This is a genomic window from Actinocatenispora sera, from assembly GCF_018324685.1.
GTDB classification, from domain to species: Bacteria; Actinomycetota; Actinomycetes; order Mycobacteriales; family Micromonosporaceae; genus Actinocatenispora; species Actinocatenispora sera.
Genome location: NZ_AP023354.1, coordinates 4,139,170 through 4,196,261 on the forward strand (window position 1 = coordinate 4,139,170; position 57,092 = coordinate 4,196,261).

The following is a 57,092-nucleotide window of genomic DNA, read 5'->3' on the forward strand; positions in this document are numbered from 1 at the left end:
GCTGACCGGATCCCGGTCGTACGACGCGAGCTCCAGCACCTGGAACGGGGTGATGTCGAGCTCGGCGGCGATCTCGTCGTGACTGGGCTCGCGGCCGAGCGAGGCGGTCAGCTCGCGGCGGGCCCGGACCATCCGGTTGACCTGCTCGACCATGTGCACCGGGATGCGGATGGTGCGGGCCTGGTCGGCCATCGAGCGGGTGATCGCCTGCCGGATCCACCAGGTCGCGTAGGTGGAGAACTTGAAGCCCTTGGTGTAGTCGAACTTCTCCGCGGCCCGGATCAGCCCGAGGTTGCCCTCCTGGATCAGGTCGAGGAACGGCATGCCGCGGCCGGTGTAGCGCTTGGCGATCGAGACGACCAGCCGCAGGTTGGCCGACAGCAGCCGCTTCTTCGCGGCACGCCCCTCGTCGACGAGCGTGGCCAGGTCGGCGCGCAGGTCGGCGTCGTCGAGCGGGCCGTTGGTGAGCTTCTCTTCGGCGAACAGTCCGGCCTCGATCTGTTTGGCCAGCTCGACCTCCTCGGCTGCGGTGAGCAGCCGGGTGCGGCCGATGCCGTTCAGGTAGGCCCGGACCAGATCGCCGGTCGTGCCGCGGTCCGCCGAGCGGTCCGGTGTGCTGTTGTTCCAGATGGTCGCGGACTCCTCGGCCAGCGGAAGGGCCACCGGTTTTCGCCTCCCCGTGTCGGTGTGCCTGGTTCTGCCCTTCCAGGGTCCCGGCGGTGGCGTGAAACCACGGTGAGGCGGACGTGAGATCCGTGTGAGGTCGCGCGGATGGACTCGGCACGGCAATCGCACCATGCCCGCGCAACCCCGGTCGTGGATCTTGTACCAGGGGCAACGCGAGGCCCCGGGTTCGCCGCGATCTTTCTACGGTGCGTAGAATCGTGCTCGTACACGCCGGCGGAAAGGGGACCGGAATGGCTCGGCTCGGCGAGCTGGAGCGAGCGGTGATGGAGGTGCTCTGGTCGGCACCCGACTCGTGCACCGCCCGCGACATCGTGGCGGCGCTGCCCGACCGGGATCTCGCCGCGACCACGGTGCTCACCGTGCTGTCCCGGCTGGAGCGCAAGGACCTCGTCTCGCGGGACCGGGACGGCCGGGCCCACCGGTACCGGCCGACCGCGACCCGCGAGCAGCACGCCGCGATGCTGATGCACGAGGCGCTGGACACCGCCGAGGACCGCACCGCCGCGCTCGCCTCGTTCGCCGAGCAGGTCAGCGCCGGTGAGGCCGAACAGTTGGCGGCATCTCTGGTCGAGGCCTTGCGGCGGCGCTCCGGGGCGCGAGACGGTTGAGTCATGACGCTGACCGTGGTCGCGCTGACGCTGCTCGCCGTTGCCCTGCTCGGCCCGGTCTCGCACCTGCTGCCGCGAGCCCGGTGGGCGGCCGCGGAACCGCGGGCCACCCTGGTGCTGTGGCAGGCGGTGGGCCTGTCGGCCGGGCTGGCGGTGCTCGGCGCCGCCGCCGCGGTGGCAGTCGCGCCGCTGTCCGACACGCTGCTCGGCGCGTTCCGGGTCTTCTTCGCCCACCTGCTCGCGGGTGACCCGACCGGCGGGCTCGGTCCGTTCCACACCGTGGTGCTGCTGGTCGCGCTGGTGCTGACCGCCCGGCTGCTGGGCGTGCTGGCGCTGTCCACCTGGCGCACCGTGCGCGCCCGTGGCCGGCACCGGCGGATGGTCGACCTGGTCGGCCGGCCGCTGCAGCCCGGCCCCGCGGCCGGGGCGGCGGAACGCGAGTCGCTGGTGCTCGATCACCCGGCCCCGGCCGCATACTGCCTGCCCGGCGGCACGCCCCGGGTGGTGCTGACCTCCGGCGCGGTGGAGCTGTTCGACGACGAGGAGCTCGCCGCGGTGCTCGCGCACGAGCGCGCCCACCTGGCCGAGCGGCACGACCTGGTGGTGTTGCCGTTCGCCGCCTGGTCGAAGGCGCTGCCCTGGCTGCCGACCGTGCGCCGCTCCCGGACCGCGGTCGACCGGCTGGTGGAGATGGTCGCCGACGACCGCGCCTGCGCCGACTGCGACCGTACGGTGCTCGCCTGCGCGCTGGCCCGGTTCGGCGCGGCCGCACACGCGCCGGACGGTGCGCTGGCCGCCACCGGTACCGGCGCCGTGCTGGCCCGGGTCGACCGGCTGCTCGATCCGCCGCGCCGCTCCGCCCGGCTGCGCTCCCTGCTGCTCGCCGCCGCCGCGACCCTGCTGGTCCTGCCGACCCTGGCGCTGCTGACCACCACCCTGTGACCCGGCCGGTCAGGCCGGGGCGTCCTCCTCCAGCAGGATCGTGCGAGGCCCGACGTTGGTCGAGTCGACCAGCATGTGCGCCTGGAACCGGCCGGTGGCCACCGTCGCGCCGAGGTCCCGCAACGCCGCGACGAACGCGTCCACCATCGGTTCCGCCAGCTCGGCCGGCGCGGCGGCGTTCCAGGACGGCCGGCGGCCCTTGCGGGTGTCGGCGTAGAGGGTGAACTGGCTGACCACCAGCACCGGGGCGGCGAGGTCGGCGGCGGAGCGCTCGCCGTCCATGATCCGCATCCGGTACGCCTTCGCCGCGAGCTTCGCCGCCACCGCCGCGGTGTCGGTGTGCGTGACGCCAAGCAGGATCAACAGCCCGTCGGTGATCTTCCCGACCGACTCGCCGTCCACGGTCACCTCGGCCCGGCTCACCGTCTGCACCACGGCCCGCATGAATGTCTCCGTTCTCCGGCCCGGCCCGCTCGTGGTCGGTCTGGCCGGTCAGTTCGCGGGAAGCAGGATGCCACGCTCGATCAGCCCGGCCACCACCGGCACCGCGGTCGCGACCAGCAGGTCCCGGTCCAGCCCGTAGCCGGCGGCGAGCAGGTCCAGCACGTCCCCGAGCGGCAACCCGCGGCACCCGGCCACCAGCGCCGCCACCAGCTCGTCGGTCTCCTCGACGTACCGGGCGCCGGAGTCCAGCGCGAACCGGCGCACCTGTCCGGCCCAGCCGTCGTCGGTCAACCGCGACTCGGTGTGCAGCGCGAGCGTGTCCGCCGGCCGCAGCCTGGCCCCCAGCAGCGCCGTCCCCGGATGCGCGCGCAGCCAGTCGGCCCGGGCGAACCACTCCGGTACCAGGCCGCCGATCGGATCGGTGGGCTGTCGCAGATCCTCGATGCGGATCGTCGGGTCGGCGTGGCCACCGGCGCGCAGCGACACGATCCCGAACCCGACCGCCTCGATACCCTCCGCGGCGAACCAGTCCAGCCAGTCGTCGGCCGACGTGTTTCCCGCCGCGGAGGCCGCAGGGAGACCGGCCGACGTGTTTCCCGCCGCGGAGGCCGCGGTCAGACCGGCCGGGGTGCCGTCCTCGCCGGTGTCGGCGAGCCAGAGCCGGACGTACTCCTCGGGGGTGCTGACCTCGCGCTGGATCACCCAGGCGTCCAGGCCGGTGGGCGCGATGAGCTCGGCGAGCCGCTGCGCCCAGTCGCCGCGCGCCGGGTGGATCCAGTTGGCCAGGAACTGGGCGTGGCCGCCGTCGGCGAGCAGCGCCGGCAGTGCCGCGATCAGCTCGGCGACGACCGCGTCGCCGGCCCGGCCGGAGTCCCGGTAGGTGTAGTGCGCCCGTTCGGTCGGCCCGACGATGAACGGCGGGTTGCTCACCACCAGGTCGTACCGACGGCCCGCGACCGGCGCGACCAGATCACCGGCGAGCAGCTCGAACCGCTGGCCGGACAGCGCCGCGGTGGTCGCCGCGAACCGCAGCGCGCGGGTACTGATGTCGGTACCGGTGACCGTGCCCGCATGCCGGGACAGGTGCAGCGCCTGCACCCCGCACCCGGTGCCCAGATCCAGCGCGGTGCGCACCGGGGTACGCATGGTGGCGAGGGCGAGCGTGGTCGAGGCGCCACCGACACCGAGCACGTGGTCTCGGGGGAGCGGCCCGTCCCGCAGCGCGGCGGGCAGGTCGGCCACGATCCACCACGGCTCGGCGGCGTCCACGTCGCCGTACGGCTGGACCTCGACCCCGGCGCGCACCGTGTCGCCGTCCGCGACGAGCAGGCCGGCGGCGATCGCCGACTCCAGCGGTACCGACGGCAGCGCCGCCGCCGCGACCGGTACCGGCACCCGCGCGCCGGCCAGGAACAGCCGAACCAGGACGGCCAGCGGATCGTCGGCGGTCGCCAGCCGGCGCCGGACCCGGGCCGCCTCGCCCCGGCGCACCGCTCCGGCGGTACCGGCGTCCAGCCGCGCGGTCAGCCCGGCGTCGGTGAAGTCCGCAGCGAGCAGGTCGGCCCGCAGGCGGGCGGCCCCGTCGGTACCCAGCAACGGTTCGATCACCCACCCATCCTCGCCGCAGTGCCACTCGCTGCCGGGGTCGGGGTGTTGATCGGTGCGGTAAGTGGGAGGATCGGAAAGGGACGAACGCCGAGGTGAATCGAGGCACAGGTGAAGCGCTCCGCGACCCGGCCGGTGCTGATCACCGACGCGGAGAAAAGCCAGGACCAACAGCTGCATTCGCGTGAGATCCGATACGCGGTGATGATGGGGCTCCGAGTGGTCTGCCTGATCACCGGCGCGCTGCTGGCCTACTACCGGGTGCCGCTCTGGGGTGTCTGGTCGTCGCTGTGCGTGGTCGGCATGGTGCTGCTGCCGTGGATGGCGGTGATCATCGCCAACGACCGCCCAGCGCGCAGCGAGCACACCCTGCGCGGCCGGATGCGGCGGGGCCGGCCCGGCGACGAGCAGTCCACCGCCGCCTCGCTGCCCACGGCAGAGCACCGCACGTTCGACCCAGACGACAACCCGTGAGGACGTAGGGGTAGAACCCCGCCGCCCGGTGCCGATCGATGGCCGGTGCGCCGCTGCCTCGCCGATCAAGGGCGCAGGACACGGGCGCCGGTCCGGACGGGCGCCGAGCCGGGACACCGCCCGCCTCGGTCAGGGGCGGGCGCCGAGCTGGGACACCGCCCGCCTCGGTCAGGGGCGGGCGCCGAGCTGGGACACCGCCCGGGCGCCGAGTGCGGCGCCGGCCCGCAGTGCCGCCGCCGGGTCGGCCCCGGCCAGCTCCGCCGCGAGCAGGCCGGCGGCGAACGCATCGCCGGCGCCGGTCGGATCCACCACCTCGACCGGGACCGCATCGACGCGCACCACCCGGTCGCCGTCGACCCGGATCGCCCCGGCGGAACCCAGCTTCACCACCACCGTCCGGGCCAGGCGGGTCAGGCGGTGCCCGGCGTCGACCGGGTCGGCGGCCGGGTCGCCGACCAGCACCCGTGCCTCGTCGAGGTTGGCGAACAGCAGGTCGATGCCGCGCAGCCAGTCGTGCGCGGCGGTACCGGCCGCGGCCAGCGGGCCGGCCGACGCGGCGTCCACGCTGACACGCAGGCCAGCCGCCCGCGCCGTCGCCAGCGCGGCCAGCGCGGCCGGCGCCGAACCGGGATCGAACAGCGGGTACGCGGACAGGTGCAGCCACGCCGCCCCACCGGCCCCGCCGGTCGCACCAGCATCGCCGGCCGAGCCGGACCCGCCGGCGTCGCGGGGGGAGCCGGCGCTGGTGGCCGCGCGCACCGCGGCGACGACGTGCTCGACCGGCAGCAACTGGTTCGCGCCCCGGTCGCACAGCATGGTGCGTTCCTGCGGGTCGCTGAGCACCACGATCGCGCCGGTCGCCGCGGCAACCCGGGCGACCGCCGGCCGTACCCCGGCGGCGGACAGCTCGGCCAGCCGCGCGTCGCCGGCCGAGTCGGCACCGACCGCGGCGATCAGCGTCACCGGGGTGCCGGTACCGGCGAGCCAGGTCGCCGTGTTCGCCGCGGAGCCGCCGGGGGTCAACCCGATCCGTACCGCGGTGTCGGTGCCGAGCGCGAGACCACCGGCGAGCGGCGCCGGCAGTACCGCTACCACGTCGGTGGCGATGTCACCGACCACCAGCACCCGCCCCGCCGGCGCACCCCCGTCCTCGGCAGCCTCAGCTCGGGCCTCGGCGTCGTTCGCGCCGGCTCCAGCTTTGGCCCTGGAGTCGCCGGCGCCGGGGCCGGCCACGGATGCACCGGCGCCGACCGTGGCTTCGGCTCCGGGGCGTGCCGCGGGGTGATCAGCCGGCATCGGCGGACGCCACGGCGATGGCCGCGGCCAGTTCGGCGTTGCGCAGGATGATCCGTACGTTGACCGCGAGACTCTCCCCGCCGGTGTGCTCGTGCAGGTACGACAGCAGGTACGGGGTGACGTCGTGACCGGTCACCCCGGCCGCGTCGAGCCGCTCCAGCGCCTCGTGCAGGACCCGGTCGTGCAGCTCCGGATCGATCTGCTCGTCGGTCGGCAGCGGGTTGGTGACGAGCACCGCGCCGCGGTGCACGCCCTGCTGGCGGCGGGCGGCGAGGACCGCGGCGATCTGTTCGGCCGAGTCGACCCGCCAGTCGACCGGGTGGCCGGAGTCGCTGAGGTAGAAGCCGGGGAACCGGGTGGTGCGGTAGCCGAGCACCGTCACGCCGAGGGTCTCCAGCCGCTCCAGCGTCGCCGGTACGTCCAGGATCGACTTGACCCCGGCGCTGACCACGCAGATCGAGGTGCGCGACAGGGCGGCGAGGTCGGCCGACTCGTCCCAGGTGTCGCGGGCCTGCCGGTGCACGCCGCCCAGGCCACCGGTGGCGAACACGCCGATCCCGGCCGCCTCGGCGATCGCCGAGGTCGCGGCGACGGTGGTGGCGCCGTGCGCGCCGGCGGCGGCGGCGGGGGCGAGATCGCGTACGGACAGCTTCGCCACGTCGTTGCGCTCGGCCAGTTCGGTGACGCCGGCGTCGTCCAGGCCGACCACGATCCGGCCGGCGAGCATCCCGATCGTCGCCGGTACCGCGCCACCGGCGCGGACCTGCTGCTCGATCTGGCGGGCCACCCGCAGGTTGTCCGGGCGGGGCAGCCCGTGCGAGATGATCGTGCTTTCCAGGGCCACCACGGGCCGGCCGGCCCGCAGCGCGTCGGCGACCTCGTCGCCGTAGCTGATCTCGTACGTCACGCGGCCACGGTACGGTGCCCCGACGGCACCGGGCCGCAGGACCGCCCGCAGTGTGCGCCGGCTCGCCGCGAGCCCGGCATCGGCGAGCGGTACCGGCATCCCGTACCAGCGTTGGCGGCGCGGGTGGTGCACCTGAGACACTGGACCGGACGCCCGGACCGGACCGGACTGCCGGGCGGCGCCGCGACGCGACCGGCGCGGATCGACATGGAGGCTGATGTGAGCACGCTGACCGAGGTGCGGCCGGAGGAGAGCGACACCGACACCGGTCCGGACATGTTCCACTACGTGAAGAAGGACAAGATCGCCGAAAGTGCGGTGATGGGTACCTTCGTCCGCGCCCTGTGCGGGGAGAAGTTCCCGGTCACCAAGACACCGAAGCCGGGCTCGCCGGTGTGCCCGCGGTGCAAGGAGATCTACGAGTCGATGGCGCACTGACCCCATCGCGGTCGGGCCGGCCGGGCGTGACTCAGGACGCGGCGCGTCGCTGGCCGGCCGCTCGGCGCCGGCCCGCATCGCGGCGTCGACCGGTCGCTTCGGTGTCCTCGGCCGAAGCCTCCGCCGGTTCGTGCGGCGCACTCGACAGGTTCGCGGCCGGCTCGCTCCCGGCGCCGGCCCGTTGGCCGTCACCCGGCTCGTTCTTGGCGCCGGCCCGTTGGCCGTCACCCGGCTCGTTCCCGGCACCGGCCGCCCGGCCGCCGGCCCCTTCGTACCCGGCGCCAACTCCTCGGTCGTCTGCGGCGGGTTCATCGACCATGTCGCGGTTGTCCGCCGGTGCCGGCCCCTTGGAGTCTTCCTCGTCCGGCTGGTCGTTCGACTGGTCGCCGCCCCGGCGGCCGAGCACCTGGTCGCGGAACCACTGACCGGGCCGCGGCCGGGTACCGCGGGGCCAGCGCTCCTCCAGTGCCGCGTTGAACTCGGCGCCGAGCAGGATCGCGAACGCCAGCGCGTAGAAGTACATCAGGGTCAGGATCGGCGCGGCGAGTGTCGAGTAGACCCGCAGGTTGTTCGCGATCGTCGAGAAGTAGACCTGCAGCCCGTAGGACAGGATCAGGAACAGCACCAGCGCGACTGCCGCGCCGGGGAACGCCCGCCGCCAGCGCAGCCGGATCGGTGTCGCGAGGTGGTAGAAGGTGCTGATCCCGGCGAACACCACCACCCCGAGCACCGGCCAGTACAGCACGTGCACGACCGCGGAGATCACCGCGTGCCAGCTGCCGGAGAACAGCCGGTCCAGCGCCCCGGGGCCGAACACCACGGCCGGCAGCACGACCACCCCGGCGGTGACCGTGAACAGGTACAGCCGCAGCGCCACCAGCCGGCTGCGGACCGCGCCGCGCAGGTCCCGCTGGCCGTATGCGATGGTGATGGTGTTGACGAACGTCGCGGTCGCCGACGAACCGGACCACAGCGCGATGATCGTGCCGATCCCGATCACGTCGGTACGGTTCTCCTCCAGGATCTGGCTCATCACCGGCGCCACGACCTGGTCGACCACCCGCGGGTTGAGGACCTTGCCGGCGGTGTCGATGCCCCAGTCACGGATCTGCTCGACGGTGTCCGGCCCGATCCAGCGGGCGGCGTAGCCGAGCGCGCCGAGCAGCGCGATCAGGATCGAGGGGAGCGACAGCAGCTGCCAGAACGCGGACTCCGCGGACATCCCGAGAATCCGGTCGTGCCAGGCTTTGCTGAGCGTCCGGCCGAGGATCGCGAACCCTGCGCGCACCCCGGCGAAAACGCGACGTCTGAGCGTACGCGGCATCCCCACCACCGGCGCAGACCCCCCGACGGTGGCATCATCGGGTGCTGCACGCGATGCCATCGACAAGACGGTACGTTGTCTCCCTTCCCAGTGTGCGTCAGGTCCCCGGCTTCCGGGGTGTCGCAGACGCTTGTCGGTGACCCCCGCTAGGCTTGCCCGCGGCTTTCGTCGGGCCGCGGCGCGCATCGGCGCCGCGCAGCCGGGTCGCGTGCGGTGCGAGGTCTCGCACGCCGCGGCCGGCGACAGCCGGGATGCAGAGGTCGAGTTCACCAGGCCGGTCGGGCAGGCCGGTTCAGCCTGCCCGGGCCGGCCGGAGACGGGGGGAGTGCATCGTGCCGCGGGAAAGACCGTCCACCGAGGCCGGACCGGCTCTCCGGGAGTGGCAGCGGAGGGCACTCGTGGCCTACCTGCGGCGCCCGCGGGAGGACTTCCTCGCGGTCGCGACCCCCGGCGCCGGCAAGACCACGTTCGCCCTGCGCATCGCCGCCGAGCTGCTCGCCGACGGTACCGTCGAGGCGGTCACCGTGGTGACCCCGACCGAGCACCTGAAGACCCAGTGGGCGCAGTCCGCGGCCCGGGTCGGCATCCAGCTCGACGCGGCGTTCCGCAACGCCGACGTGCACACCGCGAGCGACTTCCACGGGGCCGCGGTGACGTATGCGCAGGTCGGCATCGCGCCGGCGGTGCACCGGCGGCGCACCATGACCCGCCGCACGCTGGTGATCCTGGACGAGATCCACCACGCCGGTGACGCCCGCAGCTGGGGCGATGGGGTGCGCAGCGCGTTCGAGCCGGCGGTGCGGCGGCTGTCGCTGACCGGTACCCCGTTTCGCTCCGACGACAATCCCATCCCGTTCGTGTCGTACGAGCCGGGCCCGGACGGGCTGCTGCGCTCGGCCGCGGACAGCGTGTACGGCTACTCCGACGCCCTCGCCGACGGCGTGGTGCGCCCGGTGATGTTCCTGGCGTACTCGGGGGAGGCGCGCTGGCGCACCAGCGCCGGCGACGAGCTCGCGGTGCGGCTCGGCGAGCCGCTGACCAAGGACCTCACCGCACAGGCCTGGCGTACCGCCCTGGACCCGCGCGGCGAGTGGATGCCGCAGGTGCTGCGGGCGGCCGACAACCGGCTCCGGGTGCTGCGCGCCGGCGGGATGGCCGACGCCGCCGGCCTGGTGATCGCCACCGACCAGAACGCCGCCCGGTCGTACGCGAAGCTGCTGCACACGATCACCGGCGAGCCGGCGGTGGTGGTGCTGTCCGACGACGACGGCGCGAGCGGCCGGATCGCTCAGTTCGCCGCGTCCGACGCCCGCTGGATGGTCGCGGTGCGGATGGTGTCGGAGGGGGTGGACATCCCGCGGCTGGCCGTCGGGGTGTACGCGACGAGCGCGTCCACGCCGCTGTTCTTCGCCCAGGCGATCGGCCGGTTCGTCCGGGCCCGGCGGCCCGGCGAGACCGCGAACGTGTTCCTGCCCTCGGTGACCCCGCTGCTGGAGCTCGCCAGCGCGATGGAGGCCGAGCGCGACCACATCCTGGGCGCCCCGAAGAAGGAGGGCTGGGACGACGACGCGCTGGCCGAGGCGCAGCGCACCGAGGACGCGTCCGGCGAGCTGGAGCGCGGGGTCGAGCACCTGTCCGCGACCGCCGAGCTGGACCAGGTGATCTACGACGGGACCTCGTTCGGCACCCCGATCGCCGCCGGGACGCCGGAGGAAGAGGAGTTCCTCGGGCTGCCCGGGCTGCTCACCCCCGACCAGGTGCAGACGTTGCTGTCCAAGCGGCAGGCCGAGCAGCTGGCCCGGCAGCGCACGCAGAAGCCGCCCGCGGCACCGCCGTCCGGCCCGGCCGCCCCGATGAGTACCGCGGAGCGCCGGGTGCACCTGCGCCGCCAGCTCAACGCGCTGGTCGCGGCCGAGCACAACCGCACCGGCCGGCCACACGGTCAGGTACACGCCGAGCTGCGCAAGCGGTGTGGTGGTCCGCCGAGCGCCCAGGCCACCGTCGAGCAGCTGGAGGAGCGCATCGCGACGATCCGCTCCTGGTAGCCGCAGGGGCCGGCGATCCGGCTCCCAGTCGCGAGCGCCCGCGGTAGGGCCACCGGTCGCGGGCGCAGGCGACAGGCAAAACGCCCCGGACCACCGGTCCGGGGCGTTTCGCGGTTGTTATGGCTTTCGTGGGGTCAGTTTTCGCTCATCAGGGGTGTGCCGCGCCAGTCGAGCTCGGGGTCGACCGAGACGTCGGTGGCGATCTTGACGAGCTGCTCGGCGTACTTGTTCGCGTGGTGGCCGCAGAACACCAGGTCACCGCCGCCAGCGACGGCCACCCGGAGCTTGCCTGCTGCGCCACACCGGTCGCACTGCTCGCCGGCGGCCGGCGGCACCGCCGTCTCCGACGGCGGGGTCAGGGTCGGGGTCATACGCCTCCTCCTCTGCTCGTCACCGGTCGAGGCTCGACAACGGCCTGAGCCGCCTCGGAACCCCGATCTGCCTTCGATGCCCGACCGGCTGCCAGGCACTGTGCTTGCTTCACACATGCTGCAACACGGACGGCGGCTCGGTCGTTCCCCGCATCGGGGCCGGGGAGAAACGTCACAGCCGACCGTGCCGCCAGACTGCCATGCCCGCACCGGTTCCGTCGACTCCGAACGGCCTTCGACGGGCCGTTGGCGCGGAATTACGCTCTGAGTGAAAACGGACCGGTGCCCGGCGCTCAGTCGAGATAGTCCCGAAGTACCTGAGAGCGGGACGGATGACGCAACTTGGACATCGTCTTGGACTCGATCTGGCGGATCCGCTCCCGGGTCACCCCGTACACCTGGCCGATCTCGTCCAGGGTGCGCGGCTGGCCGTCGGTGAGCCCGAACCGCAGCCGGACCACGCCGGCCTCCCGCTCCGACAGCGTCTGCAGCACCTGCTGCAGCTGGTCCTGCAGCAGCGAGAACGACACCGCGTCCACCGCCACCACGGCCTCGGAGTCCTCGATGAAGTCGCCGAGCTGGCTGTCGCCCTCGTCGCCGATGGTCTGGTCGAGCGAGATCGGCTCCCGCGCGTACTGCTGGATCTCGACGACCTTGTCCGGCGCGATGTCCATCTCCCGGGCCAGCTCCAGCGGGGTCGGCTCGCGGCCGAGGTCCTGCAGCAGCTCGCGCTGGATCCGGCCGAGCTTGTTGATCACCTCGACCATGTGCACCGGAATGCGGATCGTGCGGGCCTGGTCGGCCATCGCCCGGGTGATCGCCTGTCGGATCCACCACGTCGCGTAGGTGGAGAACTTGTAGCCCTTGGTGTAGTCGAACTTCTCGACCGCCCGGATCAGCCCCAGGTTGCCCTCCTGGATCAGGTCGAGGAAGGCCATGCCCCGCCCGGTGTAGCGCTTCGCCAGGCTCACCACCAGCCGCAGGTTCGCCTCCAGCAGGTGGTCCTTGGCCCGCTCGCCGTCCCGGAGCACCCAGCGCAGGTCGCGCAGCGCCTGGGCGTCCAGCTCGTCGTCGCTCGCGCAGCGCAGCCGCTCCGCCGCGTACAGCCCGGCCTCGATCCGCTTGGCCAGATCGACCTCCTGCGCCGCGTTGAGCAGCGGGACCTTGCCGATCTGCTTGAGGTAGGCGCGGACCGAGTCGGCGGACGCGGTCAGCTCGGCATCCTTGCGCGCCTGCCGCAACGCGGTGGAGTCCTCGTCGTCCCAGTCGAAGTCGGAGTGGCCCGGCTCCTTGTCGCTGGCCGGCTTGTCGCTGGTGGCCGGCGCCGCCTTCTCGGCGGCCTTGGCGTTCTTCCTCGCGGTAGGCCGCCTCGCGGCGGGCTTCGCGCTCTTCTTCGCGGCGGGCGGCGGCTTCGGCGTCGCGGCCGGGCCGACGACCGCGCGGGATGCGGGGGCCACCGAGCGGGCGGCGTGGGTGGCCCCGCGTCGCCGGGCCTTGTTCGGGTCGCGATCGGTTGCGTGCTCTGCTTCTGTCACAGACGACCTTCCCGAGCGGCGACACATGCACGGTCGATCCGGCGAGGCGCGGCCGGGCCGCCACGCGCAGCCGGCCCTATGTGGGACGTCACACGTGGGGCAGGCGTGAATTGTAACGCTCGTCTCGTCGCGCCATCCTCTTCGTCATTCGCGCGGCTGCTCCGGCCGGTCCCGTACCGTCCGTGCCGGTACCGCCGGGACGCGCTCGCGCCGCTGCCGATACGGTCGGACCAGCAGCGGCCGCAGAATGGCCGCGGGGATGGCGGAGGTGTCCGGTGTCGGTGGATCTGCAACAACTGCTCGAATTGGCGATCGATCTGACCGGCCAGGCCGGCACGCTGGTGCGAGACAGCCGGGACCGGGCGATCACCGAGGTCGACACCAAGAGCAGCTCCACCGACGTGGTGACCGCGGCGGACAAGGCGGCCGAGCGGCTGGTGGTCGACGGCCTGCTGGCGGCGCGGCCCGGCGACGCGATCCTGGGCGAGGAGAGCGGTGACCACGCCGGTACGGAGGTCGGCGCCGGTACCGTGCGCTGGATCCTCGACCCGATCGACGGCACCGTGAACTACCTGTACGGCATCCCGCAGTACGCGGTCTCGCTGGCCGCCCAGATCGACGGCGAGATGGTCGTCGGGGTGGTGCGCAACCCGGTGTCCGGCGAGGTGTACACGGCGATCCGCGGCGGCGGCGCCTACCGGGACGGCATCCGCCTCACCGGCCCCGGCCGGACCGAACTGGCGCAGGCGCTGGTGGCCACCGGCTTCGCCTACGACCGGCAGCGGCGCGCCCGGCAGGCCCAGGTCGTCGCCGGGCTGCTGCCGCTGGCGCGCGACATCCGCCGGTTCGGCGCCGCGGCACTCGATTTGTGCGCGGTGGCCGAGGGGCGCGTCGACGCCTACTACGAGCGCGGCATCCAGCCCTGGGACCACGCCGCCGGCGGCCTGGTCGCGACCGAGGCGGGCGTACGGGTGGCCGGGCTGCGCGGCGCGCCCGCCGGCCGCGAACTGGTCCTGGCGGCCGCGCCGGCCCTGTTCGACACGCTGCACGACACCCTGGTCGAGCTCGGCATCGAGAAGGTCTGACCCGGTCGCGCCGGCTCAGCAGGTGCCGGGCGGCGGGGTCGGGTCGCCGAGGGTGACCTCGGCCTCCTTCACGTCGCTCGGCCCGCGAATGGCCTGGAACTTCTCGCCGAGCACCAGGTCGATCGTGTCGGTTTCCCGACCCGGGTCGTACTGCATGGTGGCGCCCGGAACGTACGCGCGCATCAGTTGCGCGGCGCCGACCGCCTTGCGGCCGAACCGGATCTGCGCCGAGCCCTGCACGACCGTACCGGTGGGGTCCTGCTTGACCGACACGACGTGGAAACCGACCGCCTTCAGCTTGGTCGAGGTGCCCTCGGCCAGGCCGGCGCGGTCGGTGGAGTTGTAGACGTTGAGTTTGACCGCCTGCTCTTTGGGCATGGTCGTGTTCGCCGGCTTGGCGCCGGGCGGGCAACTGTGGCCACCGTCCGCCTGGCTGCTCTGTTTGTCCGAGAGCAGGGTCCAGGTGACCACGACCACGGCGATGAGCATCAGGGCGCCGAGAATCGCCAGCGACCGGACCCGCGACAGGCTCATCCCCGACCCCCCATTTGCCCGCCGAGCCGCGCCCGCGTACGCGCCTCGCGCAGAGGTTAACGTGTGCACCCCGAATGTGCGGTACAGGCGTCCGGCGCGGCGTGTGTGACCTCGCCCCCGGACAGCTTAGTGTGTCGCCTCGGTCACATCGGGAACAACGAACGGAGGCAGGACGTACATCCCTCCGAGAGGGAAGGTAAGGTTCCCGGCCCGGCGGGGTCGTTTCCTTCCACTCGGCTTTGTAGGGGAGGGCCGAACGACCGGTCACCGGTATCCGTGGGGGGAAGCGGATGCGGTACGGGACTGCGACCGGTCCGCGCGGCGTTACACCGGGCGCACGGATGTGAAAACGGGAGAGTGAAATCGATGGCCACCGACTACGACGCTCCACGGCGCGACGAGGTCGAGCTGGGGGAGGACAGCCTTGAGGAACTCAAGGCACGTCGGCAGGACGCGCAGTCGGGCAGTGTCGACGTCGACGAGACCGAGGTTGCCGAGAGCTTCGAGCTACCCGGCGCGGACCTCGCCGACGAGGAACTGACCGTCAAGGTCCTGCCGATGCAGCAGGACGAGTTCCGCTGCTCGCGGTGCTTCCTGGTGCATCACCGCAGCCAGCTCGCCGCCCAGAAGAACGGGGAGCTGATCTGCGTCGAATGCGCGGCATGACCACGGGCGTCGGGTGATCCGACGCCGGTGGTTACGCCCACGACCGTGCCCCGAGGTGATGCCGATGCGCACCACGCCGGGGCACCATGGTGAAAGCGGCAGTTCCTCGGCGGTCGGTGCCGCCGGTGTGCCGGGCCGACGGGCCCGCGTACCGGCGACACCGACCGCGGCGGACTGCCGGGTCGGCGGCGCCGGGCGAAGGCGGGTGGGCACGGATGAGCGGTGACGAGGATCGCGCCGACGCGGCGCTGTCCGGCGACGTGGTCGCCGCCGACGGCAGCCCGGTCGCCTCGGTCGCCGAACTGTCCGTCCAGGACGACCTCGTCGCGACCATCGCCGACCTGACCGCCGACGATCTGCCGCCCACCGAACGCCGGCGGCTGCTCGGCCGGCTGGCCGGGCAGGCCGGCCGCACCGGCTGGCGACTGCTGTCCCGGCCGCGCGGTGCGCTGCGCTGGATCGGCGAGACCGTGCTCGAGGTCGCGCCGCACCTGCCGGTCCGTGACCTGGCCACGCTGCAGCGGCACTACCCGGGGTTGGACGGCGAGGCGCTCGCCGAGCGGTTGGTCCGCAACGCCAGCCGGGTGACTGCCGCGATCGGCGCGGCAGGCGGCGGGCTGTCCGCGCTCGAGTGGACCGCGCCACCGACCCTGCTCACCGCGCCGGTACTGCTGTCCGCCGAGACGGTGACCGTGGTGGCGGTGGAACTGAAGCTGATCGGTGAGTTGCACGAGGTGTACCGCATTCCGGTGCCGCGCGGCCCGAGCCGGGCGGTCTCCCTGGTCGGCTCCTGGGCCGGCCGCCGCGGCATCACCCTGGCCAGCGCCGGCCGCGGGCTCGGCGCCTCGCTGGGCCTCGCCGCGCGGCGCGAACTGGCCGACCGGTTGCTGCGCCGGTTCGGCCGCAACCTGACCACGCTCGGGCCGCTGCTGACCGGCGCCGCGGTCGGCGCCGAGCTGAACCGGCGGGCCACCCGCGCGGTCGGCGGTGCGGTCCGTCGCGACCTGGCTCGCCACGCGATCCGGCCGACCCCGCCGCCCGGCGGGTACCCACCGGGTTGGCACCCGGCCGCACCACCCCGCTGACCGCGGCGACGCAGCGCGGCCCGGCGGGGCGGTCGTCCGGCCCGGTCGGCTGGCAGGTGGGTCAGGCCGGCTGGTCGGCGGTGCGGTGCAGCGCGTCGGCGAGCCGCTGCGGATGCCGGGAGCTGACGATCCAGTACGGGGTGGGGTCCTGCGGGTCGTCGAGCACGATTCGGACCGCACCGGAGATCCACGGGCGCTGGATCACGAACGCGAGCGGGTGCGCGTCGACCGACAGCAGCCGCCGCTTGTCGTCCGCGCCGAGCGGTTCGACCGCGGCGATCACCGAGCGCGGCAGCCGCGCGTCGTCGATGATGAACTCGGTGTCGGTCACCGCCAGCCGGATCCGTCCCCACCACCACAGGCCGGCGACGACGAGGCCGAGCACGACCACGTACGCGGGCCAGCCCGGGTAGCGGCTGAGCGGGCCGTCGAACAGCGCGGCGAGCAGGGCGCCGAGTGCCAGCCCGGCCGGCCAGAACCAGAGCGGCACCGCGTACCGTTCCCGGTACCGCGGTTGCGTAGGTTCGTCGGTCACGGACCGAGCGTACGGCGCGGTCGAGCTCGGGAGGAGACCTGGTGGGCACCGTCGATGCCGCCGGCGTGGTGGACGTGCTGGTTCAGCGGCTGGACGAGGAACTACCGCTGCCGGCGTACGCGCAGCCCGGCGACGCCGGTGCCGATCTGGTGGCGTCGCGCGACGTCACGCTCGCGCCGGGTGAGCGTGCGCTGGTCCCGACCGGGGTGGCGATTGCGCTGCCGGACGGGTACGTCGGGCTGGTGCACCCCCGCTCCGGGTTGGCGGCCCGGCTGGGTGTGACGGTGCTCAACGCACCGGGTACGGTCGATGCCGGCTACCGCGGTGAGATTCTGGTCAACCTGGTCAATCACGACCCGGCCCGGACCGCCCGGCTGCATCGCGGCGACCGGATCGCACAACTCGTCGTGCAGCGGGTGGAACGGGCCCGGTTTCGTCCGGTCGAGCAGTTGCCGGAGTCGTCCCGCGGCGCCGGTGGGCACGGTTCGACCGGTGGGTTCACCCCGGCCGACCGGTCCGCACCGCCCACCGGTCCGGATCGACGAGACGACGCTGGAGAGTCAGTGACCATCTACGGGTGCGGCGAGGTGGCCGAGTGAGCCTGTTCAAGCGGCGCAAGGCCAACGAATCGGCCGACGAGTCGGAGCCGGTCGACGAGACGCGCGACAACGAGTCCACGACCGGCGACGAGGCGGACGAGGCCGCTGCCGGCGCGGACGACACCGCGGCGGCCGGCTCCGACGACGCGGATGACGCCGATGACGACGGCGACGGCGACGGCGACGATGACGGCGAGGACGGCGACGATGACGCCGAGGAGGACGCCGAGCGCGGGCCGTACGACATCGACGACGCCCCGGACGACGGGCTGGAGCGGCTCGACCTGGGCAGCCTGAAGATCCCGGCGCTGCCCGGCGTCGAGGTGCAGATCCAGGCGAACGAGCAGGGCGAGATCGCGGCCGTCGCACTGATCGCCGGTCCCAGCGCGGTGCAGGTCGGCGCGTTCGCGGCCCCACGCAGCGAGGGCATCTGGGACGAAGTGCGCGCCGAACTGCGCGAGGGCGTCGAGTCCGAGGGCGGCACCGTCACCGAGAAGCGCGGGACCTACGGTCCGGAGCTGGTCGGCCGAATCACCACCCCGGAGGGGCCGCAGCAGGTCAGGTTCGTCGGCATCGACCGTCCCCGGTGGTTCCTGCGGGCGGTCTTCCACGGCGAGGCGGCGGCCGACCCGGCCGCGGCGCCGGAACTGCTCGACTGCCTGGGCAAGATCGTGGTGGAGCGCGGCGGTGAGGCGATGCCGGTCCGCGATCCGCTGCCGCTGCGGCTGCCGCCCGAGGCGGTCGAGCAGCAGCAGGCCGCCGCGGAGCAGGACGTCGACGGCCCCGACGGGCCCGACGGGGCGGGTCGGTAGGCCCGCGGTGCCTCCGCATACCGGGCCCGGCGGTACGGCCGGGCCAGCCCTGACGATCACCGATGCCATCCCGGCGGCGGCGCTGGAGCGCGCCGCCGTCACGTCCACGGAGCCGCTGCGGGGCACCGCCGGACACCCTCCTCGTACCGAAACCGTGCCGCCGGCCGTCTCCTCGGGCCGGTGTCCCGACGGTACGCACAGCAGGCCGGATACCCGACTTTTCGGGTCATCGTTTTGTCGTGGAAACGGCGTACGCTTGCTGAGCGGGCGCACGCCCAGGGAGGTGCAACAACGGTCATGACGACCGGCGAACGCGAGTCGTCGATCAAACGGTTCCTGCGCCGCATCGCCGCGAGCGATGCGGAGCTGGAGGCGGAGGACCTGCAACGGGGAAGTGCCGAGTCGGGATGCACCCCGGCCCGGTCCTGTGGGCGGGGCCAGCTTGTCACCGTTACCGGCCGACTGCGTACTGTGGTCTACACGCCACGCACGAACCTGCCCACGCTGGAAGCCGATCTGTTCGACGGCACCGACGTGGTCACGCTGGTGTGGCTGGGCCGTCGGCACATCGCCGGCATCGAACCGGGGCGGATGCTCACGGTTCGGGGCCGGGTCGCGATGCGCGACGACCGCAAGGTCATCTACAACCCGTACTACGAGCTGGAGACGCCGAGGTGATCGAGTGAGCGCCGACGAGCACGCCGAGTCGGCCGCCCCGACCACCGCCGACGAGGCGGTACCGACGTTCTCCGAGCAGATGTCGACCCAGCTCGGCGGGATCCGCGGGGTGCTCGAGTCGTGCATCCCGGTCCTGGTGTTCATCGGCGTCAACATCGCGGTGTCGCTGCGCCCGGCGCTGATCGCGGCGGTCGGCATCGCGGTGCTGATCGGCCTCTACCGGCTGATCCGGCATCAGCCGGTCCGGCACGCGGTGAACGGCCTGTTCGGCATCGCCATCGGCGGGGTCATCGCCTGGAAGACCGGCCAGGCGAAGGACTTCTACGCACCCGGCATCTTCATCGCGTTCGGGTACGCGGCGATCCTGCTCGGCTCGATGGTCGCCCGGCGCCCGCTCATCGGGTACGTCTGGGGCATCGTGATGACCGGCGGCAAGCACACCTGGCGGGAGAGCGGCCGGCTGCTGCGGGTGTTCCAGTGGCTGACCCTGCTGTGGGCCGCCTGCTTCGTGCTGCGCGGTGCCGTCCAGGGCATCCTCTACTGGGCCGACGCGCCGACGCTGCTGGGCCTGTCCCGGGTCGCCCTGTCCTGGCCGCTCTACGTCGCCCAGCTCGCCATCACGCTGTGGGCGGTCCGTCGCGCCGCCCGAACCGACCCCGCCCCACCCCCGCCTGACCCCCGCCCGTCCCCCCGCCCTCGTTGATCAAGGTCCCGCCGAGTTGATCAAGGCCTCGCCGAGTTGATCAAGGGAATTGGGCACGTTGTGCCTGGACGCGCTGTCGCGATCCCTTGATCAACTCCTGCGGCCCTTGATCAACGAGGGCGGGGGCGGTGGGGGTGACGGGGTGGTCGGGTGTCCACAGGGGGCCCGGTTGTCCACAGGGGACGGCGGTCGGGTCGATGCGGGGGCTCGGAGCGGGGAGTCTCGGCGCATGACCGCACTACGAGATGCCGAAGACCTCGCGGCGAGTCGGCACGGCGTCATCACCGCCGCGCAGTGTCGGAAACTCGGCGTCGCGATCGGCGACGTTCGTGGCGCCTGCCGCCACGGCCGCTGGCGCCGCGCGCTGCACGGTGTCTACCTGGTCGAGCGCATGGTCGAGGACGAGTCGGTCGCGCTGGCGCAGGCTGCCGTGTCCTCGGTCCCGGCGGGCAGCGTGTGCGTGCTGCAGACCGCCGCCCTGCTCCACCGGCTGGCGGTGCCGCGATCGCCGGGGCAACTGCATGTCTCGGTCCCGCCGGATCAGGTTCGTGCTCAGCGTCGGCGGGACAGGACACTCCGGATCCATCAACTCGTCCATGACCGCGCCGACCGCACGGCGGTCGCCGGTGTGCCATGTACGACCCCGGTTCGCACGGTCGCGGACCTGATCCTGCGAATGTCGCGGTACGACGCGGTGGCGCTGCTTGACTCCGCGCTGCAGGCACGACTGATCGACGATGTCGGCCAGGTCGAGCCATTGCTGCGGGGTCGACGCGGATGCATCCGGGCCCGGCAGTGGCTGGGAGAGACGGCAGTGGCCGAGTCGCCGCTCGAAACACGGGTGCGGCTTCGCTGCATCGATGGTGGGGTCCCACCGTCCGATCTGCAGTACGAGGTCCTCGACGGGGACGGTGTGCTGCTGGCGCGCGCCGATTTCGCCTGGCGGCGACAGAAGCTGCTGGTGGAAGCGGACGGCGAAGGGCCGCACGGCGGTCCGGAAGCGCTGTTTCACGATCGGCGGCGGCAGAACCTGCTCGTCGCTGCCGGGTATCGGATGCTGCGGTTCACCTGGAAGGACACCCTGCGGCCGGAGACGATCCCGGCCGCGGTACGGGCGGCTCTTGCGCGCGCCTCTTACCCGGCCGACGGCCGCAGACGTCCTGCGGCCTGATTCGCTCGGGCAACCGACGCCCTGGTTGCCCGGCTGACGGCCGCAGACGTCCCGCGGCCTGATTCGCCGGGACAACCGACGCCCTGGTTGCCCGGCCGACGCCCGCAGACGTCCTGCGGCCTGATCCGCCGGACAACCGGCGCCGGGGGTGTCGATCAAGGGCGCACGATGTCGATCAAGGGATTCGGCCACATTTCACCCGGTCGACGCGAACGAATCCCTTGATCAACTTTGCCTGGGGGAGGCCGCGCCGGGAGGGACGGGGGTCAGTCGTCGGTGGGTGGGGTGGGCTCGGCGGCGCCGAGGATGACGCGGCGAACCTCTGACTCGACCTCGGGAATGCAGACGAACACCAGCTCGTCGCCGGCCTCGATCGGGTCGTCCAGGCTGGGCACCAGGACCCGGCGGCCGCGGACGATGCCCACCAGCGCGCTGTCGTGTGGCAGCGGCACCTCCCGTACCGGCTTGCCGACGTGCGGCCCGTGCGGCGGCAGGGTGATCTCGACCAGGTTCGCCTGGCCCTGCCGGAAGCTCATCAGCCGGACCAGGTCGCCGACGCTGACCGCCTCCTCGACCAGCGCGGCCATCAGTCGCGGCTTGGAGACCGAGACGTCGACGCCCCACTGCTCGGTGAACAGCCACTCGTTCTCGGCGCGGTTGACCCGGGCGACCACCCGGTTGACCGCGAACTCGGTCTTGGCCAGCAGCGACACGACCAGGTTGGACTTGTCGTCGCCGGTCGCGGCGACCACGACGTCGCAACTGTCCAGCTCGGCGTCGGTGAGGCTGGACAGCTCGCACGCGTCGGCGAGCATCCACTCGGCGTCCGGCACCCGTTCGGGCCGGATGGCGGCCGGTGCCCGTTCGATCAGCAGGACCTGGTGGCCCTTGTCGAGCAGTTCCTGGGCGATGGAGCGGCCGACGTTGCCGGCACCGGCGATCGCGATCCGCATGGGAACCTCCTAGTGCGCCGAGTCGGCCGGTGCGGCCCCGGCGGTCGCCGTCACCGTGTCCTGCATGTCGTCGGTGACCAGAAAGAACACCTGGTCACCGTCCTGCAACACGGTGGATGCGGTGGGCAGGGTGCCGATTCCGAAGCGCATCAGGTACGCCACCCGGGCGCCGGTGGCCTCCTCCAGCGCGCGCAGCGGGTACGCCACCCAGCCGGGATCCAGCGACGCCTCGATGATCGCCACCGAGTTGGTGGGGTCGCGCCACATCTCGATGTGCCCCTCCGGCAGCATGTGCCGCAGGATCCGGTCGGCGGTCCACCGCACGGTGGCGACGGTGGGGATGCCGAGCCGCTCGTACACCTCGGCCCGGCGCGGGTCGTAAATGCGGGCCACCACGCTGGTGACGCCGAACGTCTCGCGGGCGACCCGGGCGGCGATGATGTTCGAGTTGTCGCCGGACGAGACCGCGGCAAACGCGTCGGCCCGTTCGATTCCGGCCTCGGTCAGCACCTGCTGGTCGAAACCGGTGCCGTTGACGGTCACGCCACCGAAGTCGTCGCCGAGCCGGCGGAACGCCTCCGCGTTCTGGTCGATCACGGCGACCGAGTGGCCGCGCGCCTCGAGGCTGTGGGCCAGGGTCGAGCCGACCCGGCCACATCCCATGATCACGACGTGCATCGGCCTCCGCCTCCCAGGTACCGCCCGCCGGGCCGTTCCCCGTCGAGTATCCGGTATCCGCGCCGCAGGGGTGCCCTCCCGCGCCGCCGCCGGACGAACCGTACCTGGCGCCGACGGGTACCGGTGGGGCGGCCCGCGGCGGGCGGATGAGACATCCGGGCGCCTCGGAGCGCGCGGCGGGCGAGGGGCCCGTACGCTTATCCTCCGTGACTTCTCCGACGTCGCTGCTGAAACGGCTGGTCCTGGGGCGGCCGTTTCGCTCCGATCGGCTACAGCACACGCTGCTGCCCAAGCGGATCGCGTTGCCGGTGTTCGCCTCCGACGCCCTGTCCTCGGTCGCGTACGCACCCGACGAGATCCTCCTGACGCTGTCGGTGGCCGGTGGTGCCGCCCTCGCGTTCTCGCCCTGGATCGCGCTGTGCGTGTCGGTCGTGATGATCACCGTGGTGGCGAGCTACCGGCAGAACGTGCACGCCTACCCGTCCGGCGGCGGCGACTACGAGGTGACCACGGTCAACCTCGGCAGCCGGTTCGGCCTGGCGGTGGGCAGCGCGCTGATGGTCGACTACGTGCTGACCGTCGCGGTGTCGACCTCGTCGGGCATCGCCAACCTGGGGTCGGCGATCCCGTTCGTGGAGCAGCACCGGGTCATCATCGCGGTGATCTGCGTGCTGCTGCTGACCGCGGCGAACCTGCGCGGGCTCAAGGAGTCCGGCACCGCGTTCGCCATCCCGACCTACGCGTTCATGGTCGCGATCATCGGGATGATCCTGGTGGGCCTGTTCCGGATCTTCGTCCTGGGCCAGAGCGTGAAGGCCGACAGCGCCGGGCTGACGCTCAAACCCGAGCACTCGCTGACCGGCTTCGCGTTCTTCTTCCTGCTGCTGCGCGGGTTCTCGTCCGGCTCGGCCGCGCTGACCGGTGTCGAGGCGATCTCCAACGGCGTGCCCGCGTTCCGCAAGCCGAAGAGCAAGAACGCCGCGACCACGCTGCTGCTGCTCGGTGTCATCGCGATCACCATGCTGGTCGGCATCGTGCTGCTGGCCCGCCTGACCGGCGTGCAGTACGTCGACAACCCGGCCACCCAGCTGGTCGACGCGCCCGACGGGTACGTGCAGAAGACCGTCACCGCGCAGCTGGCCAGTGCGGTGTTCGCGCACTTCACCCCGGGCTTCTACTTCGTCGCTGCGGTGACCGCGATCATCCTGCTGCTGGCCGCGAACACGGCGTTCAACGGCTTCCCGGTGCTCGGCTCGATCCTTGCCCAGGACCGGTACCTGCCGCGCCAGCTGCACACCCGGGGCGACCGGCTGGCGTACTCCAACGGGATCCTGTTCCTGGCGGTGTTCGCCTGCGTGCTGATCCTGGCGTTCCAGGCCAACCCGACCCGGCTGATCCAGCTGTACATCGTGGGCGTGTTCGTGTCGTTCACGCTGTCGCAGACCGGCATGCTGCGGCACTGGAACCGGCTGCTGCGCACCGAGCGCGATCCGTCCGCCCGGCACCGGATGATGCGGTCCCGGGCGATCAACGGGTTCGGTGCCTGCCTGACCGGCGTGGTGCTGATCATCGTGCTGGTCACCAAGTTCCTGGCCGGCGCGTGGATCGCGATCGCCGCGATGGCGGTGATCTACGCGCTGATGCTCGGCATCCGCCGGCACTACGACAAGGTGGCCGCGGAGCTCGCGCCGCCGGACGAGCGGGCCGTCCTGCCGGCCCGTAACCATGCGGTGGTGCTGGTCAGCCAGCTGCACCTGCCGACCCTGCGGGCCGTCCAGTACGCCCGGGCGACCCGCCCGGACACGCTGACCGCGGTGACCGTCAACGTCGACGACACCGACACCCGCCGGCTGCAGGCCGAGTGGGACGAGCGCGACCTGCCGGTGCCGCTGACCGTGATCGACTCCCCGTTCCGCGAGATCACCCGGCCGATCATCGCGTACGTGCAGAACATGCGCCGCACCTCGCCGCGCGACGTGGTCACCGTGTTCATCCCGGAGTACGTGGTGGGCAAGTGGTGGGAGCACCTGCTGCACAACCAGAGCGCGCTGCGGATCAAGGCGCGGCTGCTGTTCGAGCCGGGCGTGATGGTCACCAGCGTGCCGTGGCAGCTGGCCTCCAGCGAGAACCGGGACGACGCCCGCCGGGTCCGGCGCGGCGTGGCCCGCCGCCCCGGCGGCGACGGCGACGATCCGGGTTCCGCCGACGACCTGGTGCTGCGCCGATGACCGCGGTACGGGCAGCGCAGCAGGGGCTGATCGGGCTGTTCAACGGCGCCCGGCCGGAGCTCGGGCAGGGCGCCGCGTTCCCGGCTGCGACGGTCCGGGTGGTCCGGTGACCGCGCCCCCGGCCGGCCCGGCGGTCGGCGACACGCTGCGGCTGACCGTCGGCAAGGTGGCCGCCGGCGGCCACTGCGTCGCCCGGTACGAGGGGCAGGTCGTCTTCGTCCGGCACGCGCTGCCCGGCGAGGTCGTCGACGCCACCGTCACCGAGGTCAAGCGCGGGTTCCTGCGCGCCGACGCGGTGGTGGTGCACACCGCGTCCGCCGACCGGGTGCCGCCACCCTGCCCGTACGCGGGGCCCGGGCGCTGCGGCGGCTGCGACTGGCAGCACGCGACGCCGGCCGCGCAGCGCCGGCTCAAGGCCGACGTGCTCGCCGAGCTGCTGGTACGGCTGGGCAAGCTGACGCAGGCCCAGGTCGACGCGCTGGAGGTCACGGTCGCCGAGCTGCCCGGCGGCCCGCTCGACTGGCGTACCCGGGTGCGGTACGCGGTGGACCGGGCCGGGCGCGCCGGGCTGCGCGCGCACCGCTCGCACCGGATCGTCGAGATCGACGCCTGCCCGATCGCCACCCCGCGGTACGGGAGCTGCCCGTCACCGACCGCGGCTGGCGGCCGGGCAGCGAGCTGACCGTGGTGTCCTCCACCGCCGGTGACCCCGCGGTGCTGGAACACCGCGAGGTGCCCGCGGGGCGCGGCCGGGACCGGCGCCGGAGCCGGACCGTGACCCGGCTGGTGTACGGCGAGGCCACGGTGATCGAGCGGGCCATCGGTACCGAGTTCGAGCTGCCGGCCGAGGCGTTCTGGCAGGTGCATCCGGCCGCCGCGGACACGTTCGCGGCGACCGCACTGGAGCTGCTCGAGCCGCGCGCCGGCGAGCGCGCCTTCGACCTGTACGGCGGGGCCGGGCTGTTCGCCGTCGCGCTGGCTCGTGAGGTCGGTACCGACGGGTCGGTGACGCTGGTCGAGTCGCACCCCGGCGCGGCCGACGCCGCCCGGCACAACGTGCGCGAGCTGCCCCGGGTCGAGGTCGTCGCCGGCCGGGTCGAACGGGTACTCCCGTCGCTCGGCCCCGCCGACCTGGTGCTGCTGGATCCGCCGCGCTCCGGCGCGGGCGCCACCGTGGTGGAGCAGATCGTGGCGGCCGCCCCGCGCGCGGTCTGTTACGTCGCCTGCGATCCGGCCGCGCTGGCCCGCGACACCGCGACGTTCACCGCGCTGGGCTGGCGGCTGAGCCAGCTGCGCGGCTTCGACGCGTTCCCGATGACCCAGCACCTGGAGTGCGTCGCGCTGTTCGAGCCGGGCGGGGTGGCTTCGGCCGAGCGAACCGGCCCCGCGCAGCCGGGCACGGGACTTCCCGAGGGCGTACCGGGGGAGGAACGATGACCGATCCGGTCACGTGGCTGCCGGCGCCGCTCGCACCGGGCCTGACCGAGGCGGAGCTGTCGGCGGTCGAGGCACGGTTCGGCTTCCGGTTCGCCGCCGACCACCGGGCGTTGCTCGCCGCCGTGCTGCCGGTCGGCCCGCGCTTCCCCGACTGGCGCAACGGCGCCGAGGCGGAGCTGCGGGAGCGGCTCGCCTGGCCGGTCGAAGGACTGCTCCTCTCGGTGGAGCACGGCGCCTTCTGGTACCCGGCCTGGGGCGGCCGGCCGGCCGCCACGGCCGACGCACTCGCCCTGGCCCGTCGCGAGCTCGCCACCGTGCCGCCGATGGTGCCGATCTACTCGCACCGGTACCTGCCGGGGGTCGGTGGGCGGGCCGGTCACCCGGTGCTGTCGATGCACCAGAGCGACATCATCGTCTACGGCGCCGACCTGCCCCGCTACCTGCGCGCCGAGTTCGGTCCGGACGGCTGCACGCCGGAACTGGTCGCCGGCGCCCGGCCCACGGTGCCGTTCTGGTCGGACCTGCTCAGCTGACCGCGGTGGCGCTCACGCGTCCCGGCCGGGCGGTCGCCGGCTCAGGCGGTGGCGCGGAAGGGCAGGTGCAGCCGGATGCCCTCACGGCCGAGCGAGCGGCGGAACCACACCAGCGAGACGACGATCGCGACGCCGATCAGCGAGTACGACGCGGCGGTGCCGATCAGCAGGTAGCTGCCGAGGCTGGTACGGGCGAGCATCCACAGCGTCAGCCCGCCGCTGACCAGGAACACCGACGACCACAGCACCGAGACCTGGTGGAAGAACCGTCGCACCCGCGGGTTGTCGGTCAGCTCGGCCGGGAACACGCAGAAGTCGGCGGCGAGCTTGGCGATCAGCGACTTGCCGAACGGCAGCAGGGCGAGGAACGCCAGCCCGATCACGAAGTCCTGCAGCGAGGGGGACAGGAAGTACAGGAACACGCTGTTGGTGACGTACCCGACGGCGGTGCGCACCACCAGCAGCGCGGTCATGAACGCGAGCACCGTCGGGATCGGCCGCCGGGTGACCAGTCGCCAGGTCAGCGCCGCCAGCGACCAGCCGAGCGCGGCGAACAGCGCGCCGTGCAGCCCCACCAACGCCATGACCAGGTAGAACAGCCCGAGCGGGATGAGCGTCGCTTCGAGCAGGTGCTTGACCCCGTGCCGCAGGTGTACGCCCAGCGCGGGTAGGTGGATGGTCAGGGCATCGGACATGGGTCGGCTTGCCCTCTCGGTCGTGCCGGGCCCGCCGTCGGCGCGGCGCAGCGGTCAGGGGTGTCCGCGCGTCCCGGCTGTCGCCCGCTCACGCGGTGTTGCCGCAGCGTAGCCGATGTGGCCGGGCCCGGCCAGACCCGGTGACCGTGCGCCGGGCCGCCGTCACAGCCGAGCCGGACGGCCCGCCCGCGCGCGCCGGAACACCCGGTTCAGGCCGCGCCGAGGACGAGTCGGCTGGTACCGGTCACGGAAAGGTGCGCGAGGTTCGGCAGCACCAGGTCGGCCTTCAACTCCTCCGGCCGGTGCGTACCGGCCACCGCGACGGTCGCCATGCCGGCGGCCCGGGCTGCGGTCAGCCCGGCCGGCGCGTCCTCGACGACCACGCAGCGTCGCGGTGCGACGCCGAGCCCGGCGGCGCCGGCCAGGTACGGCTCCGGGTCGGGCTTGCCGTGCCGGACGTCGTCGGCGCTGACCAGGACCCGCGGTGCGGGCAGCCCGGCCGCGGCCAACCGGGCCGCGGCGAGCCGCCGAACCCCGGAGGTGACGACCGCCCAGCGCGCCGGGTCGAGCCGGGCCAGCAGTTCGGCGGCGCCGGGCAGTGCGGTGACGCCGGTCAGGTCGGCGAGTTCCAGTTCCTGGATGCGGGCGTCGGCCGCGTCGACCTCGTCGGCGGGGACCAGGTCGGCCACGATCGAGCGCGAGGTGCGGCCGTGTGTCTGGATCGAGGCGAACCGCGCCTCGCTGATGCCGCGTTCGGCGGCCCAGGCGGTCCAGGACCGGATCACCGCGGGCAGCGAGTCCACCAGGGTGCCGTCGAGATCGAACAGCAGTGCGTCGGCGATCAGCTCCACCCGGGCAACGTTACCGGGCAGTTACCTTCACCGCCCCGGGGCCCGCGGTGAGCTGCCGCACGGGTACGCCGAAGGCCTCGGTTCGGATTCGGCTCTTGACGGATGTACGTGTCACAGGCGCACCATAGCTTCAGTTCTTGTACTCGTAGCCGAAACCCGTGCCGATCCCCACGCGTCCGCCCGGGGTACCGGCTGGACGCAGGGAGCATGCATGCCTGGCCGTGGCGCCGACGTCCACCCACCGGGGTCGCAGTCCTCGCTGCACCGGGCGAACGTGACCCGGGTACTGCGCGCAGTGCGGGACGCCGGTGCGCTCAGCCAGGCCGAGATCTCCCGTCGCACCGGCCTGTCGGCCGCGACGGTGTCCAACATCGTGCACGAGCTGGCCGACGGCGGCGCGGTCGAGGTACGGACCGGCTCGGCCGGCGGCCGCCGGGTGCGCCGGGTGGCGCTGAGCCGGTCCACCGGGCTGGTGGTCGGCGTCGACTTCGGCCACTCCCACCTGCGGGTCGCGGTCGGCGACCTGTCCCACCGGGTACTCGCCTCCGACGCGGTGCCCGCCGACGTGGACACGTCCGCCGAGCAGGCGCTGGACCGCGCGGAGGAGCTGATCGACACGCTGCTGCGGCGCGCCGGGGCCGGGCGCGACCGGGTGCTCGGGGTCGGCCTGGGCGTGCCGGGGCCGATCGACGTGGACACCGGGGAGATCGGTTCCAGCGCGCTGCTGCCCGGCTGGATCGGGGTGCGGCCCAGGGAGGCCCTGCAGCGGCGGGTCGACCTGCCGGTACACGCGGACAACGACGCCAACCTGGGCGCGCTGGGCGAGCTGGTGTTCGGGGCCGGCCGGAACCAGGGCGATCTGATGTACCTGAAGGTCTCCACCGGCATCGGTGCCGGGCTGGTGCTCGGCGGCCGGATCTACCACGGCGCCGGCGGGACGGCCGGCGAGATCGGGCACATCACCCTGGACGAGTCGGGGCCGGTCTGCCGGTGCGGCAACCGCGGCTGCCTGGAGACCCAGGCCAACGCGAAGTACCTGCTGTCGCTGTTGCGCGACAGCCACGGCGAGGACGTGACCGTGGCCCGGGCGATCCGGCTCGCGCACGAGGGTGATCCGGGCTGTCGGCGGGTACTCGCCGACATGGGTCGTCACCTTGGCGTGGGCGTTGCGGCGTTGTGCAACCTGCTGAACCCCCGGTGCGCGATCATCGGTGGAGACCTTGCGGCGGCCGGTGATCTGCTGATCGGCCCGTTGCAGGAGTCGGTGGCGCGGTATGCGATCCCGAGCGCGGCCCGGCAGCTGCGGGTGCTGCCGGGCACGCTCGGGGCCCGCGCGGAGGTGCTGGGTGCGTTGGCGTTGGCGATGGCCGAGACCGATCAGGCGGTGGGCGTGGCGGCCGGCGGTTGACCACGTTCGGGCTGATGACCGGGGCAATGTTCGGGTAGATAACGAATGGGCGCGGTTTTGCGCCGATCCATCTTCACTTGTTGACGACGCCAGCACATAGCGGTTGACTGTCGTGAACTTGGCCGCGTGAGTGCGGCCTGTGTCAGGGAGGTTTCGTGCACGTGAGGACTTACTTGCGTCGCGGGCTCGCCGTCGCCGCCGTAGCCGTGATCGCCATCGGCGTCGCGGGGTGCGGCAAGGCCAAGCAGGCCGGCGGCGGCAGCGGCGGCGAGAAACTCAGCGTCGACAAGGGCTTCAAGATCGGCATCTTGCTGCCGGAGTCCAAGACCGCCCGGTACGAGAAGTTCGACCACCCGTTCCTGGCGGCGGACATCAAGAAGCTGTGCCCGAAATGCACCATCGAGTACCGCAACGCCAACCAGGACGCCGACACTCAGCGCCAGCAGGTGGACGCGGTACTGGCGGCCGGCGCCAAGGTGCTGATCCTGGACTCGGTCGACTACAAGTCGATCAAGTCGTCGGTGCAGAAGGCGCACGACCAGGGCGTCAAGGTCATCGCGTACGACCGGCTCGCCCAGGGGCCGATCTCCGGCTACTCGTCGTTCAACAACGTCGACATCGGCAAGCAGCAGGGCGAGGCGTTCCTGAAGGCCATCTCGGCCAAGGGCAGCCCGAAGCGCGGCAAGGTGATCCTGGTCAACGGCTCGCCCGACGACCCGAACGCGCCGGACTTCAAGAAGGGCATGCACAGCGTCCTGGACGGCAAGGTCAACGTGGGTGCCGAGTACGACACCCAGGACTGGAGCCCGGACCAGGCGCGGCAGGAGGTCGCCGGCGCGATCAGCAAGGTCGGCGCGAAGAACATCATCGGTGTGTACGCCGCGAACGACGGCATGGCCGGCGGCGCGATCTCCGCGCTCAAGGCCGCGAACGTCACCCCGCTGCCGCCGGTGACCGGTCAGGACGCCGAGCTCGCCGGCATCCAGCGGATCCTGACCGGTGAGCAGTACGCCACGATCTACAAGTCGATCAAGCCGCAGGCGCAGGCCGCCGCCGAGATGGCGGTCGACGTGGCCACCGGCAAGAAGTGGACCGGCAGCAGCGACAAGGTCAACAACGGCACCGTGTCGGTGCCGGCGAAGATCGTCCCGGCGACCACGGTGACGTTCGACAACATCGAGTCGACGGTGGTCAAGGACGGCTACTGGAAGCCGTCGGAGATCTGCACCGCCAAGTACAAGGCCGACTGCACGAAGGCCGGCATCAAGTAACTCGCTGAAGCACGGCCCGGGAACCGACACGGTTCCCGGGCCGGTTCTTCAGGTTCCGGCGACGTACGGCAAGGGATGGTTGAGGTGACAAGCGCACCGGCGCAGACGGACACACCAGTGCTCGCGCTGCGCGGCATCAGCAAGAGGTTCGGCGCGGTGCAGGCGCTGGCCGACGTGGACCTGGAGGTCCACGCGGGCGAGGTCGTGGCGCTGGTCGGTGACAACGGCGCCGGCAAGTCCACCCTGGTGAAGACGATCGCCGGGGTCGAGACGATCGACTCGGGCGTGATCGAGTGGCAGGGCCGGCCGGTCTCAATCGGCAAGCCGCACGACGCGACCAACCTGGGCATCGCGACGGTGTACCAGGATCTGGCCCTCGCGGACAACCTGGACGTGGTGAGCAACCTGTTCCTCGGCCGGGAGATCCGCCGGTTCGGGCTGCTCGACGAGGTGGAGATGGAGCGCCGCTCCCGGGAACTGCTGGACACGCTGTCCATCAAGATCCCGAGCGTGCGCATCCCGGTGGCGTCGCTGTCCGGCGGGCAGCGGCAGACGGTGGCGATCTCCCGGTCGCTGCTCGGCGACCCCAAGGTCGTCATCCTGGACGAGCCGACCGCGGCGCTCGGCGTCGAGCAGACCGCACAGGTGCTCGACCTGGTGGAGCGGCTGCGCGGGGAGCGCGGCCTGGGGGTGATCCTGATCAGCCACAACATGGCCGACGTGGGCGCGGTGGCCGATCGGGTGGCGGTGCTGCGGTTGGGCCGCAACAACGGCGTCTTCGACATGCAGGACACCACTCAGGAGCAGATCATCTCCGCGATCACCGGGGCAAGCGACAACGCTGTCACCCGGCGCGCGGCACGGCACACCGGATCCGAACCGGCCGGCGAGGGGGAGAAGTGAGCGACACCGACCAGACCGCCGCGCCGGCGGCGCAGGTGGATCCGCGACTGGTCCTCGCCCAGGGCGGGGTGCGCGGGTACCTGCGGGAGTTCTGGCGCCGGGTCCGCGGCGGCGAGCTCGGCTCGATCCCGGTGGTCGTCGGGCTGATCGTGATCTGGGCGATCTTCCAGTCGCTCAACTCCGGTTTCCTGTCGCCGAGCTACCTGACCGAGCTGTCGATCAACATCGTGGCCACCGGCATGCTCGCCCTCGGCATCGTGTTCGTCCTGCTGCTGGGCGAGATCGACCTGTCCATCGGGTCGGTGTCGAGTGCCTGTGCCGCGATCGTCGCGGTGGCGAACCAGACCTGGGGGCTGAGCGAGGGACTGTCGATCCTGCTCGCGGTGGCCGCCGGCCTGGTGATGGGGCTGATCCACGGCTTCTTCTTCGCCAAGGTCGGGGTGCCGGCGTTCATCGTCACGCTGGCCGGTCTGCTGGGCTGGCTCGGCGTCTCGCTGTGGGTGCTGGGCAAGACCGGCTCGTACAACCTGACCAACGCCAACGGGCTGATCGACCGGCTCACCAACACCTACTTCGAACAGCTGTTCTGGGGCTACCTGGTGGCGATCGCCGTCGCGGTGGTCTACTTCCTGATCAGCCTGCGCGGCAGCCTCGCCCGCCGGCGGGCCGGGATCCCGGCCCGCAGCGTCACCGAGGTGATCATTCGCAGCGCGGTGCTCGCGGTGGTCCTGTTGGCCGTCGCGGTGGTGTTCAACCAGGCCCGTGGCCTGCCGCTGGCGCCGCTGATCTTCCTGGCGTTCATCCTGATCGCCGGCTTCGTGCTGAACCACACCTCGTACGGGCGGAAGGTGTTCGCGGTCGGCGGCAGCATCGAGGCCGCCCGCCGGGCCGGCATCAACGTCGCCGCGGTGCGGATCAGCGTGTTCGCGATCTCCGGCACGATGGCCGCGATCGGCGGCGTGTTCTACGCGTCGGTCAACCGCGGCGTCACCCAGTCCGGTACCGGCCAGCAGATCCTGATGTACGCGATCGCCGCGGCCGTCATCGGTGGTACCAGCCTGTTCGGTGGCCGTGGCTCGGCGTTCTCGGCGCTGCTCGGGGTGCTGGTCATCCAGTCCATCTCGGCCGGGATGAACCTGCTCGGCATCACCAACTACGCGCAGTACATGGTGACCGGTGTCGTGCTGCTCGCCGCCGTGGTCATCGACTCGGTGTCGCGCCGCAGCCAGAAGGCCTCCGGCCGAGCCTGAGTACCGCTGCACGCCACGGGCCGCCGTCCCTGCCGGGGACGGCGGCCCGTTTCGTTTCGTGCGGCCGGGTTCGTTCGTGCGCTCCGGTACGCCGGCCCGGACGGGCGTGGTCAGACCAGGTGACAGGCGACGAGGCGGTCGCCGTCCGGCCGCGGCAGCAGCGGCGGCTCGGTGGTCCGGCAGCGGTCCTCGGCGATCGGACAACGCGGATGGAACCGGCACCCGGGCGGCGGGGCGGCCGGGTCGGGCACCTCACCGGTGAGGGTGCGACCGGCACGGCCCGACTCGACGGTGGGATCGGCGACCGGTACCGCGTCGTGCAGCGACCGGGTGTAGGGGTGCAGCGGATCGTCGGACACCTGCCGCCAGCCGCCGGCCTCCACCACCTTGCCCAGGTACATCACCGCGATCCGGTCGCACAGGTGCCGCACCATGCCCAGGTCGTGCGAGATGAACAGGTAGGTCAGGCCGAGCGAGGCGCGCAGCGACGCGAGCAGGTTCATCACCTCGGCCCGTACCGACACGTCGAGCGCGGACACCGGCTCGTCCAGCACCAGCACCCGTGGCTCGACCGCCAGCGCCCGGGCGATGCCGACCCGCTGGCGCTGCCCGCCGGACAGCTGGTGCGGGTACCGGTCGCCGACCGAGGCCGGCAGCCCCACCATCTCCAGCAGCTCGCCGACCCGGCGGGTCGCGGCGGCGCCGCGCGCCAGGTCGTGCACCGCCAGTACCTCGGCGAGCGTGGCGGTGATCCGGCGGCGCGGGTTCAGTGACGCGTACGGGTCCTGGAACACCAGCTGGATCGTCCGGCGCAGCCGCCGCAGTTGCGCGCCGCGGGCCGTCGCCACGTCGATGCCGTCCACCAGGATCCTGCCGGCGGTCGGCCGCTCCAGCGCGACCAGCAGCTTGGCGGTGGTCGACTTGCCGCAGCCCGACTCGCCGACCAGGCCCAGCGTCTCGCCCTCGGCCACCACGAAGCTGACCCCGTCGACCGCCCGCACCACCCCGTCGGAGGTCCGGTAGTGCCGCGCCGCCTCGGTCACCTCGATCATCGAGCCTCCTCCGCGGGAGAGAGCGCGTCGTCGGTCATTTCGGCTCCTCCGCGGGAGAGAGCGCGTCGTCGGTCATTTCGGCTCCTCCGCGGGAGAGAGCGCGTCGTCGGTCCAGCGCTCCCGGGGTACGAAACAGGCGGTGTCGGCGCCGCCGCGGCGGACCGGCTCGGGTTCGGCCACCGCGCATCCGGGCTCACGCTGCGGGCAGCGCGGTTCGAACGGGCAGCCCGCCGGCAGCGCGGTAAGATCCGGTGGCGCGCCGCCGATCTGCGGCAACGGCCCGCGGACCGTGTCGGTCGGCGACGGGATCGACGCGAGCAGCGCGGCCGAGTACGGATGCTGTGGGGCGGCGAACAGTCCCCGGGTGGGTGCCGCCTCGGCGATGCGGCCCGCGTACATCACCGCGACCCGGTTCGCGATCCGCGCCACCACGCCGAGATCGTGCGTGATCCACAGGACGGCGAGGTCGTGCGCCACGCGCAGCTCGTCCACCAGCGCGAGGATCTGCTGCTGAATGGTCACGTCCAGCGCGGTGGTCGGCTCGTCGGCGATGAGTACCTTGGGGCGCAGGGCAAGCGCGCTCGCGATCACGACCCGCTGGCGCTGCCCGCCGGAGAGCCGGTGCGGGTAGCTGCGCGCGATCCGCTCCGGCTTGGGCAGCCCGACCTCCTCGATCGCCGACAGGGTGCGCTTCTTCGCCTCGGCGCCGTCGACACCGTGCGCCCGCAACCCCTCGGCGATCTGCGCGCCGACCGTCATCAGCGGGTTCAGCGCGGTCATCGGATCCTGGTAGATCATCGCGACCGTGCCGCCGCGCCGGGTCCGCCGCTCGGCTGCCCTGAGCGAGAGCAGGTCCTCTCCGTCGACCAGGATCCGTCCGGCGGACACGCGGGCGCCGTCGGGCAGCAGGCCCAGTACCGACAGCGCGGTGAAGCTCTTGCCGCTGCCAGACTCGCCGACCAGCCCGACGATCTCGCCGGCGTCGATGGACAGCGAGATGCCGCGTACCACCGGCAGTTCCCCGCCGTCGGTCGCGACGACGGCGTGCAGATCCTGGATCTCCAACACACTCACGAACGTGCCTTTCTCACCGGAACGCTCGGCCACCGGGGGGCGCGCCGGCCGCTCACCGGCGTACCGTCCTCGGGTCCAGGGCGTTGCGCAGGCCGTCGCCGATCAGGTTGAGCCCGATCACCGCGACCACCACGGCCAGGGCCGGGAACAGCAGCGTCCACCAGGCGTCCGGGAAGAAGTTGCGGCTGTCGGCGACCATCAGGCCCAGCGACGGGCTCGGCGGCTGGGTACCGAGGCCGAGGAAGGACAGCCCGGCCTCGGTCAGGATCGCCCAGGACAGCGCGAGCGCCACCTGTACCGCGATCGGGGCCGAGACGTTCGGCAGCACGTGCCGGAACAGCAGCCGGGAGCGGGAGAAGCCGAGCACCCGGCCGGCCCGGACGTACTCGGACTCGCGCACGGCCAGCACCGGCCCGCGCGAGGTCCGGACGAAGATCGGGGTGTACACCACGGCGATGGCCACCGCGGTGTTGAACCAGCCGTGCCCGAGCGCGGCGACCAGCGCCAGCGCCAGCAGCGTGGCCGGGAACGCGAACAGCACGTCGGTCAGGCGGCCGACGACGGCGTCGAGGATGCCGCCGGCGAAGCCGGACAGCACCCCGAGCAGGCCGCCGATCACGGTGGCGATCGCGACCGACACGGCCGCGACCCGCAGCGAGGCGAAGATGCCGGCAGCGACCCGGGCGGCGATGTCCCGGCCGAACTGATCGGTACCGAGCCAGTGCGCGCCGGACGGCCCGGCGAGCTGGCCGGACTGGTGCTGTGCCAGCGGATCCTGCGCCAGGTGCAGCAGCGACACGAGCGCGACCAGCACCAGTACGCCGATCAGTACCACGCCGATCGCCCCGTTGCGGTCGGCGACGATGCGGCGCGGCAGCGACGGCTGGCCGGCGGTACGCGGCGCCGCCGGGGCGACCGCCGCGGCGGCCGGCGGCATCTCGGTCGTCATGCCCGCCTCCCCTCGGAGCGGGTCCGCGGGTCGAGCAGCCGGTACACGATGTCCACGGCGAAGTTGACGAGCACGAACGCCGCGGCCACCAGCAGCGTGACGCCCTGCACGATCGCGTAGTCCTGGTGCAGGATCCCGTCGAGCAGCAGCCGACCCAGCCCGGGCAGCGCGAAGACCTGCTCGACCACCAGGGTGCCGCCGAGCAGGTAGCCGAACTGGATGCCGACCATGGTCACGATCGGGATGCCGGCGTTGTGCAGGATGTGCCGGAACCGCACCCGCAGCTCGGTCAGCCCCTTGCCCCGGGCGGTACGCACGAAGTCCGAGCCGGCCGCCTCCAGGTACGCCGACCGGGTGGTGCGCATCACCGTGGCGGCCAGCCCGACCGCGAGTACCAGGGCGGGGTAGAGCATCTGGCGCAGGTTGCCGGCGAACGAGTCGCCGAGCGAGACGTAGGTGCCGGCGCTCGGCGAGTACGCGAACGCCGACGCGAGCCACGCCACCGTCACCGTCGCCACCACGAACTCCGGCAGCGCCAGCCCGAGCAGCCCGACGCCCTGGACGGAGAAGTCCCGGGCGCCGCCGGGGCGGCTCGCGGCGAGCATCCCGAACAGCACGCCGATCGGTACCGCGATCACCATCGCCAGTACCGCGAGTTCCACGGTGACCGGCAGCGCCTGGCCGATCAGGTGCGTGACCGGTACGCCGGTGTCCATCGAGACGCCGAGGTCGCCGCGCAGCAGCCCGCCGAACCAGCGGAAGAACTGGGTGACCGGGGAGGCGTCCAGCCCGTAGAAGTGGCGCAGCGCGGCGCGCTGGTCGGCGGTGAGTGTCGCCGCCTGGGTACCGAGCTTCGCGGTGATGGTGTCGCCGGGCAGCGCCCGCAGCACGACGAACACCACCACCGCCACGCCGAGCAGGGTGCCGGCCATGCCGGTCACCCGCCCGGCCAGGTAACGCACACTCATCGACGTGCCTCCTCCGTCGGAACGTCGATGAGGCACGAAGGCCGGTACCGATGATTCGCTCGCTGGCGCTCGCTCATGTCAGGACAGGCCCGCGACGCGCAGGTTCTCCAGCGAGTCCGACGGCGTCGCGGTGAACCCGGTCAGGTTGTTGGCCTGCAGGTAGTAGGTCTGGTTGCGGAACAGCCACACCCATGGCGAATCGATGTTGAGCTGCTTGGACAGGTCGCCGAACACCTGCTTGCGGGTCGCCTCGTCGGTCGTCGCGTTGCCCTGGCGCAGCAGCGAGTCGAGCTTCTTGTCGGCCAGGCCGGCCGGCACCTTCAGGCTGCCGTCGGTGGTGAAGTACCGGTTGTACTGCAGGTACGGGTCGGTGCTGCCGCCGTTGAGCGCCACCGCGGCGTCGAAGTTCGCCTTCGACCAGTTCGGCACGTACACGTTGGTCTGCTGCCGGTCCAGGTCGAGCGTGATGTTGACCTTCTTCAGCTGCGCCTGCAGCACCTGCGCCAGGTTCGTCGACGTCGAGTACTGCCCGGTCATCACGATCGTCTTGAGGTGGAATCCCTTGGCGTACCCGGCCTTGGCCAGCATCTTCTTGGCCGCGGCGGTGTCGCCGTCGGTGCAGCCGAGCCCCGCCAGCGGGTCGTACGAGTAGGCCGGGCTCACGATCGGGCCGGTCTGCTTCGCCTGTCCGAAGTAGACGGTGTCGATCGCGTCCTTGCGGTTCACCGCGCACCCGATCGCCTGCCGTACCGCCTGCTTCTTGAGCGGGCCGCGGCGGCCGTTGAGCTGCAGCACGTGGTAGTCCAGCGTCGGGTTGGCGACGAGCTTCATCCGCTTGTTGCTGGTCAGCTGCTTGGTCAGGGCCGGGTCGCTGACGATGCCGAGGCTGAAGCTGCCGGCCTTCATGCCGGACACGATCGACGCCTCGTCCGGGATGACGCGGAACTGCACGCCGGCGTTCTTCGGCGCGCCGCCCCAGTAGTGCTTGTTCGCCGTGAGGTCCAGCTGCTGGCCTTGCTTCCACGTCTTCCACTGGTACGGGCCGGTGCCGTCCGGCTTCTTGTCCACGGTGCCGGCCTTGATGTCGGCGGCGGACAGGATCGACGTACCGGTGTAGGACAGCGCGGTGAGCAGCGACGCATCCGGCTGCTTGAGCGTCAGCTTGAGGGTGTGCGCGTCCGGCGCGTCGACCGCGGACACGTTCGCCAGGTACGACGCGTCGACCGAGGCGGTCTTCGGGTCGCGGATGCGGTCCAGGGTCGCCTTGGCGTCGGCCGAGGTGAAGGCCTGCCCGTGGTGGAACTTCACGCCGGTGCGCAGCGCGAACGTGACGGACTTGCCATCGTCGCCGACGGTCCACTTGGTGGCGAGGCCGGGCACCAGCTTCCCGCTGGCGTCGGTGTCGACCAGCTGGTCGTAGACCAGCGCGAGGGTCTGGTTGGTCGCGAACGCGGTGGCGCGGGCCGGGTCGAGCACGTCGACGTCCGCGGTACGGGCGACGACCAGCTCGGCCTTGCTCCCGGACTTGGTGTCGGAGCTCGGGCTCGGGCTGCAGGCGACCGCGCCGGCACCCAGTGCCAGGATCGCGGTGGCGACGCCCCATCGGCGGGCGGGAATCCTTGTCACGGCTGGTCCTCCGTACTCGGAGTTCGGGATCGACAGAGAGTAACCTCCCCGCGAAGTGCCTAGTCAAGGGGTACCGGGTGTGTGCTTGTCGTCGAAGGTTATTTACAGTCCGGGGATGGCCGAGAACCTCAGTGACATCGTCGCCGACCTGACCGCAGCCGGCGTACCAGGCGTGTTGCTGCGCGTCGCGGACCACCGCGGCACGGTCGCCGAGCTGACCGCGGGCCACCGCCAGACATACCGGATGGCGCCCGGTTCGGGCTGGCTTCCGGCCGAGGAATCGTCACCGACCGTGTCGGCGGCGACGCCACCCTGCGATGATCCGGCACCGGTGGGTGTCGGCCCCGCCGGCCGGCACCCGCGCGCCGACGAGAGCGGCGGCGAGCCGCGGCGCCCGCTGGTACGGCTTGCCGACCCGGCACCGCTGACGCCGGACGCGGTGTTCGACCTCGCCTCGGTGAGCAAGGTCGCCGGCACGACCGCCGCGCTGATGACGCTGGCCGAGTCCGGCGCGGTCGACGTGGACGGCCCGGCCCGTGACTGGCTGCCGGCGCTCGCGCCCGACATCCGGGTGCGCGACCTGCTGCGACACCGCGCCGGTCTAGCCGAGTGGTGGCCGATGTACGCAGGGTCACCAATGGCCGGATCGTCGGCCGCCGGGGACGCCGACCCGGCGGCGGCGATCGCGGCGCTGCCGGCGCGGTACCCGATCGACGCCGAGCGGCACTACTCCGACCTCGGGTTCATGCTGCTCGGCCTGATCGTGACCCGGGCCGCCGGCCGGCCGCTGGACGACGCGGTGCGCCGGCTGGTGGTGGAGCCGGCCGGCATGACCGGCGCGCACTACCGCCCCGGCGGTCGTGGCCCGGCCGTGCCGCTGGTCGCGACCGGGCACGGCGACTGGTACGAGCGGCGGATGCTCGCCACCGGCCAGCCGTACCCCACCGGCATCGAGCCGTCGGCGTTCGGCCGCTGGCGGGAGCACACCATCGTCGGTGAGGTGCACGACGGGAACGCCTGGCACGGCTTCGGCGGGGTCGCCGGGCACGCCGGGCTGTTCGGCGGCGCCGACGACCTCGTGGCGTTCGGCCGGGCGCTGCTCGCCGCCGACGGCCCGTGGCGTCCCGAGACGGTACGGCGGTTCGCCGCCGCCGGCCCGGACGCCGGCCAGGGGCTCGGCTTCTGGCGGTGGCCGGAGCACGGCGCGATCGGGCACGGCGGCTTCACCGGCATCCGGTTCGGGGTACTGCCGGACGTGCAGCGCATCGTGCTGCTGATGACCAACCGGGTGCACGCGACCGGCACCCGGCTGCTCGACCTCAACCCGTACTGGGACCGCATCCTCACCGCCGCCCGGGAGCAGACATGACCAACGACACGACCACCGCCGGCGACCACGGCGCGGCCCGGCACCCGACCCGGGTGGTCGGCCTGATGTCGGGCACCTCCTACGACGCGATCGACGTGGCCGCCGCCGAGTTCGAGCGCTCCGGCGACACCCTGCTGATGCGCCCGCTCGGCGCGCTCGGCGTCGGGTACGACGAGAGCCTGCGGTCCGCGATCGGGGCGATCCTGCCGCCGGCACCGACCACCATCGAGGCGGTCTGCCGGTTGACCACGCGCCTCGGCCACGCGTACGCCGCGGCGGCGCAACGCGCCGTCACCGAGCTGTGCGGCGGCCGGGCCGACCTGGTCTGCTCGCACGGCCAGACCGTGTACCACTGGGTCGACGGTGGCCGCGCCCTCGGCACCCTGCAACTGGGCGAGCCGGCCTGGCTCGCCGCCGCGACCGGCCTGCCGGTGGTTTCCGACGTGCGGTCCGCCGACCTCGCCGCCGGCGGCCAGGGTGCCCCGCTGGTGCCCATGTTCGACGCGCTGCTGCTCACCCCGGACGCCGGCGGGCCGCGCCGGGCCGCGCTCAACCTCGGCGGTATCGCCAACATCACCGTCCTGCCCGAAGCCGCTGCCCCGAGCGCGACCTCCGCGAACGCAGGCCGGTCCGACGGTGTCGCCCCGAGCGGTGCCGCATCCTCCGATGCCGCGGCCCCGGGCGGCGCCGCAGCGTTCGGCGCAACCTCGACCGGGGGCGCCGTAGCGGGCGTACTCGGCTACGACACCGGGCCGGCGAACGCGCTGATCGACGTGGCGTGCGAGCGGTTCTTCGGCGAGCCGTACGACGCGGCCGGCCGCCACGCCGCCGCCGGTACGGTGCTGCCCGAGCTGCTCGCCGCGCTGCTGGCCGAGCCGTACTACGCGGCGCCGGCGCCGAAGTCGACCGGCAAGGAGCTGTTCCACCCCGGCTACCTGGACGGCTTCCTGACCGGGGACGAGCGCGGCGAGGACGTCGTCGCCACGCTGACCGAGCTGACCGCCCGTACGGTGGCCGACGAGCTGCGCACGCACCGCATCGCCGAGGTCGTGGCGGCCGGCGGCGGCCTGCGCAACCCGGTCCTGACCGACCGGATCGCCGCGCTGGCCGGCTGCCGGCTGCTCTCGATCGACGCGTACGGCATCGACCCCGACGCGAAGGAGGCGTACGCGTTCGCCCTGCTCGGCTGGCTGACCTGGCACGGCCTGCCCGGCGCGCTGCCCAGCGTCACCGGCGCCGAGCGGCCGGCGATCCTCGGCTCGATCACCCCCGGTACGTCCCCCCTGCGGCTCCCGCCGCCGGCCGCGATGCCCGCCCGGTTGCGCCTGGTGTGACCGGTACGTCCGCCCGGCGGGGCCGGCCCGGGGAACGGCGAACCTGCGTGGCGGTGCGAACCGTACGTCCTTGATCGACCGCGCTGGGTGCTCGGCCGAGGTTTGTGGGGGAGTTGTGAAGGAGTGGGGGAATGACTGCGCGAATGTCGTCGCCTCCTCGTCTCGCTCGCGGATGTGACCCGGCCGGCAGGTCTAGACTTCGTGCCCATGACATCGCCTGACGGCCTGCTCGGCTCCGTGCAATCCCCCGCCGACCTGCGCCGCGTGCCGGCCGACCGGCTGCCCGAGCTGGCGAGCCAGATCCGCGAGTTCCTTGTCACCAAGGTGGCGAAGACCGGTGGCCACCTCGGCCCGAACCTCGGTGTGGTGGAGCTGACGCTGGCGCTGCACCGGGTGTTCGACTCGCCGGACGACCGGATCCTGTTCGACACCGGGCACCAGGCCTACGTGCACAAGATGCTCACCGGCCGGCAGGCCGGCTTCGACTCGCTGCGGCAGCGCGACGGGCTGTCCGGCTACCCGTGCCGGGCCGAGAGCGAGCACGACACCATCGAGAACTCGCACGCCTCCACCGCGCTGTCCTACGCCGACGGGCTGGCCAAGGCGTACGCGCTGAAGGGGGAGCGGCGGCACGTGGTCGCCGTGGTCGGCGACGGCGCGCTGACCGGCGGCATGTGCTGGGAGGCGCTGAACAACATCGCCGCCTCCGACCGCCCCCTGGTGATCGTCGTCAACGACAACGGCCGGTCGTACTCGCCGACCATCGGCGGGCTCGCCACCCACCTCGCCTCGCTACGCCTGAGCCCCGGGTACGAGCGGGTGCTGGAGCGGGTGAAGGAGTCGTTGAGCCGCACCCCGCTGGTCGGCCCGCCGGCGTACGAGGTGCTGCACGCGGTGAAGAAAGGCCTCAAGGACGTGCTCGCGCCGCAGCCGATGTTCGAGGACCTGGGCCTCAAGTACGTCGGGCCGGTGGACGGGCACGACATCCTCGCGCTGGAGAGCGCGCTGGTGAAGGCGAAGCGGTTCGGCGGGCCGGTCATCGTGCACGCCATGACCCAGAAGGGCCGGGGGTACCAGCCGGCCGAGACCGACGCCGCCGACCGGCTGCACGGCCCCGGCGCGTTCGACCCGAAGACCGGCAAGCCGCTGGCCAAGCCGAGCGCGAAGTGGACCAGCGCGTTCGCCGAGGAGCTGGTCAAGGTCGCCGGCGAGCGCAACGACATCGTCGGCATCACCGCCGCGATGGCCGGCCCGACCGGCATCGAGAAGCTGCGCGAGGTGTACCCGGACCGGGTGTTCGATGTCGGCATCGCCGAGCAGCACGCGGTCACCTCGGCCGCCGGCCTGGCGCTGGGTGGCATGCATCCGGTCGTCGCGCTGTACTCGACGTTCCTCAACCGGGCGTTCGACCAGCTGCTGCTCGACGTCGCGCTGCACGAGCTGCCGGTCACGTTCGTGCTGGACCGGTCCGGCATCACCGGCCCGGACGGCCCCAGCCACTACGGCATCTGGGACACCTCGATCCTCGGCGTGGTGCCCGGTCTGCGGCTCGCCGCGCCACGCGACGGCGCCCGCGTCGCGGAGGAGTTCCGGGAGGCGGTCGCGGTCGACGACGGCCCGACCGTGGTGCGGTTCCCGACCGGCTCGCTGCCGGCCGAGCTGCCCGCGGTCGAACGGTTCGGCGACGGCATCGGCGCCGTCGACGTGTTGCGCCGCGACGCCCGCGCCGACGTGCTGCTCGTCGCCGTCGGCTCCTTCGCGCACCTGGCGATGGACGTGGCCGAGCGGCTCGCCGGGCAGGGCTACGGGGTGACCGTGGTCGACCCGCGCTGGGTCCGGCCGGTGTCGCCGCACGTCGTGGCGCTCGCCGCCGAGCACCGGCTGGTCGTCACCGTCGAGGACGGGGTACGCGCCGGCGGTTTCGGCACCGCGGTCGTGCAGGCGCTGTCCGACGCCGAGGTGTCGGTGCCGGTGCGCGACATCGCCGTACCGGTCGGGTTCCACCAGCAGGGCACCCGCAACGAGATCCTCGCGGCGCTCGGCCTGACCGCGCAGGATGTCGCGCGCCAGGTCACCGGCTGGATCGCCGGCGTCGACTCGGACCACGCCGGTACCGTCGGCACGCCCACCGGGCAGCTGCGCCGCCCGGCCCGCTGACCGCCGACCATCCGGCTCACCGCTCGGACCACGACATGACTCATCGCGTCGTGCTGGACACCGACATCGGGTCCGACGTGGACGACGCGCTGGCCCTGGCTGTCCTGCTCGGCTCGCCCGAGGTCGACCTGGTCGGCGTGACCACCGTCTACGGGGACACCGCGCTGCGGGCCCGGCTCGCGGCCCGGCTCGCCCGGTTGGCGGGCCGCGAGGTCGTCGCCGTGGCGGGGCAGCGGGAGCCGCTGTCCGGCCGGGACGTCTGGTGGGCCGGGCACGAGGGCGGTTCGTTCGACGATCTCGGCGACGAGCCGATCAGCGCGGGCGACGGGGTGGACTTCCTGGTCGACACCGTGCGCTCGGCGCCCGGCGAGATCGACCTGGTGGCGATCGGACCGCTGACCAACGTCGCCGCCGCGGTCCGCGCCGACCCCCGCTTCGCCGGCGCGCTGCGCCACCTCTACGTGATGGGCGGCCGCTTCGGCCACGCCCCGGACGGCGGGCCCGGGCCGCGGACGGCGGAGCACAACTTCCGGTCCGACGCGACCGCCGCCCACCTGGTCCACGCGGCCGGGATCCGAAGCACCACGACCGGGCTGGACGTGACCACCACGGTACGGCTGGGCCGCGCGGCGGTCGACCGGATCGGCGCTGCCGGGGCGCTGGGTGCCGCGCTGCGTGCGGAGATCCAGCGGTGGTGGCGGTTCACCGGTGAGCAGGGCAACGTCCCGCACGACCCGGTGACGGTACTGACGATGCTGGTGCCCGGCCTGTTCGAGTTTGCCCGCGGCACCGTGTCGGTCGACGCCGACGACGGCTCCAGTACCTTCACCGCCGGTGCCGGTCGGGCGCGGGTCGCCACCGCGGTCGACGCCGGTACCGCAGCGACGACCATGATCGACCGCATCGTCACCGCCGGTCGGTAGCCGGCCTGGGCCCGCCGCTGGTTGCCCCGCTGTGACACCCTGCCCGGTACCGAACGCGAGGAGGCTGGCGCGATGCCCGACGCAGCGACGAGGCCATCCGGCCCGCGGTACGCCCTGCGTCGATCGGGGCCCGCCAGGTGAGCGCGGCGGACCGTCCCGGTGACGACGCCGCCGCGGGAGCCACGAGGCACGTCGGCGACGACACTGCCGGTGCGGGCATAGCGGCCGACCCCGCGAGGCGTGTCGGCGATGAGGCTGCCGAGGTTGCTGGCGGTGGCGGCATGGCGGCCGATCCCGCGAGGCGTGTGGGCGATGAGATCACCGGCGGTGACGGCATCGCCGCTGCCGATCCTGCGGGCCATGGCGGTGCGGACGCTGCCGTCGGTGCCGGTGCCGGTGCCGGCACCGGCACCGGCGCTGCGCGCGGTGCCGGTGGTGCGGGCGATGCCGGTGTCGCGAGAGGCGACGGCGGCCCGGACGAGGTGGGCGGCGCACGATCCGGATGGCGGTCGGCCGGGTGCGCCGCCATCGCCGCCGGCACCGCGATCGTGCTGGTCGCGGCGTGGCTGCTGCCGGCCGGGCTGGCCGGGACGAGTACCGGGCAGCGCTGGCTACGGGCGCTCGGGGTGCTGCTCGCGATCGCCGCACTGGCGTGGCCGCTCGCCGCCTGGCGGCGGCGACGGGCGTGGCGGCCGGCGCCGGACGGCCGGTACCTCGCGCCCGGCGCCGTCGCGGTACTCGCGGCGGGCGTCCTGGTCTGTGCGGTGCTCGGCCTGCGCGTCGAGGCAGGCAGGGGCTTCCCCGGCCGGGCGACGACGGTCGCGGGGGTCGCGGCCGTCGCCGTCCTGGTCGGCACGGCGCTGGTGCTGTTCGGCGCCCGGCGCGGTGGCGGTGGCCGGGGTGGCTCGCGGCGGCGCGCCCTGGTCGGCGTCGCGGCGTTGACGACCGTGGTCGTGGCGGGAGCCAGCGCCGGCGCCGGCAACCTGGCTCCCGGCGCCAGCGCGACGTCTGTCGTGGCGGACCGGGCACCGGCCCCGGCCGTACCGGCGACGGTCTCGCGGGTGGCCTGGTCGCGGGCGATGCCCACCCGGGTGCACGAGATGGTGGCCGCCGGAACGGGCGTCGCGGCCCGGCTCGACGACGGGGTCGCGGGCGTCGACGGGCGCACCGGCCGGATCCGCTGGCTGCACCGCCGCCGGGGCGCGGTGGCCACCTCGGTGACCGCCAGCCCGGACGGGGCGACCGTGCTGCTGCAGTGGAAGGCCGGCAGATACGGCAGAACCCAGCTGGTGTTCCTGGACGCCGACACGGGCCGGATCCGGTTCACCGAGGACGGTGACACCCCGCTGTTCTCCTACAGCGTGCCGATGACCGACGACGTCTGGCTGTCGTCCGACGACCTGCTGGAACCGCGGGCCCGGATCAGCGCCTGGTCGGTGCGCGACGACCGGCTGCTCTGGCGGTACCGCACGCCCGCGCACTGCGTGGTCCGCGACTTCCTGTCCCACGACACGACCGCGCATGCGGTGATCCTCGCGGTCGGCTGCCGCGCGAACGGCGTCGAGGACTCGATCCGGTTCGTCGCGTACGGCACCGGGCCGACGCCGCTGTGGCAGCGCCGGGTGGCGATCCCCCCGGGATCGAACGCACCGACCGTGATCGGTCGGCTCGCACCGGACGGCTCGACCTACGGTGCCCAGATCAACGCCGGCGACGGTAGCGCGCACCAGGTCGGGTTCGATCCGCGCACCGGCCGATCCGTGCCGTACCACCGGCATCCGCTGTCCGGCGGAAGCTGGTACGAGCGGGAGGACGGTGCCGTGCTGGTGCACCACCCCGACGGTGGCACCCGGCGGGCCGCCCTGCCCGGGTCGTGCCTGATCGGCGACGGCGGGGTGGTGGCGGCCGGCGCCGTCGGCTGCACCACGATCGACCACTCGTTCGCCGCGCAGGGTACGCAGACAGTCCAGGTGCGGGAGTTCTCCGGCCGCAGCCGCAGCGTGCCGGTCGACGTGGGCGGGCCGTTCCAGCGCTTTGGCGGGTCGGTCGACGAGCTGTCTTTCCTGGTCGCCGCACCGGGCGCCTGGGTGGTTGGCACCGGCGCGCCGGTCACCGACGGCGGCACGTACCGCCTCGTCGGTCTGCGCTGAGCGTCGCCTGTCGGCGCCGAGCCGTCGACGGCGGGTCAGGACTTGGGCGGGCGGTTGCCGACCCCCCAGCCGGACGGCTTCGGGCCGAGCCGGAACGTCAGCTCGCCGCCGCGGAGCAGGTCGCGGTGCCGCAGCCACGGGCCCGGCACCGGCCTGCCGCCCAGCTGCACGGACTGCACGTACCGGTTGGTGTCCGAGGCGCCGGGCGCGGTGATGGTGAGCGTTCGGTCGCCGGCCAGCCGCAGCACGGCGCGCTCGAACAGCGGGCTGGTCAGGTAGTACCAGTCCTGGCCGGGGTTGGGGTAGAGCCCCAGTGCGGTCCACACGTACCAGGCGGACATCGCGCCGGCGTCGTCGTTGCCGGGCAGGCCGTCCGGGGCGGCGTGGTAGCCGGAGGCGAGCAGCTTGCGGGTCATGTCCGCGGTGCGGTCCGGCCGGCCGGCGTGCAGGTAGAGGAAGGGCGCGAGCAGGTCCGGCTCGTTGGACGCGTCGTAGCGGTCCCGGCTGAACAGCCGGTCGAGGAACGCGACGAACTTCTTGTCGCCGCCGAACCGGTCGATCAGCCCCGGCACGTCGTGCGGCACCATCGTCGTGTACTGGAACGCGCTGCCCTCGTAGAAGTACGGCGTGCCCGCGTCGTTCGGATCGAACGGTGACAGGAACCGGCCGTCGGAGTAGCGGGGGCGGATCACGCCGGTGGTCGAGTCCCACAGCTCCGCCCAGTTCTTCGCGCGCTGGTGGTACTTCGCCGCAACCGCGTCGTCGCCGACGTGCTCGGCCACCCGCCCGATGCAGAAGTCCTCGTACGCGTACTCCAGGGTGCGCGAGCCGACCCGGCTGCCGTGCGGGTCGTCCGGCCGGTGCCGGTCGATGGCGAGATAGCCCAGCCGCAGGTAGTCGTCCAGCTCGCGGCCCTCGATCTGCGGCTTCGGCGAGTTCTGCTCGCCGTCCTTGCGGATCGCCCGGTAGCCGGTCTTGACGTCGATGCCGGGCAGCTTCTTCACCACCGCGTCGGCGATCACCACGTCGCCGGAGGTACCACCCTGGACGTAGGAGTTGACCCCGGCGATCCGGGCGTCCGGCAGCCAGCCGGTGTACCGGTACGTCTCGATCAGCGAGTTGACCATCTGGGCCTGCCGTTTCGGCTGGATCAGCGTCAGCAGCGGGTGCACCGTGCGGTGGGTGTCCCAGAGCGTGTAGAAGTCCTCGTAGTGCGGCGTCTTGCCCTGCCACCAGACGTTCTCACCGGTCACGTCGTGCGGCATCAGCTGGCAGTGGTACAGCGCGGTGGCGAACACGGTGCGCTGCTCCGCGGTACCGCCGGAGACCACCGCCCGGCTCAGCGCGTCCCGCCAGGCGGCCTTCGCGTCCGCGCGGACCGCGTCGAAGGACCGCAGCCCGAGCTCTTTGTCCAAAGTGGACCGAGCCTGGGCAACCGAGACGAACGAGACGGCGATGCGCAGCTGCACCGACCGGCGCAGCGAGGTGCGCACCGACAGGATCGCGCCGACGCGCTGCTTGACCCCGCCGGTCACCTCCCGGAACCCGTGGTCGACGGCGCCGTCGACGAACGTCGCCACGTCCGCGAAGTGCTGGTCCAGCCGCGCCGCGAAGTGCAGCGTGTACTGGCCGCCGCGGTCGCCCCAGCCGCCGGTGACGGTGACCGATCCCTCGACCGAGTTGTTGCCCACCACCGCGAGCCGGGTGTGCTTGGGCTGCTGCGCGCCCCCCGTCATGATCACCGAACTGGCGTCGATGACCAGGTGCCCGCCCTTGTCATCGGGGAACGTGTACCGGTGCACCGCGCACCGGCGGGTCGCGGTCAGCTCGGCGAGCACCTTCGGGTAGGTCAACAGCACCTTGTAGTAGCCGGGCTCGGCGTGCTCGCCGGACCGGCCGGAGCCGAGCCCGTCCAGCCGAACCCGGCCGGTGATCGGGGTGACCCGGAAGTTGCCGTACCGGCTGTCGCCGCCGGTGCCGGACACGTGCGTCTGGGAGAAGCCGACGATCGGATCGGTCGTCGTGTACCCGGCGCTGGACGGGTTGTCGGTGTCCGGGCTCGCCGCGACGAACCCGAACGGCAGGTGCGCGCCCGGGTAGGTGTTGCCCGGCGTGGCGGTGCCGATCAACGGGTCGACGTCGTCGATCATCGACGGCGGCGGATCGCTGCTGCGGCCGGTCGGATGGTCGCTGTCGCAGCCGGCCGCGAGCCCGACCGAGGCGAGCCCGGCGGCACCGCCGGCAAGCAGCGTGCGCCGCCGCAGCGGCGCCGCCGTCCGGGTGTCGGCCGCGGGGCGCGGTGGGTTGTCCGGGTTCGTCGTGTCCACGTGGCGTCCCGTCAGCGTTCGATCGGGCGCGCGACCCGCAGCTTCGTGATGCCGGACCGGAAGGCGTCCAGCGTTTCCTGGTTGACGGTGAACCGCCAGTCCTTGGTCCCGGTGGCCTTGTGGTCGTACTCGAACCAGACGAAGCCCACGATGTCGGTGCGGCTCTTCAACCAGTTGAACAGGCTGGTGGTCCAGGTCGACTGGTTCTTGCCGGGTCCGGCGCCGGTCTCGGTGATCAGGATCCGCTTGCGGGTGAACGTGCGGAACTGCTTGATCGTGTCCTGGAAGGTCTGCGTGGCGGTGGTCTGCTCGTCGGCCGCGTAGCCGACCATGCCCACCCAGTCGACGTACTTGTCGCCCGGGTACAGCGGTTCGAGCGCCACGCTCGGCACCGGGCGGGTGATGTTCGGGCTCCACACCCAGATCACGTTGTTCGCGCCGACCTTGCCGAAGATGTCGTGCACGTGCCGCCAGGCCCGCACGTACTCGCCGGGGTGGTTGCCGGACTTGCTCTCCGACCACGGGTACCAGTCGCCGTTCATCTCGTGCCCGAACCGCAGCACGATCGGCCACTTCTGGTCGCGCACCGCGGAGGCGAACCGGGTGATGTAGCCGTCGTACTTCCCGTCGATGATTCGCGACAGGGCGTAGGCGGGCTGGCTGGTGCCGTGCTGCAGGCCGGACCACGGCTCCCAGGTGATCGCCGGGACGGCGCCCTGCCGGTACGACTGGACGACGGCCTGGGCGCGGAAGTCCTCGGTCCAGTTGACGAAGTACTCCAACAGGTCGGGTCGCATCCCCGCCTTGTCGGAGATGTCGTCGATCTCGCTGTCCGACCACGGCGCCTGCGGCGTGGACAGTCCGAAGTAGATGCCGTGCGGGTGCATCACCTGCTGCTTGGTGGGGATCTTCGCGGCGAGCTTCGCGCTCTCGGTCGGATCCGGCGTCTGCATCGAGCGGGCCTGCGCCTGGGTGCTGCGGAACCCGTTGCCGACGGTGAAGTAGAGCACGCCGCCGGAGAACAGCAGCAGCAGGACGGCATTGACGCCCATCCAGATCCGGTAGCTGCGCCGCGAGATGAGTCGATGCCTAGACACTGCTCACCACCGTAGCCGCCAGCAGCAGACCGCCCAACAGATAGGGAATCAGCGCCTGCGCGTTGCGCCCGCGCTTGCCGGCGAAGCCGCCGGCACGAGTGCCCCAGGAGGCGTTGTGCGCCAGCCGGAAGAACCCGACGACGCGCACCGGCATCAGGATGAACGTGTTGATCAGCATGAAGATCGGCAGGTAGGCCATGTCGTTCGGCCGGTACGCGAAGTGCCGGCCGAACCGGATGCCGAGTCCCATGATCGTCATCATCGCGCTGAACACCAGCAGCGAGAACAGCGCCAGCAGGCCGGACTCCGGCAGCGGCAGCCGCCCGTACAGCTCGGACCTGTTGCCGGCGAGCAGCGCCACGATCCACGACACGTACGAGCCGATCAGGATGAACGGCACCACGATGTCGGCGACGTAGAACAGCGCCAGCACGGGCGCGTTGCGCAGCATCCAGCCGAGCATCCGCAGCGTGTTGTACTGCGAGCCGCGGGCCCACCGGAACTGCTGCTTGACCAGCTTGGTCAGCTTCGTCGGTGCGTCGGTGTAGACCAGCGAGGTGGACTGCACCACGGTCTTGTAGCCGTCCATCAGCGTGTAGTTGGTCAGCGTGCGGTCGTCGGAGACCTCGATGAACACGCCGAGAAACGGCTCGGTGCGGAACTTCTCCATGTTGTCGCGCAGGATCGAGGTCCGGAAGGCGATCGTGCGCCCGGGCAGGCAGCCGACGGTGCCGAGCACGCTCATCGCCGGCATGGAGTATTCGTTGCGGATGTTCTCCAGCCAGTCGGCCCAGCGGGTGAGCATGCCGCGTTCGGGATTGAGGATGCGCTGCCGGGTGCTGACCCCGCCGACCTCGGGGTCGCGGAACGGCTTCACCAACTCACGCAGCGTGTCTCGGGTCCACATGGTGTCCGAGTCAACGAGCACCACGATCTCCCCCTGGGCCATGCTCACCCCGATGTCGACCGCATTGCGCTTTCCGGGGGTTTTGGTCCAGGTCCACACTACTCCGACGCGCTCGCACACCTTTTCCAACGTCTCGTTGCGCGGGCCGTTGATGACGACGATGACCTCGGTCGGATGCTGCACCACGATGCGTTCGAGCACCGACACGAACAGCTCTTCCTCCTCGTCCACCACCGGGATGACCACCGAGGTGGTGGTGCGCCAGTCGGCCTGCCACGGCCGGTACTGCCGGGCCAGGATCGCCTTGGTCAGCCACAGCAGCCAGATGACCGCCATGAACACGGCGAACGGGTAGACGTGGCCGGAGTGCAGCCACTCCGAGATCTGCAGCAGGAACGCGAGCACGATGCCTCCGGCGTCAGGACGGCTTGCGCGTCAGCAGGGCCAGCGTCAGGCCGGCCGGATGCCACGTCTTGCTCGTCTGGAACGCCGTACGCAGCGCCTCCTCCTTGCTGCCGCCGAGATTGCGCAACGGATCCGACACCGAGCCGAGCCGCACCACCCAGACCCGGTTCACCTTGTCCGGCAGGCACTTCGCCGCGTCCTTGCACTCGATCGCGAGCACCTTGCCGTTGGTGCGCTGCGGCTGGGTGACCATCAGGTCCTTCGGCCGCGAGCCGGGGCTCAGGTAGTGCGCGATGGTGTCGCGGCCCACCCAGCCGCCGCCCGGATCGTCGGTGCCGTAGACGATGCCGTCGCCGGGCTGCTCGTTGTTCGCGACGATCGTCGCGAGCTTGCGGGTGTCCTGGTCGTGCCCGGCCTCGCCGCGGATGGTGATCTGCGCCGGCAGCGACACCAGCCCGACCGCCGCGACCACGAGCAGCCCGCGTACCAACGGGATCCGGTCGAGGGTGCCGGCCGCGAGCAGCACCCAGGCCGGCACGGTGAACAGCACGTAGCGCGGCTGCCACAGCGCGGTGAAGTGGCCGACCGTGAACAGCGTCGCCGCCGGCAACAGCGCCCACGCGCTGTAGACCAGCGCGGGATGCCGGTACGACACCGAGAGGGCGGCGAGCACCAACAGCGCGCCGCCGATCGCGGTCGCGCCGAACAGGGCGTACGGCAACGCGGACAGGTCGGTCAGCCGCGACTGCGGGATCCAGCTGATCTGGTGACGCTGCCCGGCAGACAGCACCAGGACCGCGATGGCCGGTGCCGTGCCGACGACCGCCGCGGCGAGCCAGCCGCCGAACGCGCGCCGGTGTTGCGCCAGCACCAGCACGCCGTGGGCCAGCAGCAACAGCATCGAGATCGGGTTCAGCGCACCGAGCACCGCGACGACCAGCACGTACGGCAGGAAGCGGGTGAACCGCGGCCGGTCCAGCGCGCGGGCCAGCAGCAGCGTGGACAGCGCGGCGAACAGCACCACCAGCGCGTAGACCCGTGCCTCCTGCCCGTACCGGGAGACCGAGGGCACCACCGCGAACAGCAGGCCGGCAAGCAGACCGCCGCGCGGACCACCGAACCGCGAGCCGAGCGCGGCGACCAACGCCGCGGTCAGCGTCATCGCGAGCACGGATGGCAGTCGTAGCGCCAGATCCGAGCTGCCGAGCAGGTGCGTCCAACCCCACATCAACACGTAGTAGGCGCCGTTGACCATGTCGGTGGAGCGCAGCAGCGGCCACAGCTCGTGTGCCGAGACGGTGGTCATGCCCCAGGTGGCGAGCTCGTCCGCCCACAGCCCGGGGCGGTCCACCCGGAAGATCGTGATGACCGCGGTGAGCAGGGCCGAACCCAACCAGGCCAACTGGGTCAGCGCCCGGTTGGTGCCGCGGAACCCGTCGGCGACCACCGCGGTACCGACGACGGCGCCCGGCGACACCGGTGCCGCGCTGTCGACCGGGTCGCCGCCGGGCCGCGGGTCGACGTCGGTGCGGGCGATGTCCATCGTGTCGTCCGGCTCCACCGGACGGCTCTCGGCCGCCGGTACCCGGGCGGTGGCGACGCTCGGCACGCTGGCCCGCCCCGACCGTGCCGCCACGCCGGACACTCGCTCCGCGTTGTCGCTTGATCGCTTGGGGTAGTTGCGTTGTCGCTCGTCGTCCTGCTGCCGGTCGCCCCCGTGGTCGGTGTCGCTCGCGGGACGGTCGCCGCCGCGCGGCGGCGGCACGATCCGCCGGACCTCCGCCTTGGCGGTGCCGGCGACGCTGGCCCGACCCGCTGGCCGGGCGGCGTCGGCGCGCTCGTCCGGCAGCCAACCGGCGAAGGACTCGGCATCCGCCGCCGCGTCGGTGTCGCCCCGGCGCCGGCCGTGCCGAACCGGGGTGCGGTCGGTGGGATCGCCGCCGTCGGGTCCGGGCGGCATCGCTGCATCGTCGAGATCAGTCACGGTTCATCGCAAGGAGGGGCACCTGACAGGTCGCGCGGGCGGTCGGGCGGGCAGCCGATACGGGGGTTGCGGGTGGAGTGCCCCAAGATACCGCCCCAGAACAACACTCCCACGCCGGCCGCCGCCGACGCGAGACCGCGCACCTCGGCCGCCGCGGTGCGGCCACGCCGGTACCCCGGTGGTGAACCGGAGCTATACCATCCGTCGCAGAGCACGGCGGCGTGGAAGAGAGAGAGTGAGATGCAGACAATCGGCCCGTACGCGTTGCGGGACCTGCTCGGCGCGGGCCCGGCAGGGCGGGTCTGGCGGGCAGTCGACCAGCAGGGCAACCAGGTCACCATGGCCGTGCTCGAGGGCCAGGCGGCGGTCGACCCACAGAGTCGCTGGCAGTTCAGCGCGACCGTCGAACAGGTGCGCCAGTCCGCGCCGGTCGGCGGCCCGGTGGCGGCCGACCTGGTCGGCCAGCAGCCGTGGGTGGCGTTTCCCGACGACGGCGGCGCCAGCGCCGCGAACGTGTTCGCCGCGATGGGTGCGCCGTGCCAGCCGGTGACCGCACCCGCCGGCCAGCCGACGCCCGGCCAGCCGCCCGTGTCCGGTCAGCCGGTGCCCGGCCAGCCCGTGTCGGGTCAGCCCATGTCGGCGCAGCCGATGTCTGGTCAGCCCATGTCGGCGCAGCCGATGTCCGGCCAGCCGTCGTCCGGCCAGCCGATGCCGGGCACGGTGCCGCCGGTGCCCGGCCAGCCGATGCCGACACCGGTCTCCGGGATGCCGGCATCCGGTGCACCGATGGGTTCGGGGTTCCAGCCACCGGCCGGTGGCGACGGCGAGCCGGCGACCACGGTCATCCGGCCGGATGCCCACGGTGCGGTGCCGCAGGCCAACCAGGCCAACCAGTTCGGCGCGGTGCAGCAGCAGCCCGACCAGTTCGGTGCCGAGCAGCCGGCGGGGTTCGGCGCCGCGCCCAACCCGTTCGAGCCGGTCGACCCGTTCAACGCCGGTGGCCAGCAGGCCGCGCCGGCGCCCGACCCGTTCGCGCCGCAGGGCCAGCAGCAGTCGGGGTTCGCCGGCCAGCAGGCCGAGCCGTTCGCCGCGCAGCAGGCGGAGCCGTTCGGCGGTCAGCAGGCGGGACAGTTCACCGCGCGCCCACCGCAGCCCGACCAGTTCGGCGGCCCGCAGCCACCGCAGCAGTACCCGCCCCTGTCGGCCGAGCCGGAGGAGAAGCCGCGCCGGACCGGGTTGCTCATCGGACTGGTGATCCTGATCGTCGTGGTGCTCGGTGGCGGCATCGGCGGCGCGGTCTACTTCACCCGCGGCAGCGAAACCCCGGAGACCAAGCAGTCCGCGAGCGCCAAGCCCACCGGTGGCAAGAGCACGGCGCCGCAGGGCGAGCCGACGCCGCACGCGCAGAAGTCGGCCCCGAGCACGCCCAAGCACCCGGGCAAGGAGCCGCCGAAGGACGCGTCCTGGCCGTCCTCGTTCGCCAAGTTCGGCTCCGGTGACAAGACCAAGTCGATGTCCGGCCTGGCCGGGCTGGGGTTCGACTTCGTCGCCCCGTCCGACTGGACCTGCACCAAGAAGGACCAGTCGACGAGCTACGTGAACTACCACTGCGTCGGCTCGAAGACCAAGGCGGGCGGCGACGTGATCGTGCGTACCTGTGGTGAGCCGTGCGACGCGGCCAAGAAGATCCACATGCGCGAGCAGGAGGAGGCGTTCGGTCTGCGCTGGGAGCGCGACGGTGGCAACTCCTCGTGGGCGCAGGCGGACAAGGTCACCGCGCCCGACGGCAGTTCGGGGTACGGCCTGGTTCTGGTCCGGTACTGGCACAGCAAGCCGGGCGGCCCGATGGACCGTCAGGTGGTCCTCCGGCTGACCGCACCGCCGTCGGCCAAGAGCGACGTGCAGAAGGTTGCGAACAGCGTTCGCGACGCCACTCAGTGATTGCCGCCACCCGGTTGCCGCGGTGACCCCGTACCCCGACCCCGCCCCGATCGCCGGGGCGGGGTGTACCGGTCGGCTTGTGCCCGTTCGCCTGGCTTGCTCCGCGCCGGGACGACCGGGGATGATGCACCAGGCCGACCCGACGCGCCGTACGGGCCGGTCACCCGACGTGGTCGAGGGGAGGCGCCGCCGGTGCGGGTCCTGGTGATCGAGGACGAGCGTGCGCTGGCGGACGCCGTCGCCCGCGGGCTGCGCCGCGAGGGCATGGCGGTGGACACCGCGTACGACGGCACCAACGGCCACGAGATGGCCCTCACCACGCGCTACGACGTGGTGGTGCTGGACCGCGACCTGCCCGGGGTGCACGGCGACGAGATCTGCATCGACCTGGTGCGGGCCGGGCTGCTCACCCGGGTACTGATGCTCACCGCGTCCGGCAGCGTCGCGGAGCGGGTGGAGGGTCTCGAACTCGGCGCCGACGACTACCTGGCCAAGCCGTTCGCCTTCGACGAGCTGGTGGCCCGGGTGCGGGCGCTGGGCCGGCGGGCGACCCCGGCCGCGCCGCCGGTGCTGCGGGTCGCCGACGTCGAACTCGACCCGGCCAAGCGCGGCGTGCAGCGCGACGGCCGGACGCTGGATCTCACCCGCAAGGAGTTCGGCGTACTGGAGGAGCTGATCAAGGCGCGCGGCGGCGTGGTGTCCAGCGAGGAGCTGCTGGAGCGGGTCTGGGACGCCAACGCGGATCCGTTCACCACCACCGTGCGGGTCACCGTGATGACACTGCGCCGCAAGCTCGGCGACCCGCCGCTGATCGAGACCGTGGTGGGTGCCGGCTACCGCATCACCGCGGCATGACCGGAGGCCCTCGGAGCGATCGCCCACCTGCCGGCGAGACCGTCGCCCCGCCGCCCGGGCTGCGCGGCCGGCTGTACCGGCGGGTTCGGGCCAACTCGCCGCGTCCGACGTTGCGGTTGCGGCTGACCCTGCTCAACGGGGTGCTGCTGGTCGGCGCCGGCGCGCTGCTGCTCGGGTTGTCGCTGCTGCTGGTCCGGCAGGCGCTGGTACCGGCCCAGCAGCTGCAGGCGGGCTCCCAGGTCACGCTGGCCGACGGTCAGGTCGTCGACGCGAAGCGCTACCAGGCCCGGCTCGCGCACGACACCGAGCTGGAGGTGGTGTTCAAGGGGCTCGCGGCGCTGGTGGTGATCAGCTCGGCCGGCGTGATCGGCGGCTACATCGTCACCGGCCGGGCGCTGCGGCCGCTGACCCGGGTCACCCAGGCCGCCCGGCGGCTGTCCACCGAGACGATGGACCAGCGGATCCGCTACGCCGGGCCGGACGACGAGATCCGCGAGCTGGCGAACACCTACGACGCGATGCTCGACCGGATCACCGACGCGTTCGCCTCGCAGCGCCGGTTCGTCGCGAACGCCAGCCACGAGCTGCGCACGCCGCTGGCCGTGATGCGTACCGAGGTCGACGTGGTGCTGGCCGATCCGGCCTCCGACGCCGAGGAGCTGCGCCGGATGGGTCGGGTGGTCCGCGAGGCGTCCGAGCGGGCGAACTCCCTGGTCGAGTCGCTGCTGTTGCTGGCCCGCACCGAGGCGCAGGCCGGGCGTCGGCTGGTCCGCAAGGTACCGGCCGACCTCGCGGCCGGCGTGGCGGTGGCGCTGTCGGCGGTACGGCCGGACGTGGCCCGGATGGACCTGTCGTTGCAGGTCGCGACGCCGCCGGCGCCGGTGGTGGGCGATCCGAGCCTGCTGGAGCGGCTGGCCGGCAACCTGATCGAGAACGCGGTGCGCTACAACCATGCCGGCGGCACCCTGTGGGTACGCACCTCGACCGACGCCGAGCACGCCTACCTGGTGGTCGGCAACTCGGGCGGCGAGCTGGACCCGGGCGAGGTACCGGCGCTGTTCGAACCGTTCCGCCGGGGTGGCCGGGAGCGCACCGGTACCCGCGGCTCCGGCCTGGGGTTGTCGATCGTGCGGGCGGTCATCGACGCGCACGGCGGCTCGGTCAGCGCCCGCGCCCTGTCCGGCGGCGGCCTGGAGGTCACCTGCACCATGCCGGCCGCCGGC

50 protein-coding genes and 1 pseudogene (2 of these 51 only partly in view) are annotated in these 57,092 nt (G+C 72.7%); 28 read left to right on the forward strand and 23 right to left on the reverse strand.

Going from position 1 to position 57,092, the window contains the following annotated elements; genetic code table 11:
- Positions 1-651 carry the 5' portion of an RNA polymerase sigma factor SigB gene (sigB, locus tag Asera_RS19760; protein WP_051801783.1) on the reverse strand. The gene continues 321 nt to the left of window position 1, outside the view, so only the first 651 of its 972 coding nucleotides appear in the window; the start codon lies at positions 649-651; its stop codon lies beyond the left edge, outside the window.
- Between the two features lie 266 nt (positions 652-917).
- On the opposite strand from sigB, the gene Asera_RS19765 reads away from it, so the two are divergent.
- Complete coding sequence (locus tag Asera_RS19765; protein WP_030444744.1) at positions 918-1,295, forward strand: BlaI/MecI/CopY family transcriptional regulator; 378 nt, start codon at positions 918-920, stop codon at positions 1,293-1,295.
- A 3-nt stretch (positions 1,296-1,298) separates the two neighbouring features.
- Complete coding sequence (locus tag Asera_RS19770; RefSeq protein ID WP_030444743.1) at positions 1,299-2,237, forward strand: M56 family metallopeptidase; 939 nt, start codon at positions 1,299-1,301, stop codon at positions 2,235-2,237.
- A gap of 9 nt (positions 2,238-2,246) precedes the next feature.
- Here the strand turns inward: Asera_RS19770 and dtd are convergent, their stop codons facing one another.
- Both dtd and Asera_RS19780 read right to left on the reverse strand, forming a co-directional pair.
- A complete protein-coding gene (gene dtd / locus Asera_RS19775; protein ID WP_030444742.1) occupies positions 2,247-2,681 on the reverse strand; it encodes a D-aminoacyl-tRNA deacylase in 435 nt (144 codons plus the stop codon).
- Positions 2,682-2,729: 48 nt separating this feature from the next.
- Entirely contained in the window at positions 2,730-4,289 is a 1,560-nt protein-coding gene (locus Asera_RS19780; RefSeq protein WP_244843949.1) for a DUF7782 domain-containing protein, read from the reverse strand.
- A 108-nt stretch (positions 4,290-4,397) separates the two neighbouring features.
- Between Asera_RS19780 and Asera_RS19785 the strand changes: the two genes are divergently transcribed.
- Positions 4,398-4,760, forward strand: a complete 363-nt coding sequence (locus Asera_RS19785) for a DUF3099 domain-containing protein (RefSeq protein ID WP_051801744.1) — start codon at positions 4,398-4,400, stop codon at positions 4,758-4,760.
- Between the two features lie 168 nt (positions 4,761-4,928).
- Here Asera_RS19785 and Asera_RS19790 read toward each other — a convergent pair whose 3' ends face one another.
- Together Asera_RS19790 and Asera_RS19795 are read right to left on the reverse strand one after the other, a co-directional pair.
- Entirely contained in the window at positions 4,929-5,885 is a 957-nt protein-coding gene (locus Asera_RS19790) for a carbohydrate kinase family protein (protein WP_030444739.1), read from the reverse strand.
- A gap of 160 nt (positions 5,886-6,045) precedes the next feature.
- Positions 6,046-6,963, reverse strand: a complete 918-nt coding sequence (locus Asera_RS19795; protein ID WP_030444738.1) for a pseudouridine-5'-phosphate glycosidase — start codon at positions 6,961-6,963, stop codon at positions 6,046-6,048.
- Between the two features lie 207 nt (positions 6,964-7,170).
- Between Asera_RS19795 and Asera_RS19800 the strand changes: the two genes are divergently transcribed.
- Positions 7,171-7,401, forward strand: a complete 231-nt coding sequence (locus tag Asera_RS19800) for a DUF3039 domain-containing protein (protein WP_030444737.1) — start codon at positions 7,171-7,173, stop codon at positions 7,399-7,401.
- A gap of 31 nt (positions 7,402-7,432) precedes the next feature.
- Here Asera_RS19800 and Asera_RS19805 read toward each other — a convergent pair whose 3' ends face one another.
- The gene (locus Asera_RS19805) at positions 7,433-8,725 is read right to left on the reverse strand and encodes a YihY/virulence factor BrkB family protein (protein WP_169745800.1); all 1,293 of its coding nucleotides are present in this window, start codon (positions 8,723-8,725) and stop codon (positions 7,433-7,435) included.
- Positions 8,726-9,057: 332 nt separating this feature from the next.
- On the opposite strand from Asera_RS19805, the gene Asera_RS19810 reads away from it, so the two are divergent.
- The gene (locus Asera_RS19810) at positions 9,058-10,770 is read left to right on the forward strand and encodes a DEAD/DEAH box helicase (RefSeq protein ID WP_030444735.1); all 1,713 of its coding nucleotides are present in this window, start codon (positions 9,058-9,060) and stop codon (positions 10,768-10,770) included.
- Positions 10,771-10,904: 134 nt separating this feature from the next.
- Here the strand turns inward: Asera_RS19810 and Asera_RS19815 are convergent, their stop codons facing one another.
- A complete protein-coding gene (locus Asera_RS19815; protein WP_030444734.1) occupies positions 10,905-11,141 on the reverse strand; it encodes a DUF7455 domain-containing protein in 237 nt (78 codons plus the stop codon).
- 293 nt (positions 11,142-11,434) lie between these two features.
- Positions 11,435-12,787, reverse strand: a complete 1,353-nt coding sequence (locus tag Asera_RS19820) for an RNA polymerase sigma factor (protein ID WP_425305987.1) — start codon at positions 12,785-12,787, stop codon at positions 11,435-11,437.
- A 164-nt stretch (positions 12,788-12,951) separates the two neighbouring features.
- Here Asera_RS19820 and Asera_RS19825 point away from each other — a divergent pair, with 164 nt between their 5' ends.
- Positions 12,952-13,761 carry an inositol monophosphatase family protein gene (locus Asera_RS19825; protein WP_030444732.1) on the forward strand — a complete coding sequence of 270 codons (810 nt, stop codon included), beginning with the start codon at positions 12,952-12,954 and terminating at the stop codon, positions 13,759-13,761.
- A 15-nt stretch (positions 13,762-13,776) separates the two neighbouring features.
- Here Asera_RS19825 and Asera_RS19830 read toward each other — a convergent pair whose 3' ends face one another.
- On the reverse strand, positions 13,777-14,295 hold the full coding sequence (locus Asera_RS19830) for a LytR C-terminal domain-containing protein (protein ID WP_030444731.1): 519 nt from the start codon (positions 14,293-14,295) through the stop codon (positions 13,777-13,779).
- A 366-nt stretch (positions 14,296-14,661) separates the two neighbouring features.
- On the opposite strand from Asera_RS19830, the gene Asera_RS19835 reads away from it, so the two are divergent.
- Together Asera_RS19835 and Asera_RS19840 are read left to right on the forward strand one after the other, a co-directional pair.
- A complete protein-coding gene (locus Asera_RS19835; protein ID WP_030444730.1) occupies positions 14,662-14,961 on the forward strand; it encodes a DUF4193 domain-containing protein in 300 nt (99 codons plus the stop codon).
- A 215-nt stretch (positions 14,962-15,176) separates the two neighbouring features.
- Positions 15,177-16,046 (forward strand): hypothetical protein, encoded by an 870-nt coding sequence (locus Asera_RS19840; RefSeq protein ID WP_244843951.1) that lies wholly within the window; start codon positions 15,177-15,179, stop codon positions 16,044-16,046.
- Positions 16,047-16,107: 61 nt separating this feature from the next.
- Here the strand turns inward: Asera_RS19840 and Asera_RS19845 are convergent, their stop codons facing one another.
- The gene (locus Asera_RS19845) at positions 16,108-16,581 is read right to left on the reverse strand and encodes a DUF3093 domain-containing protein (RefSeq protein ID WP_030444728.1); all 474 of its coding nucleotides are present in this window, start codon (positions 16,579-16,581) and stop codon (positions 16,108-16,110) included.
- Between the two features lie 41 nt (positions 16,582-16,622).
- On the opposite strand from Asera_RS19845, the gene dut reads away from it, so the two are divergent.
- From dut to Asera_RS19870, 5 genes are all read left to right on the forward strand, one after another.
- Positions 16,623-17,180, forward strand: a complete 558-nt coding sequence (gene dut, locus Asera_RS19850) for a dUTP diphosphatase (RefSeq protein ID WP_051801742.1) — start codon at positions 16,623-16,625, stop codon at positions 17,178-17,180.
- The gene (locus tag Asera_RS19855; protein ID WP_051801740.1) at positions 17,177-17,992 is read left to right on the forward strand and encodes a DUF3710 domain-containing protein; all 816 of its coding nucleotides are present in this window, start codon (positions 17,177-17,179) and stop codon (positions 17,990-17,992) included. Before dut ends, Asera_RS19855 begins: the two co-directional genes overlap by 4 nt.
- 297 nt (positions 17,993-18,289) lie before the next feature.
- Entirely contained in the window at positions 18,290-18,670 is a 381-nt protein-coding gene (locus Asera_RS19860; protein ID WP_030444725.1) for an OB-fold nucleic acid binding domain-containing protein, read from the forward strand.
- A 4-nt stretch (positions 18,671-18,674) separates the two neighbouring features.
- A complete protein-coding gene (locus tag Asera_RS19865; protein WP_244843953.1) occupies positions 18,675-19,373 on the forward strand; it encodes a DUF3159 domain-containing protein in 699 nt (232 codons plus the stop codon).
- A gap of 229 nt (positions 19,374-19,602) precedes the next feature.
- Positions 19,603-20,544 (forward strand): type IV toxin-antitoxin system AbiEi family antitoxin domain-containing protein, encoded by a 942-nt coding sequence (locus Asera_RS19870; protein WP_051801737.1) that lies wholly within the window; start codon positions 19,603-19,605, stop codon positions 20,542-20,544.
- Between the two features lie 266 nt (positions 20,545-20,810).
- Here the strand turns inward: Asera_RS19870 and Asera_RS19875 are convergent, their stop codons facing one another.
- Together Asera_RS19875 and Asera_RS19880 are read right to left on the reverse strand one after the other, a co-directional pair.
- A complete protein-coding gene (locus Asera_RS19875; protein WP_030444722.1) occupies positions 20,811-21,497 on the reverse strand; it encodes a potassium channel family protein in 687 nt (228 codons plus the stop codon).
- A 9-nt stretch (positions 21,498-21,506) separates the two neighbouring features.
- On the reverse strand, positions 21,507-22,175 hold the full coding sequence (locus Asera_RS19880; protein WP_030444721.1) for a potassium channel family protein: 669 nt from the start codon (positions 22,173-22,175) through the stop codon (positions 21,507-21,509).
- Between the two features lie 206 nt (positions 22,176-22,381).
- On the opposite strand from Asera_RS19880, the gene Asera_RS19885 reads away from it, so the two are divergent.
- The 3 genes and pseudogenes from Asera_RS19885 to Asera_RS19895 all read left to right on the forward strand — a co-directional run bounded on the left by Asera_RS19885 (position 22,382) and on the right by Asera_RS19895 (position 26,373).
- Positions 22,382-24,403 carry an APC family permease gene (locus tag Asera_RS19885; RefSeq protein WP_051801735.1) on the forward strand — a complete coding sequence of 674 codons (2,022 nt, stop codon included), beginning with the start codon at positions 22,382-22,384 and terminating at the stop codon, positions 24,401-24,403.
- Between the two features lie 106 nt (positions 24,404-24,509).
- A pseudogene (locus Asera_RS19890) lies at positions 24,510-25,840 on the forward strand (class I SAM-dependent RNA methyltransferase).
- The gene (locus Asera_RS19895; protein ID WP_035295421.1) at positions 25,837-26,373 is read left to right on the forward strand and encodes a hypothetical protein; all 537 of its coding nucleotides are present in this window, start codon (positions 25,837-25,839) and stop codon (positions 26,371-26,373) included. Before Asera_RS19890 ends, Asera_RS19895 begins: the two are co-directional and overlap by 4 nt.
- 41 nt (positions 26,374-26,414) lie before the next feature.
- Here Asera_RS19895 and Asera_RS19900 read toward each other — a convergent pair whose 3' ends face one another.
- Positions 26,415-27,068, reverse strand: coding sequence for a VC0807 family protein (locus tag Asera_RS19900; RefSeq protein WP_030444717.1), 654 nt, complete (start codon positions 27,066-27,068; stop codon positions 26,415-26,417).
- Between the two features lie 209 nt (positions 27,069-27,277).
- A complete protein-coding gene (locus Asera_RS19905) occupies positions 27,278-27,919 on the reverse strand; it encodes an HAD-IA family hydrolase (protein ID WP_030444716.1) in 642 nt (213 codons plus the stop codon).
- 211 nt (positions 27,920-28,130) lie between these two features.
- Between Asera_RS19905 and Asera_RS19910 the strand changes: the two genes are divergently transcribed.
- The 4 genes from Asera_RS19910 to Asera_RS19925 all read left to right on the forward strand — a co-directional run bounded on the left by Asera_RS19910 (position 28,131) and on the right by Asera_RS19925 (position 32,751).
- On the forward strand, positions 28,131-29,327 hold the full coding sequence (locus Asera_RS19910; RefSeq protein ID WP_051801734.1) for an ROK family transcriptional regulator: 1,197 nt from the start codon (positions 28,131-28,133) through the stop codon (positions 29,325-29,327).
- Positions 29,328-29,488: 161 nt separating this feature from the next.
- Entirely contained in the window at positions 29,489-30,598 is a 1,110-nt protein-coding gene (locus tag Asera_RS19915) for a substrate-binding domain-containing protein (protein WP_035295418.1), read from the forward strand.
- A 75-nt stretch (positions 30,599-30,673) separates the two neighbouring features.
- Complete coding sequence (locus Asera_RS19920; RefSeq protein ID WP_030444713.1) at positions 30,674-31,501, forward strand: ATP-binding cassette domain-containing protein; 828 nt, start codon at positions 30,674-30,676, stop codon at positions 31,499-31,501.
- A complete protein-coding gene (locus tag Asera_RS19925; RefSeq protein ID WP_030444712.1) occupies positions 31,498-32,751 on the forward strand; it encodes a sugar ABC transporter permease in 1,254 nt (417 codons plus the stop codon). Before Asera_RS19920 ends, Asera_RS19925 begins: the two co-directional genes overlap by 4 nt.
- Positions 32,752-32,861: 110 nt before the next feature.
- Here the strand turns inward: Asera_RS19925 and Asera_RS19930 are convergent, their stop codons facing one another.
- From Asera_RS19930 to Asera_RS19950, 5 genes are all read right to left on the reverse strand, one after another.
- Positions 32,862-33,803: an ABC transporter ATP-binding protein gene (locus Asera_RS19930; protein WP_035295415.1), complete on the reverse strand. Its 942-nt coding sequence runs from the start codon at positions 33,801-33,803 to the stop codon at positions 32,862-32,864.
- A 72-nt stretch (positions 33,804-33,875) separates the two neighbouring features.
- Positions 33,876-34,877 carry an ABC transporter ATP-binding protein gene (locus Asera_RS19935; protein ID WP_030444710.1) on the reverse strand — a complete coding sequence of 334 codons (1,002 nt, stop codon included), beginning with the start codon at positions 34,875-34,877 and terminating at the stop codon, positions 33,876-33,878.
- A gap of 52 nt (positions 34,878-34,929) precedes the next feature.
- Positions 34,930-35,826 (reverse strand): ABC transporter permease, encoded by an 897-nt coding sequence (locus Asera_RS19940; protein WP_244843957.1) that lies wholly within the window; start codon positions 35,824-35,826, stop codon positions 34,930-34,932.
- Complete coding sequence (locus Asera_RS19945) at positions 35,823-36,794, reverse strand: ABC transporter permease (protein WP_051801732.1); 972 nt, start codon at positions 36,792-36,794, stop codon at positions 35,823-35,825. The genes Asera_RS19940 and Asera_RS19945 overlap by 4 nt, the downstream gene beginning before the upstream one ends.
- Before the next feature lie 78 nt (positions 36,795-36,872).
- Positions 36,873-38,420, reverse strand: coding sequence for an ABC transporter substrate-binding protein (locus Asera_RS19950; RefSeq protein WP_030444707.1), 1,548 nt, complete (start codon positions 38,418-38,420; stop codon positions 36,873-36,875).
- A gap of 115 nt (positions 38,421-38,535) precedes the next feature.
- On the opposite strand from Asera_RS19950, the gene Asera_RS19955 reads away from it, so the two are divergent.
- The 5 genes from Asera_RS19955 to Asera_RS19975 all read left to right on the forward strand — a co-directional run bounded on the left by Asera_RS19955 (position 38,536) and on the right by Asera_RS19975 (position 46,353).
- Complete coding sequence (locus Asera_RS19955; protein WP_051801729.1) at positions 38,536-39,789, forward strand: serine hydrolase domain-containing protein; 1,254 nt, start codon at positions 38,536-38,538, stop codon at positions 39,787-39,789.
- The gene (locus Asera_RS19960) at positions 39,786-41,123 is read left to right on the forward strand and encodes an anhydro-N-acetylmuramic acid kinase (RefSeq protein ID WP_051801728.1); all 1,338 of its coding nucleotides are present in this window, start codon (positions 39,786-39,788) and stop codon (positions 41,121-41,123) included. Before Asera_RS19955 ends, Asera_RS19960 begins: the two co-directional genes overlap by 4 nt.
- 207 nt (positions 41,124-41,330) lie before the next feature.
- Positions 41,331-43,280 (forward strand): 1-deoxy-D-xylulose-5-phosphate synthase, encoded by a 1,950-nt coding sequence (gene dxs / locus Asera_RS19965; protein ID WP_051801726.1) that lies wholly within the window; start codon positions 41,331-41,333, stop codon positions 43,278-43,280.
- A gap of 35 nt (positions 43,281-43,315) precedes the next feature.
- Positions 43,316-44,203 (forward strand): nucleoside hydrolase, encoded by an 888-nt coding sequence (locus tag Asera_RS19970; RefSeq protein ID WP_030444703.1) that lies wholly within the window; start codon positions 43,316-43,318, stop codon positions 44,201-44,203.
- Positions 44,204-44,484: 281 nt separating this feature from the next.
- Positions 44,485-46,353 (forward strand): PQQ-binding-like beta-propeller repeat protein, encoded by a 1,869-nt coding sequence (locus Asera_RS19975; protein ID WP_157034633.1) that lies wholly within the window; start codon positions 44,485-44,487, stop codon positions 46,351-46,353.
- 35 nt (positions 46,354-46,388) lie between these two features.
- On the opposite strand, the gene Asera_RS19980 is transcribed toward Asera_RS19975, so the two are convergent.
- Genes Asera_RS19980 through Asera_RS19995 form a run of 4 tightly spaced genes read right to left on the reverse strand, consistent with a single transcriptional unit; the run spans position 46,389 to position 53,049 of the window.
- Entirely contained in the window at positions 46,389-48,680 is a 2,292-nt protein-coding gene (locus Asera_RS19980; protein ID WP_051801725.1) for a GH92 family glycosyl hydrolase, read from the reverse strand.
- 11 nt (positions 48,681-48,691) lie between these two features.
- Positions 48,692-49,777 (reverse strand): glycoside hydrolase family 26 protein, encoded by a 1,086-nt coding sequence (locus Asera_RS19985; RefSeq protein ID WP_157034632.1) that lies wholly within the window; start codon positions 49,775-49,777, stop codon positions 48,692-48,694.
- Positions 49,770-51,089, reverse strand: coding sequence for a glycosyltransferase family 2 protein (locus Asera_RS19990; RefSeq protein ID WP_030444699.1), 1,320 nt, complete (start codon positions 51,087-51,089; stop codon positions 49,770-49,772). Before Asera_RS19990 ends, Asera_RS19985 begins: the two co-directional genes overlap by 8 nt.
- Positions 51,090-51,102: 13 nt before the next feature.
- Positions 51,103-53,049: a glycosyltransferase family 39 protein gene (locus Asera_RS19995; RefSeq protein ID WP_051801720.1), complete on the reverse strand. Its 1,947-nt coding sequence runs from the start codon at positions 53,047-53,049 to the stop codon at positions 51,103-51,105.
- Between the two features lie 264 nt (positions 53,050-53,313).
- Between Asera_RS19995 and Asera_RS20000 the strand changes: the two genes are divergently transcribed.
- The 3 genes from Asera_RS20000 to Asera_RS20010 all read left to right on the forward strand — a co-directional run.
- Positions 53,314-55,014, forward strand: a complete 1,701-nt coding sequence (locus Asera_RS20000) for a hypothetical protein (RefSeq protein WP_030444697.1) — start codon at positions 53,314-53,316, stop codon at positions 55,012-55,014.
- 192 nt (positions 55,015-55,206) lie between these two features.
- On the forward strand, positions 55,207-55,869 hold the full coding sequence (locus Asera_RS20005; RefSeq protein ID WP_030444696.1) for a response regulator transcription factor: 663 nt from the start codon (positions 55,207-55,209) through the stop codon (positions 55,867-55,869).
- Positions 55,866-57,092, forward strand: the 5' portion of a protein-coding gene (locus Asera_RS20010) for a sensor histidine kinase (RefSeq protein WP_084130942.1). 66 nt of this gene lie beyond the right edge of the window; only the first 1,227 of its 1,293 coding nucleotides appear in the window; it begins with the start codon at positions 55,866-55,868; its stop codon lies beyond the right edge, outside the window. The genes Asera_RS20005 and Asera_RS20010 overlap by 4 nt, the downstream gene beginning before the upstream one ends.

Excerpts from the sequence above, each read along its gene's own strand:
- Asera_RS19765 (WP_030444744.1), top strand. The coding sequence starts at position 918 with ATGGCTCGGCTCGGCGAGCTGGAGCGAGCGGTGATGGAGGTGCTCTGG.
- Asera_RS19770 (WP_030444743.1), top strand. The coding sequence starts at position 1,299 with ATGACGCTGACCGTGGTCGCGCTGACGCTGCTCGCCGTTGCCCTGCTC.
- dtd (WP_030444742.1), bottom strand. The coding sequence starts at position 2,681 with ATGCGGGCCGTGGTGCAGACGGTGAGCCGGGCCGAGGTGACCGTGGAC.
- Asera_RS19800 (WP_030444737.1), top strand. The coding sequence starts at position 7,171 with ATGGAGGCTGATGTGAGCACGCTGACCGAGGTGCGGCCGGAGGAGAGC.
- Asera_RS19805 (WP_169745800.1), bottom strand. The coding sequence starts at position 8,725 with ATGCCGCGTACGCTCAGACGTCGCGTTTTCGCCGGGGTGCGCGCAGGG.
- Asera_RS19815 (WP_030444734.1), bottom strand. The coding sequence starts at position 11,141 with ATGACCCCGACCCTGACCCCGCCGTCGGAGACGGCGGTGCCGCCGGCC.
- Asera_RS19830 (WP_030444731.1), bottom strand. The coding sequence starts at position 14,295 with ATGAGCCTGTCGCGGGTCCGGTCGCTGGCGATTCTCGGCGCCCTGATG.
- Asera_RS19835 (WP_030444730.1), top strand. The coding sequence starts at position 14,662 with ATGGCCACCGACTACGACGCTCCACGGCGCGACGAGGTCGAGCTGGGG.
- Asera_RS19840 (WP_244843951.1), top strand. The coding sequence starts at position 15,177 with ATGAGCGGTGACGAGGATCGCGCCGACGCGGCGCTGTCCGGCGACGTG.
- Asera_RS19860 (WP_030444725.1), top strand. The coding sequence starts at position 18,290 with ATGACGACCGGCGAACGCGAGTCGTCGATCAAACGGTTCCTGCGCCGC.
- Asera_RS19870 (WP_051801737.1), top strand. The coding sequence starts at position 19,603 with ATGACCGCACTACGAGATGCCGAAGACCTCGCGGCGAGTCGGCACGGC.
- Asera_RS19875 (WP_030444722.1), bottom strand. The coding sequence starts at position 21,497 with ATGCGGATCGCGATCGCCGGTGCCGGCAACGTCGGCCGCTCCATCGCC.
- Asera_RS19880 (WP_030444721.1), bottom strand. The coding sequence starts at position 22,175 with ATGCACGTCGTGATCATGGGATGTGGCCGGGTCGGCTCGACCCTGGCC.
- Asera_RS19895 (WP_035295421.1), top strand. The coding sequence starts at position 25,837 with ATGACCGATCCGGTCACGTGGCTGCCGGCGCCGCTCGCACCGGGCCTG.
- Asera_RS19900 (WP_030444717.1), bottom strand. The coding sequence starts at position 27,068 with ATGTCCGATGCCCTGACCATCCACCTACCCGCGCTGGGCGTACACCTG.
- Asera_RS19910 (WP_051801734.1), top strand. The coding sequence starts at position 28,131 with ATGCCTGGCCGTGGCGCCGACGTCCACCCACCGGGGTCGCAGTCCTCG.
- Asera_RS19920 (WP_030444713.1), top strand. The coding sequence starts at position 30,674 with ATGGTTGAGGTGACAAGCGCACCGGCGCAGACGGACACACCAGTGCTC.
- Asera_RS19930 (WP_035295415.1), bottom strand. The coding sequence starts at position 33,803 with ATGATCGAGGTGACCGAGGCGGCGCGGCACTACCGGACCTCCGACGGG.
- Asera_RS19940 (WP_244843957.1), bottom strand. The coding sequence starts at position 35,826 with ATGACGACCGAGATGCCGCCGGCCGCCGCGGCGGTCGCCCCGGCGGCG.
- Asera_RS19945 (WP_051801732.1), bottom strand. The coding sequence starts at position 36,794 with ATGAGTGTGCGTTACCTGGCCGGGCGGGTGACCGGCATGGCCGGCACC.
- Asera_RS19955 (WP_051801729.1), top strand. The coding sequence starts at position 38,536 with ATGGCCGAGAACCTCAGTGACATCGTCGCCGACCTGACCGCAGCCGGC.
- Asera_RS19960 (WP_051801728.1), top strand. The coding sequence starts at position 39,786 with ATGACCAACGACACGACCACCGCCGGCGACCACGGCGCGGCCCGGCAC.
- dxs (WP_051801726.1), top strand. The coding sequence starts at position 41,331 with ATGACATCGCCTGACGGCCTGCTCGGCTCCGTGCAATCCCCCGCCGAC.
- Asera_RS19970 (WP_030444703.1), top strand. The coding sequence starts at position 43,316 with ATGACTCATCGCGTCGTGCTGGACACCGACATCGGGTCCGACGTGGAC.
- Asera_RS19975 (WP_157034633.1), top strand. The coding sequence starts at position 44,485 with ATGGCGGCCGATCCCGCGAGGCGTGTGGGCGATGAGATCACCGGCGGT.
- Asera_RS19995 (WP_051801720.1), bottom strand. The coding sequence starts at position 53,049 with ATGCCGCCCGGACCCGACGGCGGCGATCCCACCGACCGCACCCCGGTT.
- Asera_RS20000 (WP_030444697.1), top strand. The coding sequence starts at position 53,314 with ATGCAGACAATCGGCCCGTACGCGTTGCGGGACCTGCTCGGCGCGGGC.